At 65.2% G+C, this 57,671-nt stretch carries 20 protein-coding genes (1 of these 20 running past the window's edge); 8 read left to right on the forward strand and 12 right to left on the reverse strand.

Going from position 1 to position 57,671, the window contains the following annotated elements; translation table 11 throughout:
- Window positions 1-358 precede the first annotated feature (358 nt).
- Window positions 359-1,273 (reverse strand): serine hydrolase, encoded by a 915-nt coding sequence (locus AB0M74_RS31055; RefSeq protein WP_366529860.1) that lies wholly within the window; start codon window positions 1,271-1,273, stop codon window positions 359-361.
- A 430-nt stretch (window positions 1,274-1,703) separates the two neighbouring features.
- On the opposite strand from AB0M74_RS31055, the gene AB0M74_RS31060 reads away from it, so the two are divergent.
- A complete protein-coding gene (locus tag AB0M74_RS31060) occupies window positions 1,704-2,348 on the forward strand; it encodes a TetR/AcrR family transcriptional regulator (protein ID WP_366529861.1) in 645 nt (214 codons plus the stop codon).
- Between the two features lie 58 nt (window positions 2,349-2,406).
- Here the strand turns inward: AB0M74_RS31060 and AB0M74_RS31065 are convergent, their stop codons facing one another.
- Window positions 2,407-2,916: a hypothetical protein gene (locus tag AB0M74_RS31065; RefSeq protein WP_366529862.1), complete on the reverse strand. Its 510-nt coding sequence runs from the start codon at window positions 2,914-2,916 to the stop codon at window positions 2,407-2,409.
- A 1,070-nt stretch (window positions 2,917-3,986) separates the two neighbouring features.
- On the opposite strand from AB0M74_RS31065, the gene AB0M74_RS31070 reads away from it, so the two are divergent.
- Together AB0M74_RS31070 and AB0M74_RS31075 are read left to right on the forward strand one after the other, a co-directional pair.
- Complete coding sequence (locus AB0M74_RS31070) at window positions 3,987-4,253, forward strand: hypothetical protein (RefSeq protein WP_366529863.1); 267 nt, start codon at window positions 3,987-3,989, stop codon at window positions 4,251-4,253.
- A gap of 421 nt (window positions 4,254-4,674) precedes the next feature.
- Window positions 4,675-5,694, forward strand: a complete 1,020-nt coding sequence (locus tag AB0M74_RS31075) for an aldo/keto reductase (RefSeq protein ID WP_366529864.1) — start codon at window positions 4,675-4,677, stop codon at window positions 5,692-5,694.
- A gap of 264 nt (window positions 5,695-5,958) precedes the next feature.
- Here the strand turns inward: AB0M74_RS31075 and AB0M74_RS31080 are convergent, their stop codons facing one another.
- Window positions 5,959-6,180, reverse strand: a complete 222-nt coding sequence (locus AB0M74_RS31080) for a hypothetical protein (RefSeq protein WP_366529865.1) — start codon at window positions 6,178-6,180, stop codon at window positions 5,959-5,961.
- A gap of 113 nt (window positions 6,181-6,293) precedes the next feature.
- Complete coding sequence (locus AB0M74_RS31085; protein WP_366529866.1) at window positions 6,294-6,662, reverse strand: hypothetical protein; 369 nt, start codon at window positions 6,660-6,662, stop codon at window positions 6,294-6,296.
- A 385-nt stretch (window positions 6,663-7,047) separates the two neighbouring features.
- Between AB0M74_RS31085 and AB0M74_RS31090 the strand changes: the two genes are divergently transcribed.
- Entirely contained in the window at window positions 7,048-12,570 is a 5,523-nt protein-coding gene (locus AB0M74_RS31090; protein ID WP_366529867.1) for a carboxyl transferase domain-containing protein, read from the forward strand.
- Window positions 12,571-12,764: 194 nt separating this feature from the next.
- Here AB0M74_RS31090 and AB0M74_RS31095 read toward each other — a convergent pair whose 3' ends face one another.
- A complete protein-coding gene (locus tag AB0M74_RS31095) occupies window positions 12,765-12,992 on the reverse strand; it encodes a hypothetical protein (RefSeq protein ID WP_366529868.1) in 228 nt (75 codons plus the stop codon).
- A 782-nt stretch (window positions 12,993-13,774) separates the two neighbouring features.
- Between AB0M74_RS31095 and AB0M74_RS31100 the strand changes: the two genes are divergently transcribed.
- Entirely contained in the window at window positions 13,775-15,619 is a 1,845-nt protein-coding gene (locus AB0M74_RS31100) for an ABC transporter ATP-binding protein/permease (RefSeq protein ID WP_366529869.1), read from the forward strand.
- Between the two features lie 373 nt (window positions 15,620-15,992).
- On the opposite strand, the gene AB0M74_RS31105 is transcribed toward AB0M74_RS31100, so the two are convergent.
- Window positions 15,993-16,775: an SDR family oxidoreductase gene (locus AB0M74_RS31105; protein WP_366529870.1), complete on the reverse strand. Its 783-nt coding sequence runs from the start codon at window positions 16,773-16,775 to the stop codon at window positions 15,993-15,995.
- Between the two features lie 96 nt (window positions 16,776-16,871).
- On the opposite strand from AB0M74_RS31105, the gene AB0M74_RS31110 reads away from it, so the two are divergent.
- Entirely contained in the window at window positions 16,872-17,507 is a 636-nt protein-coding gene (locus tag AB0M74_RS31110; protein WP_366529871.1) for a TetR family transcriptional regulator, read from the forward strand.
- A 126-nt stretch (window positions 17,508-17,633) separates the two neighbouring features.
- On the opposite strand, the gene AB0M74_RS31115 is transcribed toward AB0M74_RS31110, so the two are convergent.
- The gene (locus tag AB0M74_RS31115; RefSeq protein WP_366529872.1) at window positions 17,634-18,824 is read right to left on the reverse strand and encodes a LuxR C-terminal-related transcriptional regulator; all 1,191 of its coding nucleotides are present in this window, start codon (window positions 18,822-18,824) and stop codon (window positions 17,634-17,636) included.
- Window positions 18,825-19,455: 631 nt separating this feature from the next.
- Here AB0M74_RS31115 and AB0M74_RS31120 point away from each other — a divergent pair.
- Window positions 19,456-21,204, forward strand: a complete 1,749-nt coding sequence (locus AB0M74_RS31120) for a glycoside hydrolase domain-containing protein (protein WP_366529873.1) — start codon at window positions 19,456-19,458, stop codon at window positions 21,202-21,204.
- A gap of 259 nt (window positions 21,205-21,463) precedes the next feature.
- Here the strand turns inward: AB0M74_RS31120 and AB0M74_RS31125 are convergent, their stop codons facing one another.
- The 4 genes from AB0M74_RS31125 to AB0M74_RS31140 form a co-directional block, all read right to left on the reverse strand.
- Window positions 21,464-51,976, reverse strand: a complete 30,513-nt coding sequence (locus AB0M74_RS31125; protein WP_366529874.1) for an MFS transporter — start codon at window positions 51,974-51,976, stop codon at window positions 21,464-21,466.
- A gap of 247 nt (window positions 51,977-52,223) precedes the next feature.
- A complete protein-coding gene (locus tag AB0M74_RS31130) occupies window positions 52,224-52,655 on the reverse strand; it encodes a YbaB/EbfC family nucleoid-associated protein (RefSeq protein WP_366529875.1) in 432 nt (143 codons plus the stop codon).
- A gap of 59 nt (window positions 52,656-52,714) precedes the next feature.
- Complete coding sequence (locus tag AB0M74_RS31135; RefSeq protein WP_366529876.1) at window positions 52,715-54,430, reverse strand: hypothetical protein; 1,716 nt, start codon at window positions 54,428-54,430, stop codon at window positions 52,715-52,717.
- Between the two features lie 484 nt (window positions 54,431-54,914).
- On the reverse strand, window positions 54,915-55,985 hold the full coding sequence (locus AB0M74_RS31140; RefSeq protein WP_366529877.1) for an alpha/beta hydrolase: 1,071 nt from the start codon (window positions 55,983-55,985) through the stop codon (window positions 54,915-54,917).
- A 348-nt stretch (window positions 55,986-56,333) separates the two neighbouring features.
- Between AB0M74_RS31140 and AB0M74_RS31145 the strand changes: the two genes are divergently transcribed.
- Entirely contained in the window at window positions 56,334-57,044 is a 711-nt protein-coding gene (locus AB0M74_RS31145; protein WP_366529878.1) for a response regulator transcription factor, read from the forward strand.
- Here AB0M74_RS31145 and AB0M74_RS31150 read toward each other — a convergent pair.
- Window positions 57,031-57,671: the 3' portion of an AraC family transcriptional regulator gene (locus AB0M74_RS31150; protein WP_366529879.1), read on the reverse strand. It continues 349 nt past the right edge of the window; the window shows 641 of its 990 coding nt (coding positions 350-990); the start codon falls outside the window, past its right edge; it ends in the stop codon at window positions 57,031-57,033. The genes AB0M74_RS31145 and AB0M74_RS31150 overlap by 14 nt on opposite strands.

Genomic DNA, 57,671 nt, shown 5'->3' on the forward strand with positions numbered 1-57,671 from the left:
GTATCCGGGTGAGGTCGACAACTTCCGTGGCACTGTGCTGGTCGCTGTCGAAGCGGCCGCCGGGTCCGGCAAGGGTGAGCCCACCCCCGCTGTGGCTGCGATGGCGCGCAAGATCGTCGCGGCCCTCGACGCCGTCTGAGGGGTGCGGGGTGCAGCACGGCCACCAGCCGTCGCACCCGGGTGCGACGGCTGGTGGCCGTCGAGAACCGCGGCAGCTGTTCACCACCCCGATCGCGGCATGTGTGCCTACATGCGCCGGCTGTAGCCAGGTTGGCTGGCGGGTGGCGGACACGGTCGTCTTGTGGTCGTGGATCGTTCTGGTGCGTACGGGGATCCGCGGGCCCTGCCGCGTTCGGCGCTAACCGATCGGCAGTGCGCTCAGGATCGGGTTGTAGGCCCAGTTCAACATGCGCTCGGCATCATCCTTTGCGGCGACGTCGCTGTCGGGTGAGCTGTGCAGGACCACACCGATCAGCGGTATTCCCGCCCTGACCGTCTCGAACAGCAGGCAGGTTCCGGCAGCGTCGGTGTATCCGGTTTTGATGCCGATAGTGCCGGGATAGTTGTGCAGCAACAAGTTGGTGGTCTGCCAGAGGTGAGCGCGGTTGTCCGGGCCGGCGGGCACGTGATAGCTCTGCGACCTTGCGATGTCGCGGAACACGGGCAGGCTCATCGCGCGCAGGCCGAGGGCCACCAGGTCGGTCGGTGTGGAGTAGGTGGAGTGGTCGGTGGGGGCGGGTAGCCCGCTGGGATCAGTGAAATGTGTTCCCGCCAGGCCCATTTGATGCGCGGTGTCGTTCATTTTGGCGATGAAGCCGTCTTGGCCGGGCCCGTAGGCCTCGGCAAGGGTATAGGCAGCGTCGCAGCCGGACGGCAGCATCATCGCGTAGAGGAGCTGTCGTGCGGTGAGCACCTCGCCGGGGGCCAGGCCTGCGTTGCTTCCGTCGTACTTGATGCCGTAGGCGATGATTTCTTGCGGCACGGTAATGGTCCGGTCGAGGTCGCCGGCGTTGATCACGACCAGTGCCGTCATCACCTTCGCGATGCTGGCTATCGGGACCGGCATGTTCGGCTGTCGCGACCACAGCATCGTGCCGGTGATTCCGTCTGCCAGCGCTGCTCCCGACGCCTGCACTGCGCTCGGCTCGGGAGTCGGCCAGGGCAATTGGATATGAGCGTCGCTCGCGGCGGGCGCGGCCGCGACGCCATGACCGGCTACCGCGACCAGGGTCCCGGCGACGACAGTCCGCAACAATTGGGCAAATATTTGCATGGCCGAATTCTGCCGTGTGTACCTGTCAACCAGTGGGATTTCCTCGACCGAATGACCGCGGCGCCCCATGAACGGCATGCAACTGGCTAATTCGGGGATGCTGCCACGTGGTTCTGTGTCACCCCCGGCTTGGGCGACTGCCGGCTCCGCTTCCGCGTGCTCGGGCACTTGGTGGTGTTGAGCGCCTTGCGGAGCGCGGCGGTGCTCTGGTCGCCGACCATCGGTGCGATCTTCGTGAGGGTGAGGTTGGTGGACCCCGGCAGAAGCCCGGACGGGGCCTGGTCGGTGATCAGACGCGACCTGCGATCATGGAGCGTTCGGGCGCGGCGGTCGACCACCTTGCAGGTCACCCTGGCCGGGGCGGCGACCGGTGCCGCTAAGTTACACTGTGTATACAACTGTGAATGCCCTGATCGAAGGAGAAGCGGAGATGGCTGAGCCTGCTGGGGCGCGTCGGGTCCGGATGAGTGCGGCCGAGCGTGAACAGCAGTTGCTGGATGTGGCGGAGGTGTTGTTCACCGAGCGGGGGTATGAGGGGGTAAGTGTGGATGAGATCGCTCGGGTCGCGGGGGTGACTCGGCCGATCGTGTACCAACATCACGGTTCCAAAGAAGGAATCTTCCTGGCGTGCGTGGTTCGTGCCCGTGCTCAATTCGCGCAGAGCCTGGTCGCTGGGGTGACCGAGGTCATGGAAGCGGGCCAGAACTTACGGGCGATCGCTGCGGCTGGGGGTGCTCCGTACTTCGACCTCGTCGTGTCCAATCCGCAGCGCTGGGCGCTGTTGTTCACCACGTCGGCAAATCTGGAAGGAACGCTGGCCGAACAACTGGGGCAATTGCGGCACTCGACGATCGAGCAGGTCGCGCGGTTGGTGCGCCCACTGGCTGGAGTCGTGGGCGAAGAAGATCTGATGGCGTTCTCGTATGCGGTTTCGGGGATCGCCGAACAACTGGGTCGCTGGTGGCTGCGCAACCCGCAGATTCCGCGTGAGCGGGTATTGGGGTTGTACGCCGATCTTGTCGTGGGGGCGGCGTCGTTGCTCCAGAAATCGGTGGTCGCAGGATCGGGCAACTGACCCGACGGCTCCGTTCTCGGATGACCGGCTGGATTGCGCCGCGCTGTTTCGCGTCGGCTTATCGAAGCTCCAGTTCCGTAACATCACACAGCTGAGTCAGGATTTCTTCGAGGGGGCGGGCGATCTGCGCGGCAAGTCGCCGCAGCACGCTGAGCATGGTGGCGCTGTCGAGTTCATGGTCGACCAGGACTGCGTCCAGGACCATCGCGGCAAACGCCTGCTGACGATTCAGGACCGCATCGGGCAACCAGCTCAGCAGCCACGCGTCGCCGTGGTCGTCGGCCATCCGGGCCGCGAAACCGTGACACCGTTGTCCACCGATGCTGAACGGCGTGATGACGAACTCATCGATATAGGACGTGATCAATCCGGAGACGGTCGCGTTGGTCGCGGTATCGGGAAGGAGCTCTTCGGCAGTGGGCGGTGCAGGCACTGGCGAGCGCGTGGGGGTGGAGGGAATGAGCCGCAGTGATGCTGCTTCCGCAGCGGGGCCGTGCTGGTGATGGTCACCGACCGGGTGGATCCGATCGGGGGTGTGCACGACGGTGACGGGCGACATGAGGGGCATGTGGTCTCGTTGCATAGGTTCCGAGTGGGGTCGAGGCTGCGCAGCGATTGCGGCCGTAGCGGGTTATTCGGGGCCAACCAGAACGGTCGGTTTACACACTGTAACTATACAGGCTGTAGGTTTGCAAGTGTTGCTTTGAGAACATTGCGGTGCAGGTCGGGGTACTCGCTGCGAAGTTGCGGGAAGTCTGGTGTCGCGAAGATGTCCGCAGCGATTCGGCCGGCGGAGGGTTCGAGTTCCCTTCGCGTTCGGATTCGATCTGGTTCGGCGGCGACTTTGCCGCGCTGCTGTGAGTGGCGCGATGTGATCTGGTGAGTCCGATCCCGCTGGGCGTTGGTCGAGCGTCTGGCGGCCAGGGTCCTGATCGGACATCGCGGCGACCGTCGACCGGAGATCGGGGTTTTCCTGAGATGGACCGGGTTGATTCGATACCGTCAGGCGGGGGCTGTGGCGAATGCGGTGAGGATGCGAGTGGCGGCGGTCGGTACGGAGTCGGTCCCCGATCGGGCAGGCGCCGAGCCGCCGCCCGATACGGGCGTCCAGACTTGGAAACCGTTTGTTCGCATCATATTTCGGTTCTGCCTTGTGTACCTCGGGCTGTTCTGTCTGGTGTACCCCCGGATCATCTCCGAGCTTCTCGGGCCGGCGGGCCGCTTGCTGCCGGACTCGGCGCCGTTCTGGCTCGCCCGCCTATGGCGTCCCCTCGTCGAATGGACCGGCGAGCGGATGTTCGGTACAGACGCTGCCGCGCATGAGGATTCGATCAGTGGTGACCAGACGTTCCTGTGGGTGCTGTTGTTCTGCATCATGGTTATCGCGGTGGTTGCGACTGGCCTATGGACTGTTCTCGATCGGCGCCGCCCGAGACCGGCCCGCTGCTCGCTCGGCTCGGCGACCGCTGCTGCGCACCGCACGTGGGAATCGAATCGCGGTGGGTTTACAAGCTGCACTTGGGATCTGGGCAGTGAAAGAATTCAACCTCGACGGCCGGCTGGTCCCCGCCTTGACTACAGATGAGAATCTGTTGGCAGCGTGTCGTCTTCGATCGGCAGAACGCCACTGTCCAGCGAATGGATGGCACGCTGGTACCGGTAATCGCCACAGTCGACACCAGCGCACGCGCGATCGCCATGGTGCTGCCACCCACAGCGCCTAGTGCGCAGCCGACCCCCTTGGGCGCCTTCACTTTCGACCAGCCCGTACCGGATCGCCTTGTCATGGCCGGACATTTGAACGGCCGATCGGTGCGCATCGTCCTGCAACAGATCGACCTGGCTACCTTCCCATTGCGTAACCGCGGTTTCCACTGGGTTCAGGAATACCCATACTTCCGCTGAGTGGGCGTCTGGGAACTCTGTCGAGACGGTGATCTCGCCAGTTGCGATGTCGTCTCCGCCGATGTCGGCAGTTCCCGGGTGCCCGCGTAGTCGCCGCCCCAGCGGCATGCCGAAAACTCGACAGCTCTAACGAGATTCGAGACCGGCTCACCGCGTCGTATGGTGCCGACGCGAAGCACGTTGTACACATGCGCTCAACCGCCGTAGGCCGCGCGGCCCATGAGCAGCGCGGCTGGGAATCGAGCGTCGATCCACTCGCCCGTTCGACACTCTCGGCAACGGGCCTTGCATGGAGTGCACTCCAGGTGGATAGCGTGGTCGACGTTCAACGCGAAGGCGAGTGTGGTGAGCGAACCGCGAGGGCGAAACCTCGCGGTCCGTCCGGTGTCTCTCACCTGCGCCACCATGAAGGGATCACGACATGACCTCCACCGATACGCTTCCCACTACGCCGCTCGGCCGCGCAGGCATCGAGGTGGGTGTGCAGGGACTCGGCTGCATGGGGATGAGCGAGTTCTACGGAACCGCCGACCTGACCGAGTCGCGGTCGACCCTGGATCGCGCACTGGAGCTCGGTGTCACACTGTTCGATACCGCGGACATGTACGGTGCGGGCCATAACGAGGAGTTCCTCAGCGATTTCCTCGAGGCCAATCGGAACCGGATGATACTGGCCACCAAGTTCGGCATCGTCCGTAAGGCCGACGATCCCACCTACAGAGGCATCGACAACTCGGCCGCCTATATCCGCAACGCGGTGGAGGCCAGCCTGCGCAGGCTCGGTACCGACACCATCGATCTGTACTACATGCACCGCCGCAATCCGGAGGTACCGATCGAAGAGTCGGTCGGCGCGATGGCGGAATTGGTCGCGCAGGGCAAGGTTCGGGCGCTCGGTCTATCCGAGGTGACCGGTGACGAACTGCGTGCGGCCCATGCCGTCCACCCGATTGCGGCCATACAGTCCGAATGGTCGCTGTTCTCCCGGGATGTCGAGCGCACCGCGGTGCCCGCCGCGGCGGAACTCGGCGTCGCGTTCGTGCCGTACTCGCCACTCGGCCGCGGCTTCCTCACCGGGTCCTTCACCCCCGCAGATGGATTGACGGATGCGAAGGATTTCCGGCACGCCATGCCGCGGTTCTCCGGCGACAATGCCGTGCACAACACCGAACTACTCGCCCCGCTGCGCGCCATCGCGGACGCCCGCGGCATCACCCTCGCACAAGTCGCGCTCGCCTGGGTGCATACGCAGGCCACCGTGCACGGCCTATCGGTGGTTCCTATCCCCGGCACTCGCAGCCGTGCCCGGCTGGTCGATAACGTAGCGGCCGCGACCATTGCGCTGAACGCCGCCGAACTCGCCGTGTTGGAACCGATTGCTGGACAGGTCGCCGGAAACCGATACGCGGATATGTCTTTCACCTCTCTGGGTCGGGAATGAAATCTGGCGACAGAGCAATGTTCTACGTGCCGCCTCCGTGGGAGGTTCTGGATCGGGCACGCCTGGGCCTCGCCGGCGCTGTTGGGTGGTGAGGACCGAACCTCTTCGGGGCTAGTCGATCTGGATGGCCTGATCGCAGCGCCCGCAGCGTCGAATTCTTCGGCCTTGTCCGCCGGGTCAGGTCAGGCTGGTGAGAGCTTGCCGAGACCGGGTCGTGCTGGTCGACGGCATGGCCGGCACCGGAGGTGCGCGTCGCGTGTTGTGTTATCGGCGGTGCCCGGCCGTAGCCGCAACGGTGGTGCCCTCGTGTTCGTCGGGTTGGATCGCATGGTGGGCGACCGCGCCTGCTCCGCCGACAACCATGACGGTTCGACCGTCGACGGGGCCGTCGGCGAACAAGCTCGGCTGCCCGATGATCTGCCTGTGCGGAGTGCCGGACAGCTCCCGACAGCGGGCGCCGGGGATGCGTTCGGCGATTCCGGTCATGATCCGAGGTGTGGTCGAGGTGGCAAAGTCTCCCGTTCGCAGTGATATGCGGTTGGAGCGGACGTCCCGGTATGCGCGAACGTCGACACGAACCATCGACCGCGCGGGGGATGTCAACTCCCTGCACCTTCAGTGTCCAGGCCTGCAGCAGTGAGGTTCTGGGCAGCGAAGCGGGCGATGGTGCACGCCTGGCGTACCTGGGCTTCCGGGTGCGCGGTGCGCTGCTCCAGCGCGGCGCGGATCCGCTCCAGCGATACGGCGGCTTCGCCCGCCGCTCGGCACAGCGCGGTGTACCGGTGGTCGAGTTCACGGTGCGCAAGGTCGATGTCACCGTAGCGCCGGTGTAGGTCGGCTATGTGGTTGAGCAGGTCCGCCACATCGCGCGTGGTCAGTGTGAGGTTCGGATGCTCCTCTCCGGAGAGGATCGCCTCGCCCGCGATCTCCGCGCAGCGAGCGTGCAGTACATCGAGAATGTCGGCCACGCAGATCACTTCCTACACTGTGGCGGAGCGTTTCAGAGCTGGTCGGGCGCCCCTGCCGGTCGGATACGGCCCGCTATCGCGTGACCCGGGAACAAGAGAAACTTTGCAGGTCAATCCATCTGGCACGTGGTGGTTGTGCCTCGACGCCCCGCTCTCGTTCGCATCCGGTCATCGACACCCGCTCAACCACGTCGTCGGCCGCTGGCTGTGGAAATTTCGCCACCGCAGTCCCTGGCCTTATCTGGGGAATTTCCCACGATACGTGCGAGTAACCCCCACACGTTGTGTACCTGCGCGCAATAGAGGTGCAGACTACGCGTGACCGAGAGTTGCAACCCCTCGCCCGTCGATCGGGCCAGCGCTCTGGAAAGGAAGGGAGTCGCGAGTGTTCAACCGCATCGCCATCGTGAACCGGGGAGAGGCCGCCATGCGCCTCATCAACGCCGTCCGAGACTTGGCCGCGGAGACTTCGCGACCGATCGAAACCATCGCACTGCACACCGATGTCGACCGGAACGCGACGTTCGTGCGCGAGGCCGACATCGCCTACGACCTCGGTCCGGCGTCCGCGCGCCCATACCTGGATCTGAAGGCGCTCGAACGTGCGCTGCTGGCGACCGGAGCCGACGCTGCCTGGGTCGGCTGGGGTTTCGTCGCGGAAGACCCTGCCTTCGCGGAGCTGTGCGAACAGATCGGTGTCACCTTCATCGGCCCCAGCCCAGAGGCCATGCGCAAGCTCGGCGACAAGATCGGCGCGAAGCTGATCGCCGAGGAGGTCGGTGTGCCGGTGGCGCCATGGAGCCGCGGTGAGGTCGAGACCGTGGAAGCCGCCCTGGCTGCCGCAGCCGAGATCGGCTACCCGCTGATGCTGAAGGCGACCGCAGGCGGTGGTGGGCGTGGCATCCGGGTGATCACGAACGAGGATGAGCTCGTCGATGCCTACGAACGCACCCGCCAGGAGGCCGCGCGGGCGTTCGGTAGTGGTGTGGTTTTCCTGGAGCGGCTGGTTACCGGCGCCCGGCACGTCGAGGTCCAGGTCATCGCGGATGGCCAGGGCACTGCGTGGGCGCTCGGCGTCCGCGACTGCTCGGTGCAGCGGCGCAACCAGAAGGTCATCGAGGAGTCCGCGTCACCAGTACTGCGTCCCGAGCAGACAGCCGAGCTCAAGGCCTCGGCCGAGCGGCTGGCGATCGCGGTCGACTATCGCGGTGCGGCGACCGTCGAGTTCCTCTACCACCCCGGTGACCAGCTGTTCGCATTCCTCGAGGTGAATACCCGCCTGCAGGTCGAACACCCGATCACCGAATACACCACCGGGTTCGACCTCGTTCGGGCGCAGCTGCTGGTGGCCTCCGGTGGCAGGCTCGAGGGTGACCCGCCGATCGAGCGCGGTCACGCCATCGAGGCCCGGCTCAACGCCGAAGACCCCGACCGCGACTTCGCGCCCGCCCCGGGCCGCATCGCGCGGCTGGACCTGCCTGCCGGGCCTGGCATCCGCGTCGACACCGGTGTCAGCGAGGGCGACACGATTCCCGCCGACTTCGACTCCATGATCGCCAAGATCATCGCCTACGGCCGTAACCGCGAAGAAGCGCTGGGCAGGCTGCGCCGGGCGATGGCGCAGACCAGGGTGATCATCGAGGGCGGCGCAACCAACAAGAGCTTCGTGCTCGACCTGCTGAACCAGCCCGAAGTGATCGATGCCAGCGCGGACACCGGCTGGATCGACCGCGTCCGCGGCGAGGGCCGGCTGGTGTCGCATCGACACTCCGCCATCGCGCTGGCCGCCGCTGCCATCGACGCCTACGAGGAGGAGGAGCGCGTCGAGCGGCACCGGCTGCTGTCCACGGCCTCCGGCGGACGTCCCCAGGTGCAACACGCAAGTGGCCGACCGCTCGACCTCAAACTGCGCGGCGTCGGCTACCGCGTACGCGTCGCACGCATCGGTGCGCACCGGTTCCGGATCGGCATCGAGGCGGGCGGCGACATCCGTACCGCCGACGTCGATCTCGAGCGCTTCGATCACCACGCTGGGCAGATTCTGGTCAACGGCAGCCGGTACCGCCTGATCACCGGCACGCATGGGCCGATCCACCTCGTCGATGTCGACGGTGTGACACATCGGATCAGCCGCGACGAAGGCGGCGTCGTGCGCTCGCCCGCCCCCGCGCTGGTGGTCGCCACGCCACTCGAGATCGGCGACGAAATCGAGGCGGGCGCGCCCGTGCTGGTGCTGGAAAGTATGAAGATGGAAACGGTGCTGCGCGCGCCGTTCAAAGCGCGGCTGAAGGAATGCGCCGTGTCCGTCGGGACCCAGGTGGAGACCGGTGCGCCGTTGCTGTGGCTCGAGCCGCTCGCCGATGCGGACGAAGCCGAGGACACCACCGCGGTCGGGTCCGTCGAGCTGGACCTGCCCGTCGAGTCCGTGCAGGTCCAACCGCATGAGCGGACAACCCGTGGCCAGGAGGATCTGCGCAGCCTGCTGCTCGGTTTCGACGTCGACCCGCACGACGACCGCCGAGTGCTCGACGACTACCTCACCGCGCGCCGGGCGGCCGTGAAGGACAGCCGCCGACCGCTCGCCGAGGAGCTCGAGCTCGTGGCGGTGTTCGCCGATCTCGCGGAACTGAGCCACAACCGCTCGTCGGATGACGAGGGTGGCAACAGCCACGTCCACAGCGCCCGCGAGTATTTCCACACCTACCTGCAGAGTCTCGACGTCGAGCGGGCCGGGCTGCCGGAGTCGTTCCAAGCCAAGCTTGCCAACGCGCTCGCGCACTATGGTGTCGCCGATCTGGAACGTTCCCCCGAACTCGAAGCCGCGGTGTTCCGGATCTTCCTCGCCCAGCAACGCCCGTCCGACACCGTCACCGTCATCACGACGTTGTTGCGCGAGTGGCTGCAAGAGCCGATGCCGGATGGGGCGCTGCGCGAGCCCGTCGGCCTGGCGCTGGAGCGGCTGGTGGCCGCGACGCAGGTTCGCTTCCCCGTGATCGCCGACCTCGCGCGTGGTGTGGTGTACGCCTGGTACGGCCACCCGTTGCTGCGGCGTAATCGCGCCCGTGCGTACACCAATATCCGCAAACACCTGCGCCATCTGGACGCGCATCCGGACGCGCCCGATCGCGCCGAGCACATTGCCGACATGGTGCGCAGCACCGAGCCGCTGGTGCGGCTGCTCGGCCAGCGGCTGATGCGCGGCAGCCTGGACAACACGGTCATGTTGGAGGTGCTGACCCGGCGGTACTACGGCAACAAGGGCCTCGCCGGCGTTCGCACGCAAGACGTGGGCGGCTGCACATTCGTGATCGCCGAGCGCCGCGGGCTGAGCCTGGTGTCGGCGGCGGTGAGCTTCGACGCGCTCGACACCGCGCTGCGCGGACTCGCCGAACTGGCGACAGGCGCCGCATCCATCGACGCCGACATCTACCTCAGCTGGGAGAAGCAGCCGGCCGACTTCGACGCGATGGCAGCGGCGTTGCACGATGCCCTCAGCGTGCATCTGATGCCGAACCAGGTGCACCGGATCACTGCCACCGTCGCCGGGAGTGGTGGTGCGGTGATGCACCACCACTTCACCTTCCGCCCGTCCGCCACCGGTATGGCCGAAGAGCGACTGATTCGCGGCTTGCACCCGTACATCGCGCAGCGGATGCAGATGCAGCGGCTGCACAAGTTCGACCTCACCCGCTTGCCGTCCTCCGACGACGAGGAGGTCTACCTGTTCCGATGCGTCGCCAAGGAGAACCCGGCCGACGATCGCCTCATCGCGTTTGCTCAGGTGCGTGACCTGGCCGCACTGCGCGAGCACGACGGCAGGCTGCTCGCGCTGCCGACCGCCGAGGCCACCATCGCCACCTGCCTCGACTCGATTCGCCGGGCACAGTCGCTGCGACCGTCGGCCAAACGCTTCAACACCAACCGCATCGTGATGTACATCTGGCCGCCGATCGATGTGACCCCGGCCGAACTGGAGACGGTCGTCCAGCATGTGCGGCCGACGACCGCGGGTGCCGGGCTCGAGGAGATCTTGCTCATCGCGCGTCAGCGCGATCCCAACACCGGCGAGCTGATCAAGGTGGCCGTGCGCATCGGCTTCGATGCCACCGAAGTGACCGTCGGCGAACGGTCCGACGAGCCGGTCGAGCCGCTCGACGAGTACCGGCAGAAGGTGTTGCGGGCCAGCAGCCGCAACACCGTGTACCCCTACGAACTGACCGGTCTGCTCGGTGACTTCGCTGAATACGACCTCGACGCCAGTCACGCACTGGTGCCGGTAGACCGCCCCAAGGGACGCAACACCGCGGCGATCGTCGCAGGCGTGGTCACCACACCGACCCCGCAGCATCCGCAGGGCATCACCAGGGTGATCCTGCTGGGTGATCCGACCAAGTCGCTGGGTGCGCTGTCGGAACCGGAGTGCCGCCGCGTGATCGCCGCGTTGGACTTGGCCGAACGGATGCAGGTACCGCTGGAGTGGTACGCGCTGTCCTCCGGCGCCCGGATCTCGATGGAGTCGGGCACCGAGAACATGGACTGGGTGGCGGCGGCGCTCAAGCGGATCGTCGAGTTCACCCAGGACGGCGGTGAGATCAACATCGTGGTCGCAGGCATCAATGTCGGTGCACAACCGTACTGGAACGCCGAAGCGACGATGCTCATGCACACCAAGGGCATTTTGGTGATGACGCCGGATTCGGCGATGGTTCTCACCGGCAAGCAGTCGCTCGACTTCTCCGGTGGCGTGTCGGCCGAGGACAACTTCGGCATCGGTGGCTATGACCGGGTGATGGGCCCGAACGGGCAAGCGCAGTACTGGGCGCCCAATCTCACCGCGGCGCGCGATGTGCTGATGTCGCACTACGACCATACCTATGTCGCACCCGGCGAGCAGGCGCCGCGGCGGTCGCAGACCAGCGACCCCGTCGATCGGGATGTTTCCGACTTCCCGCACGTACTGGCCGACAGCGGCTTCACCACGGTCGGTGAGATCTTCTCCGCTACCGCCAACCCGGACCGCAAGAAGCCCTTCGATATCCGGACCGTGATGCGGGCACTCTCCGACCAGGATCACCCCGTGCTGGAACGCTGGGCAGGCATGGCCGACGCCGAAACGGCAGTGGTGCAGGACGCGCATCTCGGCGGCATCCCGGTGTGCCTACTCGGCATCGAGTCACGTGGAGTGCCGCGGCGCGGATTCCCGTCGACCGACGGCCCGGACACCTACACCGCGGGCACCCTGTTCCCGCAGTCGTCGAAGAAGGCCGCGCGGGCAATCAACGCGGCCAGTGGCAACAGGCCGCTGGTCGTGCTCGCAAACCTGTCGGGCTTCGACGGCTCGCCCGAATCGATGCGGAAGCTGCAGCTGGAGTACGGCGCCGAGATCGGCCGCGCGATCGTGAACTTCCAGGGCCCCATTGTGTTCTGCGTGATTTCGCGATACCACGGTGGCGCGTTTGTGGTGTTCTCGAAGGCGCTGAACCCGAATATGACCGTGCTCGCGCTGGAAGGTTCGTTCGCTTCGGTGCTCGGCGGTGCTCCGGCCGCCGCCGTGGTGTTCTCCGCGGAGGTCAACGCACGAACCGCGGCCGATCCCCGGGTGCGGGACCTGCAGGCGCGCGCCGCGAACGGATCCGGCACCGATCGAGCGGCCCTGACCGCGGAACTCGACGAGGTTCGATCGTCGGTCCGCGCGGAGAAGCTCGGCGACGTCGCCGCAGAATTCGATCGCGTGCACAATATTCAGCGCGCTGTCGAGGTCGGTTCAGTCGATGCCATTATCAGCGCCGCCGAACTCCGTCCACGCATCATCGAGGCCATCGAGGCTCGTCTGCCCGGTAGCACTTCCGGACTTCTCGTCGATGATGCCGCTGGTCAGCAGGCTGAACTCGGGGCGGCCACCGCGTGATCATGTCGTGATTGCCCGGCACAACTGAACTGGCAATGGCTACGGCCGGGAATAGCCTGGGCCCCACCGAGTTTCGCACCGGTCGAAATTCGGTGGGGTGAACCCGCAGCCATCGGCATCAGCGATCCTGGGATGCGGCGGTGGCACAGTCCGCCGCATCCGCCTCGCGTTCGCTGAGAGAACGGGGGTGGTGACTACTTCGAGCGGCGACGCATGGCGAGTACGCCGGTGACCCATCCGATCGCGAACATTGTCAGCAGGATCAGCCACATCGGTGAACGAATAGTGATCAACAGGAACTCGATGGAAACCTTGCTGCGGTTCTCGGCGACGAAGACGACCGCCAAAACCGTGACCGCGAGGGCAACCCATTGAGTTGGTGAGATGCGGGCCAGTATCGAACGATTCTCGGTGCTGTTCATGGCGAATCCCTCTGTACTCGTTGGTGTCGGATCGCTATTCAGCTGTGGTGAGTGTTGCCCGCAACCTGCGCTCCTCGGAGATTTGCCAGGTCCGGCCGATTGCTTCTCATTGTCCTCGAGTATCCGGCCGAAGCGCGATCAACTCTGTTGTGCGCTATAGTTTCTGAATCGACAACTCGATTCCGCGTTGTCGCGTCGCGCAGTTCTTCTCGTCCACTATACGGCCAAAGTGTGACGCGCGGCTCGATGGACAATGCCCATTCGTGTAGAGCTGAAGTTATCCGGAGTCACCGACAGGTTCCGATACGGATCGGTCCGCGGCCCATCCGCAGAAATAGATGTTGAGCGTTGTGTCTATTGCGTCGCTGTCAGCCGGTATCGAGCGAGCAAACATCCTCGTGGAGGTCGACCGGCGTTTCCGGTCACGGAAGGTGGTCGAGCACGTTCCGCGCCGAACTCGAATGCCGGAGCGACAAGTGATCGAGCGATAGGCCCCTGCGATGCGCTCGTTCCGGTGTCCGGTATATCAGCAGTGTGCGTTCTTCGAGACACAGGTGCCGACAGCAAGCCCTCGAGTCAGCAGGCGACCGAGGAGTGGCACAACAGCGCCGCGCCGTCATGATGGCGTTGCCTCGCGTGGCCTTCGAACTCCTCTTGGCCCGGTTCCCCGGATTTGCGCGGCGGGCACAGTAACGTTGTCCTGCGCTTATGCCTGAGGGTGTGTGGCTATCGGATTCTCGACTGCGTAATCGACGTTGCCCGAATCGCGATCGGAGGCCGCGGTGCAAGCGTCACGAGACTGGGGCGACGAGCTGGTCGCCTCGTTGCAATGGTTGCTCATCGCGTTCACCGTCACGGGCATCGTATTCCTGGTCGTCGTGGTTGTGCTGTTGCGGATCACCGAGTGGGGGCGGCACTTCCGGTCGGTGACCGGGGCTTTCTTCACTGGTCCTGAGGCATTGCGCACCATTCCGTTCGTCGGCGTGCTGTTGTTGAGCGCGGTCGCATCGGTTCGGGTGAAGGTGTTGTTGTCCTACCAGGGCAATGACATGTTCGCTGCGCTGCAGAATGCCGCCGCCGCGATCGGGCGCCGCGACGGGGCGGCGCTCGACAGCGCCGAAGCCGCGTTCTGGCACTCGCTGATGGTGTTCGCGGTGCTCGCCCTCATCGATGTGGCGCGCACCCTGTTGGATTTCTATCTCGGTCAGATCTTCGAAATCGGTTGGCGGCGCTGGTTGACCGAACGCGCGACCGGGGAATGGACATCTGGTCAGGCCTACTATCGGATCCGGTTCATCGATGCGCCCATCGATAACCCGGATCAGCGCATCCAGCACGACATCACCGACATGATCGCCCGTTCCAGGGCGCTGTCGCTCGGGGCGGTCACCGCCGTGGTGTCGGTGGTGTCGTTCACCCGAATTCTGTGGGATCTGTCGGAGACTCTCACGGTCTTCGGTGTCGTAGTCCCGAGGGCGATGGTGTTTTTGGTCTTCGTATATGTGCTGGTGGCGACGACGGTCGCCTTCTGGATCGGTCGCCCGCTGATCGGGCTCGGCTTCCGCTATCAGGCCGTGACAGCGAACTTCCGCTATGCGCTTGTCCGATTGCGCGACAACGCCGAGCGGATCGCCTTCTATCGGGGAGAAGACACCGAACGAGACGGATTGCGTGCGCGATTCGCGCAGGTGTTGCGAACCTATCGCAGCCTGGTACTGCTCACCACGCGGTTCATCGGCTGGAATCAGGTGGCCAGCGAGGCCGCCGTGGTGTTCCCGTGGATCATGCAGGCGCCGCACTTCTTCGCGGGGACGCTGACTCTCGGCGATGTCCAGCAGACCACGTCGGCATTCGGGCAGATTCAGGGCTCGCTATCGTTCTTCCGCAATAGCTACAGCGAATTCGCTGCGTTCCGTGCGACATTGCTGCGCCTGTTCGGACTCTTCGAGGCCAGTAAGCTCGCCCGTGCTCTACCCAAGATCCAGGTGCGCCCGCTCAGTGATTCGGTGGAATTGCGCGAGGTGGACGTGTGTCGACCCGATGGTGCGATCCTGATCGCGGACCTGAATCTGCGGCTGCGCGCGGGGGACTCGGTGGTCATCAAGGGGCTCTCCGGGAGCGGCAAGACCACCCTGCTGCGCGCCCTCGCCGAGATGTGGCCCTACACCCGTGGTGTCGTCGGCAGGCCGGATTCCACCCGCACACTGTTCATTTCGCAACTGCCCTACCTTCCGCTCGGCGATCTGCGCGCGGCTGTCACCTACCCGTCGGCACCTGGAAGCGCGACGGATGCGACGCTGCGTGACGCGCTCACCAAGGTGCAGCTCGGCCAACTGGCTACCCGGTTGGACGAGGAGGCGGACTGGGCGGACATCCTGTCGCCGGGTGAGCAGCAGCGCCTGGCATTCGCGCGGTTGCTGCTGATTCGACCCGAGGCCGCGTTCCTCGACGAAGTGACCTCCGCCGTGGACGAAGGTCTGGAATTCGCCCTCTACACCCTGATTTGTACCGAACTGCCCGACCTCATCCTGATCAGCACCGCGCATCGCACCACGGTCGACCAGCATCACACCGTTCGTCTCGAACTGACAGGCGGGGGTGCTTGGACATTGGTGCCGAATCACTAGGCGCACTGGCGAATTCAGCACGGTCAGGATGTGGCTGCGATGTCGATCACGGTGTGCTCGGCCGGGTCGAGCCAGTTGAGAATCGTGTGTAGGGCGCCGCCGTGGCTTGCCCGTCGGTCGTGTGCAGGAAGATGGCCCGGGACCCGCCCCAAGGCAGCTGGGCCCGACTGCCACGCAGCACAGGACGCGCTGAAAACGTCACTGCGGGAACGGATCCATTGCCCGACACCGCAACGTCCTGTCGCCACCCGGATGCCGCGCACAGTGCCGCACGCGCGTGGTTCACGAACGTGGACCCGACTACGCGAGTCTTTCGCCGGCCTTGGGCCGACTGCGGTCGCGCAGGCGAAGCGAAGTCGGGCGGAACCGGCAACTACGTGTGGGCCGCTCCGTCGATCCGGATCTCGGTGCCACTGATGAAGCGGCCGTCGTCGGAGACGAGCATGGCGATGACACCGGCCACGTTCTCCGGGCCTGCCAGCTCTTCCGGATTATCTTGCGGCAGAACGGCGATCAGGCGACCGAACAGCGACCAGTCGGAGTCCTGGGGGAGATAGCCGGGGGTGGAGTCGGTGATGCCCGACTTGATGCCGCCCGGTGCGACGCTCACCGCACGCAAACCCTGCTTGCCGTATTCCAGTGCCAGCACGTGGGTCAGGGTCTGGATGCCGCCTTTGCTCGCGGAATACGCCGCCATGTAAGGGTGCGCGAAGGTGGCCGAGGTGGAGCTGAAGTTGACGATGGTGCTGCGCGGGTTGGCGAGCAGTGCGGGCAGCGCCTCTCGGATCACCAGGAAGGTGCCGGTGAGGTTGACGTTGATGATCTGGTTCCACAGGTCCAGTGACGTCTCGTGAGTGTGTGCCGCGCGCAAGATGCCCGCCGCGTTGACCAGTGCGTCCAGCCCGCCGAGGGATTCGACGGCGCTCTCGACTCCCGCGATCACATCGGTCTCGCGGCCGATATTCATCGCGAGGGTAGTCAGCCGGGTATCGGTGCCCGCGTCGACGGCTTGCTTGCGGGTCAGCTCCAGTCCCTCGACGTTGACGTCGGCGCCGACGACGACAGCACCTTCGAACAGCAGACGGAGGACGGTGGCCTGACCGATGCCGGATCCGGCACCGGTGACCAGAATGCGGCGCTGTTCGAGACGTTTCATGGGCTCTCTTCCAGGGTAGCGAGATGTTTCTGACACAATATGCCAAAAATGGCACAGCGCGCCATCAAATGGTTGGGGGCTCGGTACAGTGCACCCGTGACCAGTGAGCGAAACCGTGGCGCGCCCGGACCGGGGCGTCCGGCACTCAGTGCGACCCGCCGCGCGGCCACGCGCCGCGAAGTGGCGGTGGTGGCGGCGCACCTCTTCATCGAAAATGGTTACACCGCGACGACTGTCGACGATATTGCCGCTGCCACCGGGATGGGGCTGCGCACTTTTTACCGCTACTTCGCCGGCAAGGAAGATGTCGTCGCGCCGCTGCTGGCCATCGGAACCCAAGCCTGGGCGGACGAACTCTCCGCTTGCCCGCCCGAGGTGCCGTTGCGCGAGGCGCTGAGCCGCTCTTACCGCGCCGCCACCGCGGGCACGCTGGCGGCGGCGGGTATCGCGGAGACCAGCCTGCGTCCGCTGGTGCGCGCCGCCACCCAACTTCCCGCTCTGCGCGCGACCTGGCTGCGTGTCCAGCACGACTGCGAAACCCAGCTCATCCCCATCCTTGCCGCCCGCACCGGCCGCCGCGCCGACGACCTCGACGTCGCCCTCACTGCCGCCATGGCCAATACCGCCGTACGCCTGGCCACCGAATTATGGGCCGCGGGGACAGGGCCCGACGCTGCCGCCGATGTCGTCGACGACTGCCTCGCCCGCCTGGCCGCCCAAAGCCTGCTATAGGTGCGAGGTTTCAGTGCGTGCGGTGTGACGGTGCGCATCTGCGCGGTACACATTCGCGCCTGGCGACGAGATCTCCGGCCCCGTCGCGGAAGTCGGCCGGAGGTGTCAACGAAACGGCGAGCTGTTTCAGGCCCCGTCGGATTCGGGTTGCGGGGGAGGGTCCGGGTTTGTGTAGCCGCTACTGTGATCCGCGGTTCCCTCGAACTGGCCGGTTCCGGACAGCACCGTTGTCAGCATCCGAACCAGTTCGGCTTGCCGATGCGTTCCGGTCTTTTCGAAGGCGCGTTGCAGATGTGTGCGCGCGGTGTTCACCGAGACCGCAAGTTCTTCCGCGATTGCCCGGAGCCCTTCGCCGCGCAGTGCCGCCGCCGCGACGCGCGCCTCGGCCGCGGTCAACCCATACAGTTGCCGCAGCGCCGTCGGCCCTCCCGATGTTTCCTGATCCGGGTCGACGATGACGACGAGCGCCGCCGATGCGTGCTCGTCGCGGCCTGCGGCCTGCGGATCCAGCGGAACCACCAGCAGTGCGTACGAGCTACCGCCGCTATGTCGAGGAATCAGGGCACGCCCACCGACGCGCGGCCCGTACTCGCGCAGTGCCGCATTGATCATGGCGCGCAGTCCGACCGCGGATCGGGTGTCCGATGATTCGAGGTGGCCGCGGCGTCCCATACCGAGACCGTCTCGCGATTCCAGAATCGACAACGCCGCCGGGTTCGCGTAGCTGATCACCCCGCAACTCGACACGATCACCAGCCCGTGCCGATGCACCGCGAGCACGGCGATGGCTTGGTCACGCTCGGTCTCCACCTCTGCCAAACAGGACTGGACGTTCAGTGCGTGCCGCAGATGGGGGAGCAAGAGGCGCATCGTCGATGTCGCCAGTGCTCGGTCGAGATCGTGGCCTGGATCGGGATATACGCCGATCCACACTGTCCTGGCGCCACCGGTGACAAGCGCGAGCATCCCGTTGCCGAGCCGGTGCGGCACCATCCAGTCGCGGAAGAATGGATGCCGGCGTAGGTAATCCGGCCCCAGCAGTTCTTCGCACGTCGTGATGACACCGGCGGGTTGGTGTTCGAGCGCACGGGCGATCGGATCGATACGCCAGAATCGGGCGTTGTAGCTGCGGCGCAGATCGTCGGCCCCGAGTGAACACGCGGTCATCCGACGGCTACTCGAGCCGGACACGACCAAGCCGCCGTGCTTCGCGCCCAGCGCCGTGACGATATCGTGCACCGCCTGCGACCAGTCACGGGGATGCAGCGCAGCGCGGTTGATTCGCGCAACGATCGCGGAAAACCTCTCGATTGTCATCGCCATATGAAATGACCTGCGGCACAAGAGAAACGGAAACCATCCAGAGTTGAACGTCGGTGCTGAGAAGAGATGTTCGGGAGGCACGTCACACGAGTCGTCCGATCATCGATTCTACCCTCCCGAATGCCATCGGCAGGGCTCGCGCTCTCATCTGTTCGGATGAGGACCCGCGTCAGCAACCCTGCTCTACTCGGTAGGGCAACCGGTTCGCTATAGCCGGTCGGCTGTGTCTTCCTGGAGGGCATCGTGATCGAGGCATCTGTCCACCGGAACCCTTGCGGGCCCGACATGACCAGGTACCGGCCCTTGCCCCGTGGCCGGATCGTCACCTCCCGATTCGGTTCTCGTGGCGACGATTTCCACGGGGGTGTCGATCTCGGTCGGCCGGGCGGCGCGAGCCTGTACGGACACGTGATTCGCGCGGTCGCGGTAGGCGAACGGGTGGCGGTCCGACAGCGCATCGTCCGGATCGACCCCGACTACACAGCCAACGGCGACGTCGCCCCGCACTTGCACCTCGAGTGGCGTCGACGCTCATGGGCAGCACCCGGTCTCGGACCGGCTCTACCCGTTGCCGCTGCCGGCCGAAGCCGTGGATCCAGCGTCCGCTACCAAGGGAGGTTCCCACATGTCGACGGCAGTTGATTTCGCCGCACGTTTGATCGACCCCCAAGCCATCAAGGCCGCGGGTCATAGTGCTGTCCTGGTGTATGTAGCACCGAGCAGACCTGGAGCCGGTTTCGGCGCCAAGCCGGTGACCAAGGAGTATGCCGAACGCCTGAAAGCCGCTGGCCTCGACATTGTTTCGATATGGCAGTACGGCAAGGTCGGCAATGCCCAGGCGCCGTCGGACTGGACCACAGGCTACGACGGCGGATATCGGATGGGCATTCAGGCCAGGGAAATTCATTCCGATGCCGGCGGGCCCGATGGGTGCCCGATCTTCTTCGCGGTGGACGAGGACATCGGGCTGGACGAATGGAACCACCGGGCAGTCGACTTTTTCCGGGGTGTCAACGACGCGATCGGGCAGGAATGGACCGGCGTCTACGGTTCGTCGAAGGTGTGCGCCTGGGCGATCGAAGACGGCGTGATCGGTCGGACTACCGAGGACCGGCACTGGGCCTGGCAGACGCGCGCATGGTCCGGCGACCGGCTCGATACCCCCGAGGCTGTGCTGTATCAGCGCGTCATCGACACCCCGTCCAATCCGGGCCCGGTGATCGATGGGGCTTCGGTCGATGTCAACGACATCTTGGCTGCCGACTTCGGGCAGTGGTCCATCGTTCGCGCCGCGACGCAAGGAGAACCCACCGTGAACGCCCCGGAATACACCGAACTCGACAGGATGGGGAACTCCCGCTCGCAGCGGTGGGGAGCGCGCATCACCAACTTCCTGTTGCACACCCAGGAAGGCAACGGCACGGCCGAATCGCTGGCGGCGTATCTCAACAACCCGGCCAATGGCGTCTCGTATCACTACACGCTCAAAGATGGAATCGTTTGCGACGTCGTCGATACCGATTACGCGTCGTGGTCGGTGTTGGACGCCAACAGCCAGACGATCAATCTCTGTTTCGCCGGCAGCCGGGCATCCTGGTCGACCGACGACTGGTTGTCCATCGAAGAGGATCTTCGGATAGCCGCTTGGCTGGCCGTTCAGGACGCGAAGAAGTATGGTTTCGCCCCCGACGTCATCGCCCCGCCGTACACGCGCAGGGACGGCATCTCCGACCATAAATATGTGACAGAGTGCCTCGGGATCGGCACGCATACCGACGTCGGCTGGAACTTTCCTTGGGGTGTCTTCGAGAGTCACGTCCGAGAATTCGCCGGTGGTGTACCGATCGCCGGAGCAATCGGGGCGAAGGCGGCCGAATCGCCCTGGCTGGGCCCACGAGTGGGTCCAGAGGGCGAAATGAAGACAGCCGACGGTGTGGGCCGATTCGTGCAGTTTCTGCACGGGTATATCTATTGGCATCCGTCCACCGGTGCGCATCCGATCCCGGAGTCGTTGTTCGGAAAATACGCGGAAACAGGTTGGGAAGCGGGGCTTTTGGGCTATCCGATCACCGATCACACCGTGCTGCGCGACCCGGAGGGCGAAGTATGGGGCGAGGTGCAGGGCTTTCAGAATGGGGCGCTCTACCGACGCAACGGTCAGCCGGTGTACCTGGTGCACGGCGAAATCCGTGAGCGATGGAACCGAAGCGGATTCGAGAACGGGCCGCTCGGCTGGCCGACATCCGACGAAATCCCTTTCGACACCGGGACCTATCAGGAGTTCGAAAACGGTCGGATCTACTGGACACCGAAACCGACACTCGCCCTCCTGACAGTCGACGGACAGGTGGAGCCGCTGCGCGATACCGCTTGAGCCCGGCTCAGGTGGCCTTCACGTCCGTCGTGGCCTTGCGGGCCCCGACGGAGCCGGTGGTGAGATCGTGCCTGATGAATGTTCTGTTGCCGGAGTTCCCACGTTATGGCGAAGCAGTCGTCGTCGAGCACCGTGGCCACGTGCTGATGCTCGTCTACAACCTTCGATCAGCCGGAGGATATCTGCGGGGCGGTGCATGAACTCCGTGCGCTGTTCGTTCGCGGCCCAGAACCGAGTGGCGAGCGTTCGAATTGGATCGTCATGCGGCAAGTTCGAGCAGCGTTCTCAGAAACGGTACCTGCGCTGCCGCGCCGTCGGGGTGGCGCTGGGCGACGGCGGCCCGGACGTCCTCGACGAACGCCGGTCCCTCCGAAAGCTGCCGATGGTGCAGATAGGTGCCGAAATCATAATGCCCGCCCAACAATTCGCTTACACGCGAGACGAATTGCTGGACCACCCGGTCTTCCGCGGACAGCGTATCGACGTCGAGACGTGCCTGCGCCTCCAGCGCTCGGTGGAGCAGCATCGGGGCGGCATCGGGCGGCGCGGCCATCATGTCCGCCACAATCGACGCGAACCATCGACCTACCCGATCCTCCGCAGACGACTGACCGGCGTCGTCACGATCACGCAGTTCGAGGGCTGTGCGCTGTAGGTAAGGCCCGACGACGTCGTTCATTATGTACTCGTAACCCCGTCGACAACCGATATCGTCGAGGACGACGTCGGCTTCGTATCGCGCACGCAGATACTCCAGTTTCTGAGCCTCCTGCGACCGGGAGCCCGGGTAGTGCAGACCGAACACCCCGTCTCGGGCTATCGAGTTCCAGTACTCCCGCTCGGCGTCGGTGAGCACCGGCGGCCTCATCAGGTCGCGGTCGAGGTCGAGCAAGGGTCTTGTTGCCACCAGCGCGGTGTAGTAGTACTGCGGAAGCTCATCGAGGGATAGAGCGCGGGCGGCTCGGCCGATTACGCTGGCCCGGCTCGTGGTGTCGCTGCCGCCCGGCTGCTCCGGCGCCCCCACCGGCAGAGTCCGGAACTTCCAGATCGGGATCCTCTCACCAGGCAACCGGAGCCTGTCCTGTTCGATCAGCACTGGGCCCGGCGACGTATTGGAAAGGCCCAGCAGCGCTTCCGCTTCCAACGCGGCCGCGGTGAGCGCGCCGAGGACCGAGAGGCGAGGACCGTGCTCGCCCAGCCAGCTGCGCTCCCAGGCGTGCCGCTGTGGGCTCTCGCTCCAGGCGCGGCCGCTGAGCTCATCGGGCGCGGCCCTCGGCACCGAGGCCACGTATCCGAAGCCGGGACGGCCCAGCAGCGCGGCTTCGGCCTGCCCGGCATCCGGGCGCTCGGCCTCGGGCCGCGTCGGCGTCTCGCCAGCCGCAGCAGGAGTCGTTTCGACCTCGAATGACCGCGTCGCGCCAGCAGTCGGCGTTTCCTGCGGAACTACCTGATCCGAAACGCCTTTCGGGCCGACCGGTTCCGCTGCTCGAATCGGTTCGTTGTCGGATGTCGGCTGGGTGGGTTCGTGGTCGGGTGTTGGGGGGTTCTCGGTGGGTGCGCCTTGGATGTTGTGTGGGTGTTGGGTGTGTGCGCGGGCGCGTTGTGGTTGGGGGAGCGGGGTTGGTATGCCGTTGTCGTTCTTGAAGTAGGCGGCGAATCTTCTTGTGGGGTTGTGGTTGGCGGGTTGCCACTTGTTCTGGCCGTGTTCGTCGCCGTCGTAGTTGCGTACTCGTGGGGTGTTGATGTCGGGGTTGTCGATGGCGGAGTTGATGTGGTTGAGGGTGATTCCGTGGGCGGTTTTGGTGGTACGTGGGGTGTTGGCGAGGATGTCGAAGACGAGGATTTGGCCTTCGGCGTTGGTGATGAGGTAGCCGTGTGAGTTGGCGTCGGCCTCGTCGATGATGACGGCGGTGTCGATGCCGTTTCGTCGGGTGCGGACAATTTCGATGGCCTCGGCGAGGTCGTTGTCGCCGGTTTGGATCGGTCGGAGTTGGGCGCCGAGGGCGGTTTCGACGGTTTTCCAGTTGTCCTCGGCTTTCCATCGAGGGTCGGTGTCGTCGGGTTCGGGTGCGTCGGGGTTGCCGCCGAGTGCTCGGAATATGCGGGTGAGGTGGATCGCGCAGTTCTTGACAACACCGGGGTCTGGTGGGGTCGGTTGGTCGGGACGGGTGGGGTGGAGGCTGGTGAGGTTGTCGCCGTCGGTGGTGAGTTCGGCGATGTAGGCTTTTTTGATGTTGCGGGGGTGGGACTGTTGCCACTCCTCGCGGGTGCGGACGCGGGGGATGCGGTCGGGATCGTCAGCGTCGGTGATTTCGGGGTCGGGGATGTTGGTATCGAAGATGACGGCGTAGCCGCCGACGTTGGTGATGGTGTACGGGTGCAGGTTCTTGCCCTCGCCGTAGTCGACGAAGACGACGACAGTGTCGACGTCGTTGTCGGGATCCTCGACGATGTCGAGGATGTGGGCGAGGGGGTCGTCGGTGTCGGGGTCGAGGTGGGTTTCGACGAGGTGGGTGGCGATGGCGTCTCTGAGGTCAGTCCAATTCTTTAGTCGTCGTTCGGATTTGATTCCTTCGTTGAGGCCGAGCGCCCATAATGCTTCGGCTGTTTGGTTGATGGAGTTCAACAGCTTCCGGGCTTTCTCGGGTCTGAAGACTCGCCGGAGGACGGACCAGGCGGTGATGGCGCCGACGCCCGCAGCGATAGCTACGCTGCCGGGCTGGTTTCCCAATAGCGAGACTGCGCCGCCGCCGACCAGGGTGCCCAGTCCGAACCCGGCCATGGACGTCTGGAGGCGCACGGCTGCCGCTCGTCCGCGTACTGCCTTCGGGGTCTTCTCGCGCGCGTAGGTGGTGATAGGTATGCCAGCCGAGCCGAGGATTGTCCAGCTGACGCCTAGTGCCGCTGCGGTTATCCAGGGGTCGCTGGTGATTGCCATTGCCTGCACGAAGGCGGCCCCGGTCAGGCCGGCCATTCTGGTGTCGAGGAGCCGTTTGATCCGGACTTTTGCCAACACCTTGTCGGATATGAGGTTCCCTAGAACGGCCCCGGCTGGGACGAGCGTCGATACCAGTCCGATCTGCGTATGCGTCATGCCGGAGTCGAGGAGCAGTGAAGCGAACGGGATCGACTGCATTCCCAGATAGAAATTGTTGAGACTCAGGCCGTTGTTGATAATTCGCAACAGGGGATGGCCGTAGACCGTACGCACGCCGGCGGTGACCGAAGTGCGCATTTCTTTCCAAATACTTCCCTCCCTCTGTTCGGTCGGAAGATCGGGTACTCCCGACATTGAAGCGACGTTCACGACGTTCGTGACGAGATTGACGAGGGGGGGAAACGCAGCTCCGGCCGACAGCAGAATGGGCCCTAGTCCCCCGATAACTCGGGTGGAGTTCTGTTTGAGGTTATTGAAGCGAGTCAGTCCTCTTGGCGCATCGGCGGCCATCGAGGCGATCACCTTGCCGGAAGCGTTTCCGTAGAGGACGGAAACGCCCGCTTCCACCAACGTGGTCACGACGAGTATGGGGACGGCGTATGAAGTTCCCGTCGCAAGGGCGACAGTCGCGATGGCTGCTGTTGCCGTCCCCACGATTGCGCTGCCTTTCATCAACTTCTTGGGGGAGAAGTAGTCGGTCAAATATCCCGCGATCGGTGCGCCGAGAATGATTGGCACTGGGGTGAGCGCCGCAATGGTGCCCGCCAGACCCGGCCCGGCCTTGTCTACCATCCAGATGGTCATCGCCGAGTTCAGGATCGCGAAGCCGATTTCGTTGAGGAACTCGGAGACAAGTCGTACACCGACATTGGGCAGGCGCAGCAGTGATCTTATGTTTCCAGATGGTGTGACACCGGAATTATGCCGATCTGCGGCTGGCGACGGTGTGGGGTGCGCCGCAGGGCCCTGTGGGAGTTCCTGCCCGTCACCTGGTGGGAAACGGTGTGCGAGCATCTGGGGTGGCAGGCCTCGGCCGATACGCAGCGGGGCCACTGCCGCGTTGTGCTCATCTCGCATCGGAGGCCAGGCGTCGTCCGCGCCACGCAACAGCTCCGCGAATCGCGGATCCCAGTGCAGCGCTTGCGCGCGCGGGTGCGCTTGGTGAGCTCCGGGTTCGGCGATAGGTGTTCCCGCAGTGGGCCGTGGAGTAGTTGGCTGCGCGGGAGTGCGCTCTTCGGCTGTGGCGTTGGTGGGGCCGGGTTCGGCAGCGGTGCCTGGCGCGGTCGCGAGCGGCGTTGGGTCGGATGATGGGATACCAGGCCGGGAATCAACTGACCTTGCCTGTCCGTCGTCTTCACGTGGCACCCAGGCCACGGCGAGCACGACCTCGCGTACACGAAAAGCGCCGGACACGACGTCGGGCAATGCTTCGATGAGGTCGAGGCCCTCGGTGTCCAGGTGAGCGCGGAAGGTACCGGCCGCCCAGTCGAACGTGATGTTGATTCGAGTTTCTGGAAGCTGTTGCGGGATGAACGCACTGAGGACTTCGTGGACGCTGTCTTTGGCGACCTGAAGCAGCCTTTCCACGTACACCCCGTCGCGGGCACGGGCCTGGTTGCCTGCTTCCTGCACCGCGGCCCATTCCTCGGCGGTCATGAAGCGTCTCGGGACCGCCTCGCTGCCCGGCCTTGTCGGAAGCGGCTCGTTCATTGCTATGTTGACGCCCATCGCCAGGAAATCGTTGGTATGGCCGGCAACGGCCGCAGCGTAATTGGGCACTACCGGATAATCTCCGGTGATGGCGACGCACGCACCATGTGGCGACGGCAGTGGCTCACCGTAGGGAGGACGGACATCTGCCTCGAACCCAGGCGCGGAGGACAGGGGGAATCCGAGGTCTAGTACCGCCTGGCGACCGCAGGCGAAACCTGCGTCGTCGAACCCCTCCAGTCGAACCTTCCGTTCTCCGAGGAGTTCGACGCCGACCATCTTGGGGGGAAGGAGGCGGTGGATCATAGATTCTTCGAATTCGAGCCAGATGCCTTTGCCCCCTTCGAATTGCAGGACATCGGCGTGGTCTGCTTTTCGTACCGCCGTGAAGTCGTTCAACGCAGGTGCTTGCGGGTTCTGATCGATGACTTCGACACGGAGCCTGCGCTGACCGACCGTCGTTCCGGTGGCATCGACCGCGACCCGAACCTCGCCCCGGCCGTTGGCGAGCGCGTGCTCTACCAACTCGACGATGCCCGCCCGCACTCTCTGGACTTGTTCGTCGCTGCACCATGCCCTTCTGCGCAACCAGTCGACCACCTCGTCGCTCGCTACCGTCGCGGCTTCGGTCGCCTCGGCCGGGGTCAGTCCGACCCCATCCACGTCACGCGGCCCTACCGACAACTCGAACGGGGGAAGGCCGCCGCGCCGCCCGGGTTGCGCCGCCATGGCATCGACGTCCACACCGGGTTCGAAAAGCCGCGCGGGCCACGACGCGTCCTCGGGCCCGACCCGCACATGCCACAACCACCGGCTCTGCCCATCGGGCTCGGCCAATCTGAGCTCGACTCGACTCACCAAGGTTGTGGGGTCGAACCTCGTCAGCAGCACCTCGAACGCACCATTCGTGGCCTGGGCAATGCGGTCGGCCTCGAGCAAGCCCTCCCACAGGCGGTTGGCGTACCGCAACCGCACACGCTCCGCAGGGGTGAGTTCCTCCGGCGCCAGCGAACCCAGGGTCTGCAAAACCAGTTTCAAGGATCGTTCGTTCGCATCGTTCACGGCCGCCGCCGGAATAGCGGAATCCTGAGAACCCAGCTCTAGCGGATACACAGTGATCAGCGCCCGCTGCTCCTCCGGACTCAACTCGTATCGCCACCACTCGGCGACGGCTAACCGTGGGCTGTCGTACTCGTTCAGTTCGTTGGGGCGCGACATCCACGCGATAGTCGCTTCGGGGTCGGCCTTGTCCAGTGCTCGCTCCGCTAGGTCCTCGTCAGTGAGCGTCGGCAGTTCCACCACGCCGGGGTCGACCGATCGGCGATGAATCGGTCGACCCAGGTGCATGGCCACCGAATCGGCCGTGAACTCCAGTTCCAGCAATCGCGAGACGGCCTCCACCAAACTTCGGACCTCCGAGCCCATCAACTCTGCTAGCTGCCGGAACTCGAACAGCAGATCGTTGTGCACCGGCGCCGGCGTCCGCAAGGTCAACTTCGGCAGCCCGAGCAGCTCGGCCGTTTCGGTGCTCAGGCGGTCGCTGATCTCCTGGAACTCAGTCGCCCTGTACTCCCGGCGCGCCCGCGACGCCGCCCATTCGACGTTCAACGTCAATAGACGGCCGACCAAATCCGGAATCCGGTCGAGGTGGTCTCGGGTCGCCGTCAGACTCCAGCGCCGCCCCTCCGGGGTGCGCAACTCGCGCTGGATATCCTCGATCGCGTTGACCAGCGCCCACGGCGAGGCGAGGAGGTCGGGGGCCACCCGGAGTCGCCTGGCCACCTCCGCCCTCGCCGCGTCCTCCGGTCGATTCGGCTTCTCCGGGTGTGCGGAGTCCATCGAGCCGAGGTCGGTGAGCACCCACGGGTTCGGTCTACCGGATTTCTGCCTCTTCAGCTCGGACGCGGGCATGATCGCTGCGTCCGACAGCTGCGCTCCTCTGCCCCGGGGGAGGTCCAACGCCTCCTCGATCTCGACTTGGTCCTGAGGCATCGCGCCCTTGCCCTGGCCGGATTTCTTGGCCGGGTGCGATGCTTCGGCATCGACGTCCTTCGCTTCGTTCTCCGCAGTCTCGGGTGCCCGGCGCGCACTCAGAGACCGCTCACCCCCGGCGCGCGTCTTAGCTTGGGAAGTGGCGCTGACTTGCACATCGTCGCCGTGAGGTGCCTGGTAGAAGGCCACGGCGCTCTCATGGAGCCCCGCGAATACAGGCCCGCTCGAGAATCGCCCGGTGCGCGTCTTGTCCTCGGGATCGCGCGCCGCCCGAGGGGCGGAGTCGTTGTCGTGCACCGTGTTCAGAGCATCATCGGGGTGTGTGGCCTCGGTCCACTGTTCTCGACCCGCCACAGTGAAGCCGACCTCGTCGCTCGCGAGGTACCCCTCACCGCTCAATTGCTGGTAGCCCTTGCGCAGGGAGGTTGCCGATGCCATGCCCAGGTGGTGCGCGAGTTCTTCGGCCGCGGGCAGTTGCCGGCGGGTGGCCAACCGGCCGGAGATGATCGCCTCGCGCAGCGCGGGAACGACGGTATCGCGCCAGCCTCTGCGTCTGGCTTGCTCCGAAAGCTCCTCCCTTGATGACCCCGCTGCGAGGATTTCCATCAGTTCCTGTGGGGAAACCGGCTGATCCGGGCCGATCAACTCGCCGATCTCGGCGAGCACGTCGCTGGTAGCCGGTGTAGTCGTCGGCTTGTCGCCGGTGTGTGGCGTCGGGACCGACTCACCGAGGGCCGCGGCGATATCGGCGAGGACCTTCTGAGGATCGACCTGATCCGGCGCGCGGGTCGGTCCGCCCGGTCGAACCGACCCACCGCGGTCGACGACCGCCGTATCGGCGGCTTGGGTCAGATCGCCGTCGCGGTCCGCACCCGGCTCGAGTGCCGTGTCGGAGACGACACCCCGCACGGTCGACAACCCGGTCCTCGGGTCGATGACGGCGAACTCGATGGATCGGACACCCGCCTCCGTACGGGCCTCGATCTCGAATCCGTAGACCGCGTCCGGGTCGTCATGTCGAGCGGCCGCGGTCCGGAGTCCCTTTTCGGTCGCCTCCCGCGCGACATCGACTCGGTCCGAAGGCCATCCGGCCGCCAGCTCGCTAACTACCCCCTGGACACCGGTGATCACGGTGTCCAACTCCTGCGCCGGATCGATCGCCAGCGAGATCTGCGGCGACACATCGGCGAACCCACCGCTGTCGGGTATCTCCATCGTCAGCGTGGCGGTCGCTCCGCCACGACGGCCCAGTAGCGCCGACAACTCGTGCGCGCTGTCCGAGCCCGGCGAAATACCGAGCTGCAACCAGCCATCCCTGTCCGAGTCGAGTTGTGCGACAAGCTCTTCCAGCATCAACCCGAACTTCGACGGCTGGTCGCCATCCAGCCTGCGTCCCAGCGTTTCGTCCACCAGCAATCGCGGCTCGCCGTCTCGAGGCGCGAGGCGCGCCACGTCGATCTCCCATTCGTCGGGAGACTGCACGTAGGACGACGCCAGCCGCTCGGCGCCGTCCGAGAGCTCGAGCTCGAGTGCCAGGCCCAGCGGCCCATCATTCGCTCGCACCGTCAGCTGCCCCTGCTGGACTGTGCCGAGCCCGAAGGTGAGGCCGACCAACCGCCGCGCGAGCAGCTTGGCCGCGGCCACTGTCTCCGGTGACATGCCTGCCGACAGCTGGTCGATCAGTTCGTCGGTCCGCCGCGCGCTGTCCGCCTCGTGGCCGGCACGGTACTCCACCGTGGGTTCGGATTCGGTCCGGTGTTCAGGGGCGGCCGGCGGTCTATTTCCGCCGTCATCGGTCGGCGTGGCCGTCACCTGCGGTGACTTGCCTTCCCCGGCCGGGCTGGTCCGCTTGCCACCCGAGCCGAATGCGTCCGGCCCGGTGCCGGTGCGTGCGGCGTTACTCGGCTCGTGATCGGCCCCCCGGTCAGCTGGCTTCGGCGTTCGCTCAGCATGACCCGACTCCTCTGGACCTGCGGCCGCCCGCGGGCTCGTAGGCGTGGCGGGCATTTTGGGTGTCTCGATGGGAGTCGGCTCCATGGCAGCCGACTTGCGGTTCCATGGCGTCGGTTTGGCCTGCGTTGCACCACCGCGGTCGGCGTCTGACCCGTCGGGCGTCTCGCCTCGATCCCGACCTTTGCCGGTGGGGCCCGGGTTGTGGGCTGCTTCCTGACCGGGCGCTCGTCGCTGCGCCCAAGGGGAGAGCCCATTCCACTGCGGGGCTCGATTATCGAGAGCCTCGGGGTTGCGGGGTTCAGGACCTGGTGCGCCGAGTGGGTTGCGCACTTCCTGCTCGGTCGATGCCCCCTTCGCTTCCGGAGCACGGTCACTGCCGCGATCCTGGACCGGAGGTGTCGTGTCGGTCGACTCCTCTTGCAGCGCAGCTACATTCGAGTCAGTCGGTGGCCTGCGGTCTGGTTCGCCGTCGGCGGGACGGCCTGCATCGAGGTCCGCGGATGTGTCGTCGTGTGCTCGAACCGGTTCGGTCGGAACCCGCTGCGAGAGAGTCGGTTCGGGCTCGTTATCGGACGTCGGCAGGGTGGGTTCGTGGGGGGCGGGTGTGGGGGAGTCTTCGGGGGGTGGGCCTTCGAATTTGTGGGGGTGTCGGATGCGGAGTAAGCGTGCGAGGAGTCTTCGGGTCTTCGGGGTGAGGGTGCCCTCTTTGGTCGTGAAGTAGGCGACGAAGGCTTTGTCGATGTCCTGGTATGCGGGTTCCCATTTGTATTCGACCTTCTTCTCGCCGTTCTCCTCGATTTCGACGCCGTCGTAGTTCCGTACGCGGGGGCTGTCGCCGTCGATGAGGGTGTCGAAGACGAGGACGGTGTCTTCGCCGCCGTTCTCGTTTTTCACGTTGACGATGATGAAGCCGTGTGCCTTGTTGCCTTTTTGGACGACGATCGCGGCGGTGTCGATGCCGTTTCGTCGGGTGCGGACGGTTTCGACGATGTCATCGATAGCGCCGTCGCCCTTGATTTTGTGCTGTCGGAGTTTAGTGCCGAGAATGGCTTCGGTGGGTTTGTAGTTTTTGTCGGATTGCCACGCGGGATCGGTGTCGTCGGGTTTGCGCGCGGAGCTGTTGTGGTTGAGGGCGTGGAATGTGCGGGAGAGTTGGATCGCGCATTCTCTGACGGCGGCGGGGAGGGATGTGCCGGACTCAGGGTGTTCGGTTGAACCATCGCCGACCGGCGGCAGTGCACTTGCGCCTTTGCGGGTGAAGAATCCGAGTGCTGTGTACACGAGGGCTGTTGCACCGAATATTCCGCCGTTGATCAAGCCTCCCCAATAACTGCCGGCAGCCGTCAACAGGTAGGGGCCGAATATGCCGCCGAGGATTCCGCCTGCAGCGCCGAAACTCAGGAGGGTCGACCACGCGCCACCCTGGGCATTTTCAGGAACTTTGGCTTGCAGGTATGTGGCGAACGGGACGTTGTTGAGGTAACCGGTTGCGCCGGTGAGAGCCGAGATCAACCAAAGGATCAACGGGTTTGTTGTGGTCGCGTATGCGGCCACAAGGCCCGCATATGCTGCCAGCTGGGTCGGGTAGGTCCATTTAGTGTTGGCGCGCTCGATCAATTCTTTCGGCACCAACTTGTGCGTTAACAGTGATCCGCTGACTATCCCGACGGAGAGGAGTAGCACGGCTGTCGCTGAAAAACCTCCCCCGTGGAGTAACTGGGCCAACTGGAACGCGGCTGTCTGAGTGGAGAACAACGCAGGAATGGACAGCAAGAGGACGCCGCGCAGGTACGAGTCCTGCCACATAGCGCGGGCTCCATCTAAGAATTTGCCGCGCGACTTTGCTTTCGGCATCGCCGTCGGAAGCATGGACAGCGCGATCAGATTCACCAGCGAGGTCACAATGCTGGTCAAGAACGGGAATGCCGTTGAGATCCGTTCGAGTAACGGGACAACGGACTTGCCGAATGCGCCGGCGACCGACCGTTCCACTATCCTGAGTTTGTTTGCGACTTTCTTCTCTTCAGCCGTGGTAGCCAAATCTCTACCGTAGTTATTGGCGCTTGCAGAAGCGAAAGCATCGAGGATCGCACCAACCACAGCCGCGCCCATGGCGACCGGCAGAGCGTGCGGCAGATCCCACAGGACCCAGCTGCCGACGCCGGCCATGACCGCAGCGCTGGTTGCCGACAACCATTGCAGCATGCGGCGGTTGTTGATCCGATCCGCAAGCGGTCCGGCCAAGAATTGCGAAATCACCGTGGCTGCTTGGGTCACGGCTGCTGTCAGGCCGATCGACTGCAGCGAGGCACCCATGTCGAGGAAAATCAGCGGGAGGGTCGATATCAAGCCGGCGCTGCCTGCGCCGGCAGTGGCCGAGCCCCAGAACCTCAGGGTGAGGTTTCTGTGCTTGGGTCGCATTCTGGCGCGGATCCATTGGAGCCACGATTTCGCGGGTTCGTCCGGGTTCTCCGGTTGGTTGGACTCCTCGGCGGGTGGGCCGAGGATCTCGTGTTCTCGTTCTTCTCGAGTGGGGCCTTCGGGGTCTAGTTGGGGTAGTGCTTCGAGGTTGCCTTCGGAGGTTCTTCGGTATTCGCGGGTGAAGACGGCTACGGGTGTTTCAAGGTGAAGCTTTTCCCATATCTCGCGAGTGCGGACACGGGGTGTCGGTCGATCGTTGTGCTTGCTTTCGGTTGCCGGGGTGGGTGGTTCTGGGATGTTGGTATCGAAGAGGGTGGGGCCGCCGGGGGTGGAGGTGGCGGTGAAGCTGTGGCCGGTTCCACCGTCGTCGATGACGAAGACGATGGTGTCGATACCGTTGGTGGGGTCTTCGAGTTTGTCGAGGATGTGGGCGAGGGGGTGGGTGCCGGGTGTGGTGGTTGCTGGAGGGTCGACTCTGGTGAAGCGGTTGTCGAGACCCTTTTCGAGGTCATTCCAGGTCTTGACGGTTGTGGTGGGGAGAGTGGTGTCGTGGCCGAGTGCCCAGGTGACGTGCAGCGTTTGGTCGAGGCAGGTCCGGACGTAGTCGGACACCTCGATGGTGACGCCGCGGGTGTCTTTGACCACCGCCAGCGGTTGGCTGCCCAGCCGCTGCTCCAACATCCCGGCAAGACGCAGGAAGATCGCACGTTCCATCGTGTCGATCGCGTCTGCGGAGCGCCCCAACGCTTCCGCTGTCCGGGCGGGTGACAGTTCGAGCTGAAAGCGATGGCGCAGGACTTCCCGGTGTTCGGGCAGGAGTTGTCGGAGGCAGTCCCGCAGTGTCCGTTCGCTGTTGTTGAGCGCGTACGAAACGATCGGTGGCAGTTGTTCGACAATGGGGCTGCCCGCCAGCGCCGTTACCAGTTCGGCGTCTGCTGTGCTCGTGGATGCTCGATCGCCCGACACCGGCACGCTGGGGATCTGCGCGTGCACGCCGTGCCCGTCGGCGACGGCGATGACCAACTCGCGGGCGGCTTTCCACAGTGCGGGTGACTCGAGGCCGGGGTCGGTGGGGGGTGTCGAGGACGCGGTCGCGTCAGTGCTGTTCGGCAGGAATCGACCGAGCAGCCGCTGCTGGCTGGTCGTGAGCGCGCCCAGCCGTTGGCGCACCTCTGGAGTTGTCGCCTTGCCCAGTACCGCCCACTGCGGATCCGACGCATCCGCTGTGGTGCCACGGAGCACGAATTCTCGGATCCGGTCCCAGAATTCGGCGGTCCGGCGATGCTGGATGATGAGATCCCGGGCATTGAGGGCAACCCACTCCTCGATGCCGCGATCACCGATCCGACCGAGATTGTCGACGGCACGCGCGCATGCCTCGTCGAAGATGTTCCTGGCCGACCATGGCTCGCCGACCTGCTCGAGAATCTGCTGGAATATCTGGTGCCCGTAGCGTCTCCGAATCAGGACTACGGCCTGCGCCGAACGTCCCTGCGCGACATGCTCATCGAGCAGCTGTCGCAGTTGCGGGGTTGCCGAGTGCTCGGTGATGACCAGTCGTTCGATGGCCGCGCCCCGATGGTGACCGCGCCGCAGTGTGCCGTGTATATCGGGGCGTTCGAAGCGCCGCCCGTGCTCAGTGGCCAACGGCACGACGATCCGATCGCTATATGTCCGGTCCTCGGCCAGTGGCTGTCTGTTTGTGGTAGCCGCTGGAGTGGAAGGCCGATTCGGCGGCAGCTCGGCGGGCGTACTACCCGGGTGTGAATGGTGGGCCGATGGCCCGGCGTCGGGCACACGCGTTCCCACAAAACTGCCTGGCGTGTCGAGCGGTGCGCCGTCCCAACGGGCCGATTCCGGCGCGACCAGTTCGGCCGTCGACGGTCGCGGAGCTCGGTCATGGTTCGCGCGAAGCCGTTCGGCCACGTTTTGCACGGCACGGTATTCCCGTAACTCCAATGCACGCCCGCCGATACCGAGCGTCTCGGCGACTTCCTGCCCGGACCGGCCGTGGATGAAGCGCAGTCTGATGATCCGCCTGTGGTCGGGGTCGGTGAGCGTGCGCGCTGCTGCGTCGAGGATCTCAGGCGGGGTTCGGTTGACCAATCTCCGGTCCGGGCCCGCGCCGGCGCGACCCGCTGCATCACCGAGCAGTATGTCGGCGAGGCGTCGAATCCCCTTGCTGTAGTGGTTTCTATGGTCTTTACCGAGCGTCTGCGCGATGACGTTCAGCGGCTGTCCCAACAGCAGGCGTGCCGCTACGGCCGCGCCCTGCAACTCACCGAGCTGACTCAGGGCCGCGTCGAAGCGCGGTTGTTCGTATTGCAGCGCGTAGGTAACGACTTCTAACGGTTCGTTTCCTGCCTCTGCCTCGAGCAATCGTGCCAGGTGGCGCACAGCATCGCGCTGCAACACTTTGACCGCGCTGACGCTTCGCTCCAGAGCTTGCGCAGATTCGTTGACGGTCAGGCCCCGCCGGAAGCGCAGATTCAGGATTTGCCGCTGAGCCGGGGTGAGTTGATCGAGGCAGTCCGCCAGTGCCGACGGGTCGTCGGTCAGCGCGTTCCGCACAATCGGTGGCATCCGGGCGACGATGCTGCTGCGCGCCAACGCCGAAACGATCTCTGCTGCAGGCACTTGGGCATGCGGCGCCGCACCGCGTTCGGAGATCGTCTCGATCAGCCGCCGCAGACCCTCCTGCTCCAACTGGCTGACTACGTGTTGCTCCAAGCCCGTAATCCGCACTACCTGTGCGACCGGTCTCCCTTCGCCGATCCCGAAGCGCAGCGTCAGTACTTCGCGTGTTTTCTCGGTCAGCTGATTCAGGCCGTGCTGCAACGTTTCCGCGTCGGCCAGTGCCACGAGGCCGCCGCGCATCCCCGCTGGTGTCTTCGGGCCCGCAGCGGTCACCAGCGCACGACGGAGCCGATGGAAACCCAGACCATATTGGGCGAGCACGGTTTCGGTGATCGCGTCCAAACGCGTGCCGGCGGTGTCGGCGTCGACGACCGGCGTGGTGGCCGCTCGGCCGAATATCTCGGCGGTGAGGTATTCGGCCGTCCATGGGTCGCCGACCTCGTCGAGCACGTGTCGGAACGTCGGAGTCGAATCCGGCACGAGGTCCAGCAGTGCAACTGCACCAGCGGGGTCGACCGATGGCGTGCCCTCCGACACCGATCGGGTGGGTTGCGGCGGTGTGGTCGATGCTGGATCGCTGGGCGAATGCGGTCGGTCGGATTCGATGCCGACAGACTCGTGCTGCTCGGGTGCCGGGGTACCGATGGGTCCTTCGGGATAGTCTTTTCCGGCGGTTCCAGGGACAGGTTGGTTCGGGTCGAGCGGCGCTATCGGCAGACGGTCGCTGCCGAAGTAAATGGCGTACACCTGTTCGCCGTCGAGTCCTGTTGTGCCACGTACATATTCCTTCCACTGCGCGACGCGGTCCAGAGGCTCGAGCTGCTGCTTGTTCGGGTCGTAGCCGACGAGATCGCCTTCGGTGATCTGTCCGGTCTCCTCGTCGTTGCGTATCAGGGTCGCGTGGGCGTCGAAGCCGGGGCGTTCTACGACCAAGATGGCCTGTGCTCCGGGGCCCGAATCGGACACCCGATCGGCGACCTTGTCACGAGCGGTGCGTTCCGCATCGGGCGCGACGCCGTCGGGCTGCCACGCGGCACCGGTCAACCGTGCGAGATCCTCCGTGTGCATGCCTGTGGGCGACAGCGGTCCTGCGGGCATCGTGACCGGGACGCCGTCGAGGAAGAGCTGGGAAAGTACCCACAGCGCGCAATCCGTGCTGCCCTCCAACAGGATTGCCAGCGCTGGGTCGTACCACGACAACGTCTTGGCGTCCGGGTGTCGGAATTCGGTCACGCCGTCGTTGCTCGGCGCAGCGGTGATCAAGGGTGCCTGGACCAATGACGGGGCCAGCTCGGGGCTGGTTCGGGTGAGCTGGACGACCCGGTCGCGGGCGGGATTACCGATCGAATCGAGACGGATTCGCGTAAGTTCCGGCCGCCCACCGGGTTGCGTGGCGTAGTACCTGCGGTTCTTGATCAGACCGAGGAGGTCGGAGGTCAGTCGCGACGAGGCTTCGTTGGGTTCGGTGTGCCCGATCCACAGCACCGTGGCGACCCGCAGCCCCGGGGTGGTGCGCGCGGAGTTCTCGATGTCCTCGGTCATCCGTGCCACACCCGATGTGACCGACCGCAAGTCCACGCCACCGCCCACGATGACGTGAACCTCGTCGGCGGCATCGACATCGCCGATAGCCAACATCAGCTGTTCGAATTCGTTCGACGCACACTCGAGTAGGTGAACCGGAGGCTGTCCGGGCAGCTCTGGCGCGCGCTCCTCGGCCATCGCGACGCCGGCCATCGCGATATCGCGCCAGGCTTGCGCGGCGGCCAGGGCCGCCAAGGTTTGCTTGGAGGTCTCCCATACCGAGGGTTTGAAGCCATCCGGGTGTGCCATTCGCTGATCTCTGTCTCGCCACCTGGCAGGCACGTGCCTGAGATCGACGAGCCCCTGCATCTGCCCGACCAGTTCCCACCGTTGCTCTCGATTCAGAAAGTGGAATGCCTCCGTTCCCGCGACTCCCGGATCGAAGTCGAGTGGGCTCAGCAGAGTGTCCGCTTCGAGCATTGCCACGATGCTCGACATTTGCTCGGCCACCACCGTCGCCATCCGGGCGCGCGCGGTGTCGACATGCGGACGGCGCGAAGGGTGGACTTGACGTGGTTGCGGCGTCGGGGTGAGCAGCTGATCGGCGACGGCACGCAGTCGCCGGTCGAGGCCGCTGATCTCCGCACGAACCCGGCGGAGTTGCACGGCTTTCGGATCGCTCGCCGAGCGCTGGTCCAGTGGATCGGGCACTCCGAGAGCGGCGATATCGGCCTGCGCGCCGAGGTCGGCACGCAGTTGCTCGCGCAGGGCGGTCGCCCCGCGATATTGCTGGACGAGCGCCTCGAGTGCGGCGACCTGCTCGTTCAGACGACTGACCGCACTGACCGATGAGACGAGTTGCACCAGCTCGGCGTATTGCTCGACCAGATGCTGCCAGCCCTCGGTAAAAGCCGGTCCTTGCCGCTTCGCGAAGAACTGCACCCAGGCGCCCATCACGGTCGGGTCCACGCCGATACGCCGCGCGAGTAGTTCGGCCACCTCATCACGTTCGCGCTGTGGCGCGGCTGGATCACCGAGCTCGACATTCTGCAGCGCGGCCAGATCTTCGGCGTTGGCCTGCGCGGCCGCACGCTGGGACTCAGCCGCCCGGACTGCGGCGTCGACGGTGGCGACGAGGCCGATCTGGGCGTCCAGTTCGCCGACCCGCCCGATCGCGGCGAGCAAGTCGCGGATGCCGCGGAAGGTGTTGAGATGATCTAGCGTGACCTCGTCGAGGGCCTGTGCTGGGTCGGTGTATGGTGCATCGCCGCGCCGCGCGGTCACCCGCGTCCGCGCCTCATCCAGCAGCGTGCTGAGACGTTGTGCCCCTGGCGATCCCGGCGTCAACGCCGCCGGATCCTCGTGCAACTGCCGCGCCAATCGATCATGACGAGAACGGGCCTGCTCGTGCAGCGATTCGAGTTGTGGGTCGGTCTGCCTTCGCGACGCTGCCGGGCTGGTGCGGACCGATTCATCTCGCTCGAGGTCGGAGCGAGCCTGCGATGTCATGGTGAATTCGGCAGACAGGCTCGCCGCCTCATCGAGATCGGCCTGCCGCAGGTTCAGGGCGTCACGGTAGGTCTCGTCGAGATTGTCGGCACCGACCTGCTTCAGCTGTGCATCCAGGACCACTCGGTTCAGAAGGTCGAGGGATCTGAGCGCGCGGTAGATCGCCGGGTCGGGCCGGTCGGCGGCCCGCTGTTTGGCCTCGGCCACCACCTGACGCCATCGCTCCGTAGTCCAGGTGTCGAGTGGGCTCGGGAAGTCGGACTCCATGGCCAGCCGCTTCGCCACATCGAGGCGACGTTGCTCCAGAGTTGTCAGCAGGGAGACGGATTCGTCGGCGACGGGGGAATCGAGCGCGATGTCCTGTATACCGCTGAAGCGTGCGAGCACGTCGCTGTGCCAGTCACTGCGATCGCGATCGGCGTAGTGCTGGGAATCGTTGAGCCGCGGCGCGATCGCCGCAAGCTCGGCGGGCGGGGTGTGGTGTGCAAGCGACTCCAGCGTGCTGTCTTGCTCGGTCAAGAAACGTCCGGCAAAACCGCTCGGATCCCAATCATCGGTGAAGGCGTTGATGTAGTTGACAGGTATCAGGCGTCCCGCGTGATCCAGCACCCACTTGTTGCCGGTGTGCGAGTTCGACGGATGGATCGCGCTGTTGGCCAACCCCAGTCGTTTCGCATCGGGAGTGAGTATGTAGCTTGCCCAGACGTCCTCGAAGAACTGTGGCTGCAGACGTTTCACGTCTGTTCCTGGTACGAATTCCACGAGCACGACCCGCTCGCCGCGACGCAGCGCCTGCGGAGCCGGCACCCCGAAATCCCTTGCGGTGGACAATCCCAACTCCTGCGAGTCGGCCTGCCGCTTGGTGCGCATTGTCCATTCGACCGCCTGATAGCCGTTGCCGTAGGTGATCAGCTCCACCTTCTCCGGCGCCGTCGGGCGATCCGAACCGGAGTCCAGACGGTCCCTGGATACCTCTCCGTGTGGTTCGGCTTCGGCAATCTTTTCCTGGAAGCCGCGGTCATCGATGAGAGTGTTGAGCCACGCAATATCCTCGGAGTTGGTATAGAAAACGCCGGCCCGCTCCGGGTACTGGTAATCACCAGGTATCTGCTGTACGAGCAGCCGTCCATCGGTACCGATCAGCACTCGCCGATATTCGATCGGTAGCCCTTCGCGCTCCGCCCGCTCGCGCAACCCGGGGGCGAGTTCGTCCAGCAGCCGCTGCTGACCCTCCATCGGTGACGCGACCACGATGCGCTCACCCGGCACCTCTACGACATCTGGAATCGGTTGCCCCTGCGCGTTGTCGACCGGGACCCCGCCCTCCGCGGTGAGCAAGTCGCGAGCAGCCAGCACCGCCAGGGCCAGGCGCATCTCCTTCAGGTGTTCGAAAGCGGTCTCGATGCTCGGCGTCAGTAGCCGGAATTGTTCGACCAGCTCAGCGGCGGCCTTTTCGTCGGCAAGCATGCCTGCCAACTCGTCGTCGGCGACGAGCTGACGCAACTTCGCTGCTACGCGTTCCTGATGCTTGTCCTCTAGCCGGCGAACGATCTCGCGGACCGCCCCAAGGTCTTTCTGGTGCAGGTTCGTCGTATCGATACCGAGTGCGAGCCCGGGGCGCAGCGCCTCGGCCACTACGTCTGCCACGTGTTTCTCGGTGATCGCTAGCCGCCGCTGGATGGCGGGCGCAAGTTCGTGGGCTACAGCGGTGTCGGAATTACCTGTGCTCGGGGCAATTTGATCGGGCTGTGGCGCGGCCGGTTGTTCTGTGGTGGCGTCGGTCGGGGCTGTCGCAGGGGTGGCGGGAGCCGCATCGGCCGCCGAGACCTGATCGGCCGCCGGCACGGATCCATCCGGACGACTCGGCGGCGGGGTCTGCTGTGGTGCCGGGGATGTGGTGGCCGCGTCGTCGTTCTGGCGCCGGCTGTGGCCGTCTTTTCCGGTTGCCGCCGGGTCGACCCAGCCCTTGGGGTCCGGGTGGTTCGGGTCGTGGTGGAAGGCCAAGTGTTGCTGTGGCAGTGGGTTTTGCTTCTCGTGTGGCATGCGGGGACCGCGTAAAGGGTTGCCGAGCGCGTCGACCTCGCCGAAGGACGCAGCCGCTGAATGCGCCGCTCCTGCGGTGGGGACAGCTCTGCCCCATGGTGTGCTCGACGTGAAGGTGGAGCTGGCCGCCCCAGTGGTTTCGGCCCGGCGCCACGGTGTGTGCTGAGGGCGCGCGGTGGACGATCCGGCTGCATTTGTCGGTTCACCATCACGTTCCGATGTGCGACCTTGCGGGGTGTCCGACAATCCGTGGGTTCCACGAGAGTCTTTCGGCACAGCGGGATTCGGTGCCTGCGGCTGTGGCGTCGGGTGTCCACCCGGCTCCGGCTCGGACTGGTGCTGCGAAACCTCCTGTGCCGCAGTTGATGTGTTGGTGCTCGATTCCTGCCACGCCGGAACTTGCGGGATCTGTTGGGCCGCGGAGGCTTCGGTATTCGCCTCGGGCCAAGCCTGCTGTTGTGGAACGGGACCGGGTTGCTGGGGTGGTGTGGGCCCGAACGCGTCCAAAGCCGCGATCAGCTCGCCGACCAGGCGCTGGGCGGCCTCGTCCTCCGCCTTCGCATTCGCCAGCCGCTGTTCCCGCTCGGCGGCGGTGGTTCCCGGCTGACCGGCATCGAGTACTTCCTGCGCGTCCGCGAGATACGCTGCTGTCGCATAGAAATTTTCGGTGAGGTTCAGGAGCTTCGCGTAGCCGATTTTTGTGGACGGATTCTCCAGAATGGAGATCAGGTCGTCGAGTGCCGAGAAATTGTTTTGCAGCCACCAGAAATCGTCCGAATCCGGCGCGAGGCCGTCGTTTCTCTCGCCTTCCGGAATTTGTGCGGCACGTGCCATCGACTGGCCGATCTGGTCGGCGACCCCTCGGACCGTATCGAGTTCGATCCCGTGCAACAGGCCCGTATCGATGGCTTTCTCGCGGACATCATGGTGTACCGCAGTGAGTCTCGATGTGACCTCCGTCAGGCGGTGAACGGAATCCGTGAACCGGTTGTGCGCTTCCTGCCTTATCCGTTCCCGCTCCGCCGAACTCGGCTCCACCTGCCGGGCTTCCGCCTCGGCCACCTGGACCTGCTCTGCCTTCTGTATCCACTCTTCCACCGCGGCCGAGAAGGACCGCAGCACCCTGAGCCGTGCGGCGGGAATCTGCGAGTTCGATGTACTCTCGGCGGCCAGTTCCTCGTTCACCAGGAGCAGTACTCGCTCGAGCAGCGCGACGCGCTCCGCTTCGGCCCGGCCGAACTTGGCGTCAGCGTGATTTCTGGTGACGGCATCGCGCAGCAAGCGCAACCGGTCGAGATCGACCGAGGTGGCATACGGGTTGTCTGCCATCGCGGGGCCGGCTTCGTTCCGGGAGGACGCCGCTTGCCTCGGGGGTTGGTGGTTGCTTTGTGGTGTTGATGCGTTGGACGGGCCGTGGTCGCCGGGGATGTTGTGGAAGACGACTCCGCCGTAGGGGAGCCCGGCGTGGCCGGTCGTCCGCTGGGGTTGCGAGGCAGCTTCGTGTCGGGTGTCGAGGTTCGCGAGTGCGGTGTTGTGCTCGGCGAGTACCTGGTAGGTGATCTCGGTCAGTTGTGTTGCCGTGAGCGCTGTTCCCCGGTCTGTTTGTGCTCGAGCGGCGCGTTGATACACCTTCGTGGTGAGGTGTTTTGCCACCTGAACATCGGCGACCTCGCTCATCAAAATGTGGTAGACGCGGCCCGAATTCGTGCTCGAAGCTTTGTCGGTCACCGCTGTCTCTGGCTCGGATGCGCCGGACGTGGCCTCGGGCAGTGTGGCTTCCACGGTCGGCTGGGGTAGGTCGGGGTTCTCCATCCGCATCTCGAACCACAGAGTCTTACCTCCGCCCCGCGTGAGGTCGACGCCCCATGCGGAGGCCAGCGATTCGAGCATTCCGATAGCGCGGCCGTGGGTGCCGTCCACCAGCACACCCTCTGCCCACGCTTCCGACTCGGTGCTCGTGAAGGGCTGATCGGTAACGGCATTGGGGTCGCTCTCCCGCTGCCGCTTCGGCAACTTGGGGCTGTCGTCACTGATCTCGAAGCGGAACACATCGCCGAATCGGAGGACTCGTACGCGGGCCTCGCTGCCCGGCGCGTGCCGAGGCACGTTCCCCAGGAATTCCGACAACAGCAAGATCGCGCTGTCGCTCTGATCGCTCGGCAGGCCGGCCTGCGCCAGGAATTCCTCCGACTCGTGCCGCACTGCCCGTACCCCCGGCGCGACAGCATCAGGCGCAAGCGTCTTTTCCATGGCGAGGTCGGGAACCACATGCGACGGATCCTCTAGACCGTCGGTCTCGAAAAGCTTGAACCACACTGTCTTTCGGTCTTCTTGCGGAAGTCGCCAACCCCACAATTCGGTCTTGGTGTCCAGCAACTCGACGGCACGCCAGTGGAAATGTTCGTCGGGATCACGGGCGGGCAGATCTCGGCTGTCGTCGGTGACCTCGATGTGGACCCACCGATTTCCCGGTTGTCCGAGTATGGTGCCCGAAATACGCGGGCTGCCACCCTGATTGGTCCGCGCCTGCCGCGCGAGCTCCCATGCGATGCCGACAGCCGTGTCGAGGTGCTCGGCTACCGGCCAGTCGGCCATCAACTCGTGAATGGGCTCGACGGCGGCCGCGATGTCTTCCAGACCCAGGAATCGTGTCGCTGTCTCGACCAGGTGCTTGATCACGGGTGGCGCGTCGCCGCGCCTGCTGATCTTCCGGAGCTCGTGGAGCGGATCGCTACTGGACGGGGCGACCATTTCCGTCGCCGGTTTGTACAGGCCGACAGCCCTGGCGAGTCTATTGGTCAGTCTGCCTGCCTCGCGGTGCCACTCGTCGGGCGACATCGACGACTGCCCGGCCGCGAGCTTCTGCGCTTCGGCTTCATGGGCGAGCTGGTCTGCCAACCATCCCATGAGCGCGGCCGATTTACGCTGTGTCGGCACGCGACGTCGGCGCGCGGGCTCCATGGAACGCAATTCGGTATCGATATGATCGAGTGCCTGCCGCACCTGAGCCGGGGTGTATTGCTCGAGCAATGCGGCCACATCGGTGTCCCCGGCGACGTGTTGTGACTCTGCCGGAGTCTGCGGGCGGCCGTCCGGTTCGGCGGGTGGTCCTTGGATTTCGGGCTGGTGTGGCTGGTCTTCGTGATCGTCGCGGGGTTCATGCAGGGCAGGATCGTCGGTCGTGAAGGCTGCGAGTGCCTCGACGATCTGGATCCGCATTTGCTCGGTGTTGCGCAAGGCGACCGCGAGGCCGTCGATCTGACTTTTGCGGGTCTCTTGGGCGGCAGGCGTGCCGCCGTCCTCCCGGAGTTTGATTTCGAGCCCAATTCGGAAGAAGTCGATCGTGTCGTCGACCAGAGCGAGGTCTTCTTCGAGCCGTCGCACCTCTGCGGCGATGCTCTCGGGGTCGCCGCCGCGGGCGATGGCATGGCTGTCGAGAACACGCCACGCCACACCAGCGTGGTCCAGCGCGGCGCGCAGTTCAGGTCCGGGGAATTCGGGGAGGTTGATGTGGTCGATGTCGGCGAGCGTGATACCGCCGTGGATCTGGCACTCGACGAACTGGTGCTGCCGGAAGGGCTGTCCGTTGTAATCCCGGTCGATACCACGCAGCGAGGCGTCTCCCGGGGCGGAAGTGGAGAGGGCGGCAACGCCGAAGGACTCCGGCTGCGGGTCGAGGATGGATGAAGGAATGGTTCGGCCCATTCTTCCTCCCAACATGCTGCCGGAGTAGCGGAGCGAATCGGCAACGCAGAATGTGGCCCGTTCACGAGTCTGGTCCCTGAGCACGATTTCGATCCGGCCGTACATCGCGAGCCGTTCGGTGCACAGTGTGTCGTTGGATATGGCCAGCTTGATACTCGCGTCGGACAGACCAGCCGGGCGTTCGCCGCCGACCTGCACATACCCGTACGCCGGCCGCAGCCGCGGATCCATGTCCTCGGGGCTACCGAACCACCGGTTCTCCATTTCTCTGACATCGCTTACGAAGCCGCCGCCGAAGCCCGTCTCGAACTGGGTCTTGAATCGGCCGTCGGCGAGCATGCTGAACAGGGCCTCCGTGGAGACCCGGATCGCCAGGGACTTGCCGTCGACCAAAGCGGACAGCTCGCTGTCCATGCGCGCACGAAGCTCGGCGACGCTCAGGCCGAGTTCGTCGGCCAATTTCCGCATCTCGTCGCGCACGGTGTGGTACTGCACCAGCAGGCCCCGCACACTGACCTCGCGCGCCTGCGGGTATGCGGCGAAGAAGTCGTTTTCGTGCTTCTGGAGATCGGCGTCCCAGGCGGCTTCGGCTTCAGGGCTCAGGCCCGGCGGGCGTCTCTTGCTGCCGTGCGCATAGAGCTCTATGTACGCGTCGTACATCGCCTCATCAATTGGGCGGAGGGCCACCCGCGGCTCCGGTAGTTCCGGCCGCGCGGACGCATCGTCTTGGACTGTCGGCGGATCAGTGGGTTCGGCCTGGCTGAGCGCCGTGGGCTCGAACAGCTCGAGCACCGCGTCGACGTTCCTGGCGAGGGCCGAGTGCAACTCCCTGTTCGCGGCCATGGCGCGCAGTTCGGCGCGAGTTACCCAGCGAGCTGCAACCGTTTCCGTACCGTCGACCACCGGGACGAACTGCTGCGGAACGTCGGCAGCCATGGCGTGGTACTTCCAGTCACGCGGTCCGGCGATCACATGGGTACCCGCGTGCGCCAGGCTGCTCAGGTACTCCGCACTCGCGCCGAGTTCTTCGGTCATCTCGCGGGCGGCGCCGTTGGCCGGTTCTTCCAGTGAATTCAAGGCCCCGCCGGGAAGCTGCCACCTGCCTTGCGAGTAACCGCGTCTGGCTTTGCAGATCAGGAATCGCTCCACACCGTCCGCATTCACATGCCGGACCAGCACACCCGCTGCGCCGTAGTGCCCCCAGTACCCCGAGTCGACCTCACGGTCGCCGGACAGCCCCGTATCGTCGAGAACCCGAAACGGATGGCCTTCCGGGCCGCGGTCATGCTCTACGCTGTCGTTCGTGCTTGCCTCGGCGGTGCCGGGGCTCTGCTGGTGTGACCCGGCGGCCGGTGCGGCGGTGGATGGTTCCTCTGCCTGGGCATCAGGCCCGGCCGGGTGGTGCCAGTAGCCCGCGGCCGCGGCCGCGGCGCGCACTTGGTGTGCTCGGTCGCTGCTCTTCGTCCCGCGCAGTATCGCATCGATATCGTGCGCGGGAACCCCGGTGTTCTTTGCTATTGCACTCAGTGGCGGTTGCTTCCTGAACACACCGGGTACGAACTCGCCGCTGACGAACCTCGGGGGCCGGAATCGCCCGATAAAGGCCGGATCGATGACATCCCGGAACTTCTCCAGGCGTCCGAGCCACTGGGCAGCGACCAGGACCCGTTGTGCCTGTTCGGTATACAGCGGCCTGGCACTGGCAAATACTGTGCTGACGAACTGAGGGCTTACCCCGGCAAGCTCGGCAATATCGGCTTCGGTGGGCTCTCGGCCCAACTCTCTTGTGGTGAGCCACAGATACAGTTCGGCTGTGAGCGCGATCTCGGGTGAGTCGGCCCGCTCTGAGAGCTCCTCTGCCTGCTCGCGGCCCACGTCATTCGGCGCGACTCCCAACGCATCGGCCAACTGCGAGCGGATCGCGTGTACCTGGATGACATCGGGTGCCTTTAGCGGTGTTTCGACGTTGTAGCGATCGAAGAAGTTCGTCGCCGCCCCGATGAGCAGGCCGATTTCCGGTGACCCTGTTGTCTCGGCCACCTGACGCAGTACAGCCAGTCCATCGTCGGCGGGAACCACGCTTATGGGGCCCGGTTCCGACAGCCCGAGCAGTTGTGTCAGTCGATCGTCCAGTGCCTGGTCCTCCTCGACCAGCTTCTCCTCGATCAAGGCCTTGATACGGGCTGGGACAACTGCGCGCGCGACGCCGAGTTCGCGGTGATGGAGATCCAGTCGGGATCCGATCCATTCCAGCAGCGGGCCCGCCGCCACGGCCACGGCCTGTGGCGGGATGTTCGCGCCTTGGATCCGCTGCTGGATGCTGTTCAGTGCTTGCCGCAACGCTTCCGGATGCACGAGATCCGCTTCCACGGAGAGCATCTCGGCGACCACCGCGCGCACGTTCCGCGCGGTGCTCAGCTGAGCGCGGAGCTGTTGCAGGGCAGCTGAATCGGGATTGAGCTGCGCGCCGCCGGTTGCCGGCCCCTGGTTGTGCTCGGGCTGTGGGGTGCCTGCGCCCCACTCCGTGCCATCGGGTTGATGGTGGAATGCCAGGGCCCATTCCGGCTCAGAGGGCACGTGGGAGCCCGTCGCGTTGCGGCGTCGCGGCCCGGCGATCCCGAGGTCCGCAGCTAGGTCGGAGGCGTCGAAGGCCGGCGCGGGCATGGGGTTTCCTGGACCGGTGGTCTCCGGAGCCGTTACCTGCGCGTTGCTGGTAATGGGTTGTTGTGCTTGTTGATTCGAACTGACCGCTGGTTGGGCAGGGTTTCCGGATAGGGGTTTGCCTGCGCTGCCGTCGGCGGTGATCAGCGGGCGCAGTGCGAGGTCCGGCTTGGGAGCCTGGACCTCGCCTGCCTCCTCGGAGGAGGATCCCGGTACCTGCTTCGGCTGTGTGGGCTTTTTGTTTCGGTCGTTACGCCGGCCGGTGTTCTGGTTGGATGATTTACCACCCGGTTCGGCGGTGGGTGTGGAACCGAACCATGGTGTGGGTGTGCTGGTTTCGGTGATGTCTTCATTCGGCGTCGGGGTGTCGAGGTGCTCGTCCTGCGCTGGGGCTTCTTGGTCGGCTGGTGCGGAGTTCGCTGTCCGCGTCGCAGCTGGATTCACGGGCGCGGAGTGCGTTGCGGCCGGTGTGATGTTCGTGTCGGCTGCTGCGTGGTCCTCTTGTGCGGCTGCGGCGTCGTCGAGTGCGGCGTGTGGTGCGGCGTCGTTGAGCGCGGCATGTGGTGTAGGCGCTGCGGGTTCGTCGAGTGCGGTACGGGGTGCAGCTGCTGCGAGTGTGTTGACCACGCTGGTCGGGGCCTGTGCATGCACCGCCTGGGTCAGACTGATGACCGTGGCGAGTTGGGGTTCGGTGAGCTCGTGGCCGCCCTGCCGCAGCGCGTCTTGTGCATCGGCGAAGTGTTCGACCTGGGCGTGCTCCAGGTGACCGAGCGCTTCCCACAACACGTTTCGCTGCTTCTCACTCAGCCAGTCGATGAGTTCGCCGTTCTGCGGGACCTGCCATCTGTCCTGCTGTGCGGCCAGGAACCCTGCCGAGTTGATCGCGTGCGCCAGTTGCTGCACGGGCGCTGCCGGCGCACCGTGCGCGGAATCCCATCCTAGCGTGGTGAGTACATGCTGGAGGGTCGCGGGACCGAATCGTCGCTGCAACGCTTGTGCCGCGGACGGATGGCCGTCCTGCGCCTGCTGCAGCAGCGTGTGGGTGTCGTCCGCCTGCCACTTGTCGACTTTGCCGGAAAGGGGCTCCTGATGGCCGGCGGTGGCAGCGCTGGGTAGGCCACCGGACGATGTCGGCGGTAGCTGGTTGATGGGCGGTGGGTGCTTGGTTCGCTTGTCTTCGTCGGACTGGTCCGCAGGAGGTGCGCGGGTGTTCGGGCCGGAGGTGTGATCGGCCGGTGCCCTGACCTGCTGGTGTTGCGCGGCCGCCTCCTTTTGCAGCGGCTCGACCAGCGTACGAAGGTTGTCTTCGGCCTGGCTCAGCCGCGCCTGAGTCTTGGTGCTCGGCCTCGCCTGGTGCTCGGCGGCCGCCTGGGTGTACTCGTTGACGTATTTGATGACGTCCTGGCGCACCAGCGGGTTACTGGTGAGGGCGTACAGGGCGTCGGTGGGGGAGGTGTAGTACCGGACGCTGCCGGGATCGCCGTTACGGGCAGCGCGGTTCTCGGCTTGGATGTCGATATCACGCGACAGCGCCGAGCGGCCGGTGACCGCGACATGCAGGCCGCCGAGTTCCCGGGTGATCACATCGATCGGGATGTCGACTCCGCGGGCGCCCTGCATATTGATGATCAGAACTTTGCCCTTTTTGCCTGCCGCGTCGAATATCTGCTGCAGTGCGTCCTCTGCATGGGTGCCCTGCTCGAGAAACCATCTCGCGTCCACCGCGACATGCTCGACGTTGTAATCGTCCTTCACCATTCTGGACAATTGGGCGACGATATCGTTGCGATCACACAGGATCAGCTGTGGCCGGCCGGTCTTCTGCATCTGCTTGATATCGGCAGCGATATCCCGCAACTTCGCGGCCTCGCTCGGCGAGATCGCGTCCGCCATGACCTCGAGCTTCGAGGCATTGAAACGGTCGATTCCGGTGACATCGCTGCCCAGGAGTTCCTTGAGCCGGCCCGCGGACCCGTGCGCGGTGCCCGAGGCTCCGGTCACCTTGTCATAGTTTTCCTGGCTGAAAAGGCGTTGTGCGGTAATAGATTTCGAACTGGCCGGGTCGTCGCGGATGACCAGTCCGTGTTTGGCCTCGATCTGTTGGGCCAGGCCGCCGTTCCATCGGCTCTCGGTGGAGGTTTCGGGATCGTAGAGCACCTTATGGGTGGTCTGGTCGATGATGAATATACGTTCCTGCCCGTCGATTTCGTACCGAACGTAGTGCACGTTCTCGATGTACTCCCATTTGGCGGCGGCCGCCAAGTTCAATCGGCTCAGCTGCTCAGGTGTCAGTTTGTGGCCCAGTTGCAGCTCCAGCTTCTGGCGGCCCTCCGGGGTGAGATTCGCGGGCCCGCCGCGTTGTTCGGGCGTGCGCCCGAAATCGGAGGCGTCCAGGACGCCCTCCAGGGCTTTTTCGAGGAAGTTGTGGACGTCGTTGACCTGCGCGGTGACCTCGGGTGTTGCCGACTTGCCTGCCCCCTCGGACAGAATGTAGTTGGTGTCGGCATGCACAAGTGCCTCATCGATCTCGTCGATCGCGGCACGACGGCCGGGCACCCAGTTCTCGCGCAGCGCCGCGAAACCCACATCTTGCTGGGTACCGATATAGATAGTGGGTTTGCCTTTCGCGGGCGGTGCGGGCGCGGTGTCCGGATTCATCCGCACCACGTCGAAACCGAGCGCACCCAAAACCTGTTTGTATCTGACGTATTCGCGGTTGGCGAGGTTGTCGCGAGTGGTGATCACCTGCACCGCACCATGTTCCAACGCTTCGCGTATCGCGTGGGCCATGAAGACCAGCGACTTGCCCTCACCGGCATCCATGTTCACCACACCATCGCGCATGGCCAACATCGCCGCGACCTGTGTCCAACGCAGCACTTTGCCCTCACCGCGGTGGATCACCTCGAGCAGCGCGGCCGTCGCATCGGCCGGGTCACCGCCCAACATCTTGACAAGGGTTTCGTTGGAGGCATTCACCAACCGCTGTGCCTCCGGGATGCCCGGCCCCGAGCGAGCCTCGTAATCCCGCAATATGTCCTCGGCGATTTGCCGCAACCGATCCGACGACGAGGTGGTCGTCTGCTCGTTGTCCGATCGCGTGCCCGACTGGTCATCCGATCGACTGTTCGACTCGTCGACAGGGGTGGTCTGTTCCTCGGTCTCGGGTTTGCCTGCCCGACCCGCTGTGTCCGCCGGATCTGCCGTCGATTCCGGCTCGGCGGTCCGCGGCTGCTGCGCATTCCCGGTTTCGTCGGCCGGTTTCTGTTGATCGGATCGCGTCTCGGAAGTCGCAGGGTGTTCCGAGGAGCCGTCGGTGTCGCGGTTCGTGCTGGAACGCCCTGCTTCCGAAGGGGTTCCGTCCGCTTCCGGATGCCCGGTCGGGCTCTTCGGCGTGGGCTCCGGGCCGACGGCGAGCCCGTCGATGTCCGCAGGGCTCTCGGAGCTCTTCGCGGAGCCGGGTAGGTCGCGCGCCCTGGCGATGGGGGCATCGACGGCATTGAGTTCCGGTGCGGACCCGGAATTGTTCGCTTTCCACTCGGCGGGTTTTTGTACCCAGCCCGCTTTTTCGGGGCCGAACGCAGACACCGCACCCGGAGTGGTCCGCTGGTTGTGCGGCCCGCCGAGATTCGGCGGCGGGGTGTCGGCCTTGGCGGACACTGCCGCGCGGGGTTCGGACCTTTGCGCGGAGCTCGCCTCCGCCGCGACGTGGCGATCCGCGCCTCGTGGCGACCCGGCTGGGCTCTCCGTACGTGCACGAGCCGGGCCGGCATCCACGGGATGCGCGGCCGCACCCTCCCCATGCCCCGCACCAGCAGGAGCCGTCGGGATCGGTTGCGGCTGTTCACTGTCGGATTCGGCGGGATGCGCTCGCGGACCGCCGGTTGCTTCGGGTTCGACAGGGGGTGGTGCGCCTGCGGCGTCGTCTGGGCCGAGAGCTTGCCGCTCAGTTGGTGGTGTGGCGGCGTGGTCGTCGACATGGATATCCGTGTCGACCGGTTCGCGGGTGGCGGGATGCGGTTTCGGACCAGCAGCGGGCTGCTCGGCGGTGGGATGCGCAGCGGAGGTCTCGGAATCGACCGGCGGGGCGGAGTTCGGCTCGGCGTGACCGGGACCCTGTTCGTCGACCTGGCTACGCATGTTGACCGGTTCGTGGTCGGCGGGAGGCGGTGGCAGACCAGCAGCGGCCTGCGCGGGATCGGGCTGCTGAATCGGCTGCGCCGCTGGATCATCGGGGTGCCGGCGCACGCCGACGACGTTGTTGTCCGCAGGACTTCGCGTCGCACCACTGGCTGCGGGGGAATCGGCGGGATGTGCCGCACCGACGGTATTGACCTCTGTGGTCGGGGCGCGGCCGTTACCGTCCGTGTGCACCGACTGGATCTGCGGTGCGGTGTTCGCAGGCAGTTGTACGCCGCTGGGGTGCTCGATCGGGTCGGCCCCCACCTGGTTGACGCCAGCGGAGAACAGAGCATCCGGATCCTTGGGCGTCCAGATGCTGATGTTGTAGTCCTCGCGCACGAACGGCGCTGGTCGCGAGACCAGCTCGGCCGCAGGCTGGCGAAGGAGGGTAACAAGCTGGTCGAGCTGCTGGTGAACCTCGGCTGGATTGCCGCCGCGCAAAATGCCGTGCTGGACGAGTGCGGTGGTGAGTGCCTCGGTAAGCGGAGTCGCACGTGGGGCGGCATTCGTGGCGGCCACAGCGGGGGTACCGACGCCGAGAGTGGTGGCAGCCAGAGTGGTGGCGGCGACAGCCCTGGCGGCGCGCTGGATGCCGGAGGCAGCGGGCGCCGATACGCGTCCGCCACTGCGGATGTCGGCGGCGCCGTGCGCGGCGGCACCGAGGAAACCACCGGCAACGGCCGGTATCAGGCTCTCGCCCAGGGCGTCGAGGGTGACCTCTTGGCCTGCGAGCCGAAGTGAGGTGTAGGCGCCGGTGATGCCACCCACGAGTCCACCGGAGGCGCCGATGAGAGCCATGCCGCCGAGTTGGTAGGTCACCTGTGCGGCGGTGCTACTGGCGCTCTCTGCGAGTGCGACCGTTTTCGGGGTGATCCAGCGCTCGCCGATGAACTTGCCCGCGATCGCGCCGAAGATGCCGCCGATACCACCGGCGGCGGCGGAAACTATGGCAGCTTGCTTGTCCAATGTCTTGCGGTCGTCGGCGATTATCTGACCCACTTGCACGCCGACGTTGAGGCCGCCGACCTGAACGACTCCCCAGAACCCCGCCTTGCCCGCCAGCACGATCGTGCCGCGGTGGGCTGTGTACTTCGCGGATTGCCCGGCGAGGAAGATCAGGAACTTCCGCCTGGCGATCTGTAGCGCTGTTTCCGTCGCGATACGGTCGATGTACATTTCGAACGCCGCGCCGGCCGGAGAGAACATGATCGAGGCGCGGATAAACTGCATGGCCAGAAATATCGCGAACCCGATGACCGTGTACTTTTGCAGTTCGGTGTTGTTCGCGCCCTCGTACAGCTGTTCGGCCAGCGAGTCGTGGTGGTCGGCCTGTGCACGAAACTTCGTAGCCAGATCCCGATGTTTCCGCGCGGCCGTGTCGCCCGCTTCGCCGCGGGTGGCGTTGGGCGTCTGCTCGGCAAAGGTGTCGTGCTGGTCGGCGATTGTGCGGCATTGCTCGGCGTTGTCCGACCAATGGTCGGCCGCGTATCGAGTCACGGTTTCGTCGCCGCGCGGGAAGTGCCCTGCTACGCACTCGATTACCGGTGGAGGCAGCCACGGTGGTAACTCCAGGCCCATCTACTGCCCGACCCCATCACGTTTCATCCGGACGGGAAATCCCGTACTGCCGCCACCAACAGATTCACCACAAACTATTCTTGTCTACACCTGCGCCGCTACCTCGAGTTCTCTTCTCATGCTTGGGAATTGGGGGCGATCCCTCGACGATCGTGCACAGCGATGGTCACCTCGCTTGGTTCTCGTCGTCGCGGAAGAAGGCGCGAACGTCGTGGATGCTGGGAACCTCGGGCGCGATGTCGGTGAGGTCGGGCATCGCATCGACCTCGCTGCCGACAGAAGCGGTCAGGTGTTCGTGCTGTTCACGGGCACTGCGTGCCGCTGCCTGGACTGCCTCGACGATGTACCCGGCGAGCTGCTCGGGAGTCTTACGGAGGGCGGAGGCTGTCAGCCTCAGGTCGGTGAGCACACCCCCGGCATCGACGATCACCTCGACCGATTGGTCCGGCGAGTTCGCTTGTACACGAACGGCTTCCATGCGCTGGAACATCTCGGCGAGCCGGGGCCGTTGTTGTTCGTAGGCGTCGAGGAAATGCTCGATCTGGTTGCGCAACCCATTGTTGGCCGACCGCATGGCCTCTTGTTTCCATCGGTCCACGCTGATCTCCTTCCTGAAAATCATTGTCCTGCACTTGGATTCGGTCACCAGACCCGGCCTCATATGTCAGCGCTGGATGCTCTCGCCATCGTCACCAGCAGTCGATGCAGGACTTTCTGGGGACCGCCGGCCGCTTCGCTGTCCAGCTCGATGGTCGCGAATGACTCCGCCAGCGCGGCAGCGGGTGCGAACACGCTGTGGCGGAAGCAGTTGTCGCCCAAGTCGCTGCGCCACCGCTTGTAGCCGCCGACCACCCGCGCCAGCGTATCGCCTTTACCGCCACGCACACGGAGATATTCGGTGATCAGCGCACGTTGGGCCTCGGCGCGGGCCCGGAACCCACCGGAGATATCCAGCACGCCGCCGAGAGCGCGCACGATCGTCGCGTACATCGGTCGTTCCTGGGAAATGGCATCGGTCGACTGCGATCCGGCGACGGCAGGCCCGGCCAGCAGGACGGGATCCGCTGCGGCGGCCGTGTCCAGCACGATCCATGGTGCGGGATCGCCGGATTCCGTTGTCGTGCTGCGGTTTTCCACACATGACGGCGCGCCGGCAAGATGGGTGATTTCGATTCCGCACAGTGGCATGGTGTAGCGGCCGAGCACGTGGTCGAGAGCCGACGCGATCTGTCGCACCGTGTGCTCGTGGAGTCCAGCATCTTCGAATCCGCGGATCTCGAGGTTGTGCCTGCTGGCCATCTCGCGCGCGATCCGCATCGCCTCGAGGCCGGTCGTCCGCGGTCGCGGCGCGGGGCGCTGCGGAGTAGCACGGGGGCGCTGATCGACTGCACGTTTCTCGGGCTCCGGTCGCGGTGACGGGCGTCGCGGCGGCGAAACCCGTGGTGGAGTGCCATTCTCCGGCGGAGTGACCGGTGTCGACGCAGCCGGCGCCTTCGACCAGGGACTGCTCGCGGAGTTTCCCGCCCAGGGTGTACCCCCCGGTGACCCTGCCGTGCGTCGCGCCGGCCCGGACTCGTTGGTGGACACCGGATTCACGCGCGATCCGTTGGCGGGTTTCGTGGCGGGGGTATTCGGGCCGGCGCCCGCATTGGCGGTGTTCGGCGGCGCGGTTGCTGTGGCGGGGTCGGTCTCTGCGGTGCCTACTCGCGGCTCGTTGCTGCCTCCGTTCCCACTCATGTCCTGGCCGGGTCCATCGGAACCGGCCGGGGTGCTCGACTGGGGGTCGGCGGATCGTGCGGACGGGGATTGTGTGGACGGCGATTGCGCGAACGGGGATGGTGCGGATGGCGATTGCGCGAACGGGGATGGTGCGGATGGCGATTGCGCGGACGGAGATTGTGCCTGGGAGGACTGCCGGGGGTTGTCCTGCGCGGACGAGCCGCCAGCATACGGACGATACCCGGTGTCGGGGTCGGTATACGTAGGCCAAGCCGCTTGCGATACCGGACTCTGATAGCCCCGCAGACCGGATAGGTCGAGATCTCCCGTGTTCAGGGCCGAGTTCGTGCTCGTGATGTCGTGCGCACCGCCGATGTCGGCCTGGTCGAAAGCGTTGGCCGCCTCGGTGAACTGGCGCTCCATTGCGCGCATGGCGTCGACCAGGTTCTCCATGCCTTCCATCGCCTGTTCGGCACCGGGAACATACGACTCCGCGAACATCTTTCCTGGCTCGTCTTTACCCCAGAACTCGCCTTTGAGCGTGAGGTCCGCCTTCAGTTCTGCCAACATCCGGGCCGTCTCGGCGGCGACCTGACGCAGCTCCGATGACTTTGCTCGCATCGCGTCCGAATCGGCCCAAAGCGACTCGCTCACGCCGACTCCTCGTTCTTGTCACGGTGATCATGCCTGCTCGCCGAAGTAGTGACGAGCGCGACGATCGCGCATCGATGTGCCGAAAGATTCTACCGTCGCCAGAGTGCCGCATTCCATTGTTGGGAAGAGAGTGGCCGACCATCGCCGCTCGGGTTCAGGGTCGGTCGGATGTCGAGTTGGTTGGTGAGACAGGGGAATTGAGCGGCCGAGCCCGTCAGATGCTGCGGCAGGCGGTATCAGTCCGGTCTGGTCGCCAGAGCCGCTGATAGGGCATGGGCCGCAGCGCTTCGCGCACATCGTCGTCGATGAGAATGGTGGCGGCCCCATGGCACACGCTGCCATCGCAAAAGCGTGCGCTGCTGCGGAGTCGGCCCGGTAGTGCACCGGCGGCCGACCCGGAAATTGGACTGTGACATGGCATGGCATCGCATTACTTCGGTCTGACGGCGTCGCCGGCCGAGGACATCTCTGCACCGCCATCGCCTCAGCGGCCGGTATTTCGTCGGTCGCACACGGACATCCGGCCTCCGGCCGACGGAATCTGTCCGGTGATCACCTGGCGATGGAACTGCCCCAGATCGCGGATCGCGGCTCGGGCGTCGGAGAGCAGATCCGAGCCGATGTGGTGGACGTGCGGTGCGCGATCCCAGATCTGCAGTTGTATGGGGACATTCGCTTGGGCGCAGCGTCGGGTCAGTATCTGCGCGTCTGGTAGCAGACATTCGGTGGAGCCGACCTGGATCAGGACTGGTGGTAGGTCGGTGAAGTCGTGGTTGACCGACGACCATGCCGGGTCGAGTTCGCCATCGATGGCAACGCCGTGCCGCGCGATTGTTTCCAGAACCTGGGCGGGTATGTAGGAATCGCGGTACCGGTTGGGGTGGGTATTGCGGGTTGTCGAATCGAAGTCGGCCCATGGTGCGATCGCGGAGATGCCGCCGGGCATCGGCAACCCACGTTCCCTGGTGGCCAATGCCAGCCGGAAGGCGAGTCCGCCGCCGGCGGAGTCGCCGGACACGATGATGCGCTCGGGTGGGAAGCCCTGTGCGAGCAGGTACCTATACGACTCGACTGCGTCGTCGAGAGTCTCGGTGAAGTGTGCGTCGGGTAGCTGTCGATAGTCGACATTGAATGCGGGCATCCGGCTGGCCCGCGCGATCTTGGCGACGAGGCGCCGATGGGTATTCAGGCCGCCGCTGATGTACCCGCCGCCGTGGAAGTACAGCAGCGCCGAGTCTTGCCGCCGGCGTGGGTCGGCGAGGCCGTCGTGCCATAACCATTCGGCGCGGAATTTTTCCACATGAACGGTCCGGCGTTCGGTGCCTTTCGGCGGGACGAGCACGGTGGCGGGTAAGTCGATGAGGCGGCCGAGCCGGAGCATCTGCTCGAGCCGGCCATGGCCGCCGATCCGCGCTAGCGTTGCCAACCCGAGCCCGACCGTGCCACGGAGCAATGGTTGGGCGATTAGGGTTCCGATACTTGCCCGGTTGAACCGCTCGACTATCGGTGACCACGTCTCGGGATGTGGTTCGGACCGCGAGACAGCAGTGGCCATCGCGGTTCTCGAGTCGGTGGCGGCCGAGGACATCTCGGCTCCCAAGGACCATCTGCGTGTCGCCGATGACGGCACTTGCCGCCGCCATCATCCTTCGGCCACGGCTCGGACCTTAACCGTTCGGGCGCGGCGACTCGGGATTCGAGGCAGGGCAGTTCAGCGGAATATCCACGCGGGGAGTCGGCCGCCCGGTGCTTCGCTGTGGTTTCGGCCGAGTTGTGAAGATGGCATCGATTGACGTCGAATCGGCGCGTTCTGTCCTGTCCAATAGCCCGGACGCGACGCACGCTTACCTTCTCGACGGTGTTGTCATCCGGGACAACGACCGAAAAGCACCGGGGACGGGTGATGCGGCTACTTCTGGTCGAAGATGACGACCACATCGCAGACACAGTCGTCACCGCGCTGATGGCGCGAGGTTTCCACGCTGATCGCACTCGGTGGGGTCTGGACGTGCTGACGTCCCATCACCGGTATGACGCGATCGTCCTCGATCTCGCCTTGCCAGATATCCCTGGGCTGCAGGTGTTGCGGCAGCTTCGAGCGATCAGTTCGACACCGGTGGTGATCCTGGCCGGCCACGCCGACGAGCGTTCGGTCGTGCGTGCCCTGCGCGGTGGCGCCGACGACTGCATGGTGAGGCCGCCTCGGGTAGGCGAATTGATTGCGAGGTTGGAGAAAGCCACTCGGCACATCGTCACCGATATCGGTCCGGCCGCGGACGGCGTGATTGTGACCGGGGATGTGCGGGTGGATGTGGGGGCGCGGCGTGTCGAAGTGGCGGGCGAGCCGATACCGCTGACACGCAAGGAGTTCGAGCTTGTGCGGATCCTGGTGGAGCGGCCGGGGATGGCAGTGAGTCGGCAGCAGTTGATGGATCGAGTGTGGGGGGACGCGTGTGTCTCGGTATCACGGTCCCTCGACGTGCACATCACCTGGCTGCGTGCCAAGTTGGATCGGCCGGGGCTGATCAGTACTATCCGCGGCCATGGATACCGGTGGGGCGACCCGGCTGGAGCCGACGCGGCATCCCCGAGGTCGACGGTCAGGGTTGGGTAGACCAGCGTCGGTATGCGCGATCGACTGAGCGTGCGTCAGAATAGCCGAGCAAATGGGCCATTTCGGTCCTGTTTGTTGCGGGCGAGGTTCGGGATCGCTCTTCCAGCCGCCTGCGCCGGGCTCGGTCGATCTCTCGTCGCCAGGTGGTTCCTTCCTCAGCGAGCCTCCTTTGCAGACTGCGCCTGCTCGTGGCCATGCGTCGCGCGGCTGGATCGATCGTGACCGTGCCGTCGTCCATCATGGCGGCCAGCACCTGTTGCAGTCGCTCGGACCACGTGGTGATCCGAGGTTGTGCCATGGCGCCCGCACTATGGTGGAGGATGGCCGCCAACACGGGATCGGCGGTCGGCAGCGGCAATGCGAGGTGGGCAGTCCGGAAGGTGAGTCGGTTCGTCGGTGCGCCGAAATCGACGCGGGCCGTGCCGAACAGCTCGATGAAATGATCGTGCCGAGGCGGCGCGCTTTGCCGAAATCGGACGCGCACCGGGTTCACCTGCCGGCCGGTGATGCGACGTATCTTTGTCACCGTGCCCGCCAAGGCGACCTGGACGGCCAGATCGCGCCCGCGGCCTTCCCCTTGGTGCAGGCCCAGGTCGACGCTCATCTGCTCTTCGGACTCTTCGGACT

Source organism: Nocardia sp. NPDC051463 (genome assembly GCF_040681975.1).
Classification (GTDB): domain Bacteria; phylum Actinomycetota; class Actinomycetes; order Mycobacteriales; family Mycobacteriaceae; genus Nocardia.

Excerpts from the sequence above, each read along its gene's own strand:
- AB0M74_RS31055 (WP_366529860.1), bottom strand. The coding sequence starts at position 1,273 with ATGCAAATATTTGCCCAATTGTTGCGGACTGTCGTCGCCGGGACCCTG.
- AB0M74_RS31060 (WP_366529861.1), top strand. The coding sequence starts at position 1,704 with ATGGCTGAGCCTGCTGGGGCGCGTCGGGTCCGGATGAGTGCGGCCGAG.
- AB0M74_RS31065 (WP_366529862.1), bottom strand. The coding sequence starts at position 2,916 with ATGCCCCTCATGTCGCCCGTCACCGTCGTGCACACCCCCGATCGGATC.
- AB0M74_RS31070 (WP_366529863.1), top strand. The coding sequence starts at position 3,987 with ATGGATGGCACGCTGGTACCGGTAATCGCCACAGTCGACACCAGCGCA.
- AB0M74_RS31075 (WP_366529864.1), top strand. The coding sequence starts at position 4,675 with ATGACCTCCACCGATACGCTTCCCACTACGCCGCTCGGCCGCGCAGGC.
- AB0M74_RS31080 (WP_366529865.1), bottom strand. The coding sequence starts at position 6,180 with ATGACCGGAATCGCCGAACGCATCCCCGGCGCCCGCTGTCGGGAGCTG.
- AB0M74_RS31095 (WP_366529868.1), bottom strand. The coding sequence starts at position 12,992 with ATGAACAGCACCGAGAATCGTTCGATACTGGCCCGCATCTCACCAACT.
- AB0M74_RS31105 (WP_366529870.1), bottom strand. The coding sequence starts at position 16,775 with ATGAAACGTCTCGAACAGCGCCGCATTCTGGTCACCGGTGCCGGATCC.
- AB0M74_RS31115 (WP_366529872.1), bottom strand. The coding sequence starts at position 18,824 with ATGACAATCGAGAGGTTTTCCGCGATCGTTGCGCGAATCAACCGCGCT.
- AB0M74_RS31120 (WP_366529873.1), top strand. The coding sequence starts at position 19,456 with ATGTCGACGGCAGTTGATTTCGCCGCACGTTTGATCGACCCCCAAGCC.
- AB0M74_RS31140 (WP_366529877.1), bottom strand. The coding sequence starts at position 55,985 with ATGGCCACTGCTGTCTCGCGGTCCGAACCACATCCCGAGACGTGGTCA.
- AB0M74_RS31145 (WP_366529878.1), top strand. The coding sequence starts at position 56,334 with ATGCGGCTACTTCTGGTCGAAGATGACGACCACATCGCAGACACAGTC.